This window comes from Bradyrhizobium sp. CB82, assembly GCF_029714405.1.
GTDB lineage: Bacteria > Pseudomonadota > Alphaproteobacteria > Rhizobiales > Xanthobacteraceae > Bradyrhizobium.
The window spans coordinates 8,668,402-8,726,072 of sequence record NZ_CP121650.1 but is presented as its reverse complement, the minus strand read 5'-3'; the positions used below and the strand labels follow the sequence as shown (position 1 = coordinate 8,726,072).

The 57,671-nt window shown below is 63.9% G+C and carries 45 protein-coding genes and 1 pseudogene (2 of these 46 only partly in view); 23 read left to right on the top strand and 23 right to left on the bottom strand.

Annotated features, from left to right (window positions below):
• From QA640_RS41335 to QA640_RS41305, 7 genes are all read left to right on the top strand, one after another.
• A protein-coding gene (locus QA640_RS41335; protein WP_283038343.1) for an SURF1 family protein crosses the window boundary here: on the top strand, nt 1-240 show its end. The gene continues 516 nt to the left of window position 1, outside the view; 240 of the gene's 756 nt are visible here — the last part of the coding sequence; its start codon lies off the left edge, out of view; the stop codon is at nt 238-240.
• Nucleotides 241-356: 116 nt separating this feature from the next.
• Entirely contained in the window at nt 357-722 is a 366-nt protein-coding gene (locus QA640_RS41330; RefSeq protein WP_283038342.1) for a nuclear transport factor 2 family protein, read from the top strand.
• A gap of 274 nt (nt 723-996) precedes the next feature.
• Entirely contained in the window at nt 997-1,641 is a 645-nt protein-coding gene (locus QA640_RS41325; RefSeq protein ID WP_283038341.1) for a response regulator transcription factor, read from the top strand.
• Between the two features lie 450 nt (nt 1,642-2,091).
• Complete coding sequence (gene thrC / locus QA640_RS41320; protein WP_283038340.1) at nt 2,092-3,510, top strand: threonine synthase; 1,419 nt, start codon at nt 2,092-2,094, stop codon at nt 3,508-3,510.
• On the top strand, nt 3,507-4,796 hold the full coding sequence (locus QA640_RS41315; RefSeq protein WP_283038339.1) for a pitrilysin family protein: 1,290 nt from the start codon (nt 3,507-3,509) through the stop codon (nt 4,794-4,796). The genes thrC and QA640_RS41315 overlap by 4 nt, the downstream gene beginning before the upstream one ends.
• A 45-nt stretch (nt 4,797-4,841) precedes the next feature.
• Nucleotides 4,842-5,429 (top strand): GNAT family protein, encoded by a 588-nt coding sequence (locus QA640_RS41310; protein ID WP_283038338.1) that lies wholly within the window; start codon nt 4,842-4,844, stop codon nt 5,427-5,429.
• Between the two features lie 166 nt (nt 5,430-5,595).
• On the top strand, nt 5,596-6,207 hold the full coding sequence (locus QA640_RS41305) for a hypothetical protein (protein WP_283038337.1): 612 nt from the start codon (nt 5,596-5,598) through the stop codon (nt 6,205-6,207).
• A 180-nt stretch (nt 6,208-6,387) separates the two neighbouring features.
• Here QA640_RS41305 and QA640_RS41300 read toward each other — a convergent pair whose 3' ends face one another.
• From QA640_RS41300 to QA640_RS41280, 5 genes are all read right to left on the bottom strand, one after another.
• Nucleotides 6,388-6,873, bottom strand: a complete 486-nt coding sequence (locus QA640_RS41300; RefSeq protein ID WP_283038336.1) for an ATP F0F1 synthase subunit B — start codon at nt 6,871-6,873, stop codon at nt 6,388-6,390.
• A 5-nt stretch (nt 6,874-6,878) separates the two neighbouring features.
• Entirely contained in the window at nt 6,879-7,445 is a 567-nt protein-coding gene (locus tag QA640_RS41295; protein WP_283038335.1) for a F0F1 ATP synthase subunit B, read from the bottom strand.
• Between the two features lie 59 nt (nt 7,446-7,504).
• Nucleotides 7,505-7,735, bottom strand: a complete 231-nt coding sequence (locus QA640_RS41290) for a F0F1 ATP synthase subunit C (RefSeq protein ID WP_007599451.1) — start codon at nt 7,733-7,735, stop codon at nt 7,505-7,507.
• Nucleotides 7,736-7,789: 54 nt separating this feature from the next.
• Nucleotides 7,790-8,539: a F0F1 ATP synthase subunit A gene (locus QA640_RS41285; RefSeq protein ID WP_283038334.1), complete on the bottom strand. Its 750-nt coding sequence runs from the start codon at nt 8,537-8,539 to the stop codon at nt 7,790-7,792.
• 108 nt (nt 8,540-8,647) lie between these two features.
• A complete protein-coding gene (locus QA640_RS41280; protein WP_283038333.1) occupies nt 8,648-9,022 on the bottom strand; it encodes an AtpZ/AtpI family protein in 375 nt (124 codons plus the stop codon).
• Between the two features lie 347 nt (nt 9,023-9,369).
• Here QA640_RS41280 and QA640_RS41275 point away from each other — a divergent pair, with 347 nt between their 5' ends.
• On the top strand, nt 9,370-9,882 hold the full coding sequence (locus tag QA640_RS41275) for a hypothetical protein (protein ID WP_283038332.1): 513 nt from the start codon (nt 9,370-9,372) through the stop codon (nt 9,880-9,882).
• An 85-nt stretch (nt 9,883-9,967) separates the two neighbouring features.
• On the top strand, nt 9,968-10,432 hold the full coding sequence (locus QA640_RS41270) for a secondary thiamine-phosphate synthase enzyme YjbQ (RefSeq protein ID WP_283038331.1): 465 nt from the start codon (nt 9,968-9,970) through the stop codon (nt 10,430-10,432).
• Nucleotides 10,433-10,526: 94 nt separating this feature from the next.
• On the opposite strand, the gene QA640_RS41265 is transcribed toward QA640_RS41270, so the two are convergent.
• A complete protein-coding gene (locus QA640_RS41265) occupies nt 10,527-12,152 on the bottom strand; it encodes an MFS transporter (RefSeq protein ID WP_283038330.1) in 1,626 nt (541 codons plus the stop codon).
• A gap of 340 nt (nt 12,153-12,492) precedes the next feature.
• Here QA640_RS41265 and QA640_RS41260 point away from each other — a divergent pair, with 340 nt between their 5' ends.
• On the top strand, nt 12,493-13,164 hold the full coding sequence (locus QA640_RS41260) for a response regulator transcription factor (RefSeq protein WP_283038329.1): 672 nt from the start codon (nt 12,493-12,495) through the stop codon (nt 13,162-13,164).
• 36 nt (nt 13,165-13,200) lie between these two features.
• Here QA640_RS41260 and QA640_RS41255 read toward each other — a convergent pair whose 3' ends face one another.
• The 7 genes from QA640_RS41255 to QA640_RS41225 form a co-directional block, all read right to left on the bottom strand.
• Nucleotides 13,201-16,710 carry a PAS domain-containing hybrid sensor histidine kinase/response regulator gene (locus QA640_RS41255; RefSeq protein WP_283038328.1) on the bottom strand — a complete coding sequence of 1,170 codons (3,510 nt, stop codon included), beginning with the start codon at nt 16,708-16,710 and terminating at the stop codon, nt 13,201-13,203.
• Nucleotides 16,711-17,154: 444 nt separating this feature from the next.
• The gene (gene hemA / locus QA640_RS41250) at nt 17,155-18,384 is read right to left on the bottom strand and encodes a 5-aminolevulinate synthase (protein ID WP_283038327.1); all 1,230 of its coding nucleotides are present in this window, start codon (nt 18,382-18,384) and stop codon (nt 17,155-17,157) included.
• Between the two features lie 278 nt (nt 18,385-18,662).
• Complete coding sequence (locus QA640_RS41245) at nt 18,663-19,724, bottom strand: MBL fold metallo-hydrolase (RefSeq protein WP_283038326.1); 1,062 nt, start codon at nt 19,722-19,724, stop codon at nt 18,663-18,665.
• A 138-nt stretch (nt 19,725-19,862) separates the two neighbouring features.
• On the bottom strand, nt 19,863-22,004 hold the full coding sequence (locus QA640_RS41240) for a methyl-accepting chemotaxis protein (RefSeq protein WP_283038325.1): 2,142 nt from the start codon (nt 22,002-22,004) through the stop codon (nt 19,863-19,865).
• Between the two features lie 165 nt (nt 22,005-22,169).
• Nucleotides 22,170-22,901 (bottom strand): outer membrane beta-barrel protein, encoded by a 732-nt coding sequence (locus QA640_RS41235; protein ID WP_283038324.1) that lies wholly within the window; start codon nt 22,899-22,901, stop codon nt 22,170-22,172.
• A gap of 224 nt (nt 22,902-23,125) precedes the next feature.
• Nucleotides 23,126-23,446 carry a hypothetical protein gene (locus QA640_RS41230; RefSeq protein WP_283038323.1) on the bottom strand — a complete coding sequence of 107 codons (321 nt, stop codon included), beginning with the start codon at nt 23,444-23,446 and terminating at the stop codon, nt 23,126-23,128.
• Between the two features lie 96 nt (nt 23,447-23,542).
• Entirely contained in the window at nt 23,543-25,078 is a 1,536-nt protein-coding gene (locus QA640_RS41225; protein ID WP_283038322.1) for a winged helix-turn-helix domain-containing tetratricopeptide repeat protein, read from the bottom strand.
• A 133-nt stretch (nt 25,079-25,211) separates the two neighbouring features.
• Here QA640_RS41225 and mddA point away from each other — a divergent pair, with 133 nt between their 5' ends.
• Both mddA and QA640_RS41215 read left to right on the top strand, forming a co-directional pair.
• The gene (gene mddA, locus QA640_RS41220) at nt 25,212-26,000 is read left to right on the top strand and encodes a methanethiol S-methyltransferase (protein ID WP_283038321.1); all 789 of its coding nucleotides are present in this window, start codon (nt 25,212-25,214) and stop codon (nt 25,998-26,000) included.
• Nucleotides 26,001-26,047: 47 nt separating this feature from the next.
• Complete coding sequence (locus QA640_RS41215; RefSeq protein WP_283038320.1) at nt 26,048-26,470, top strand: GFA family protein; 423 nt, start codon at nt 26,048-26,050, stop codon at nt 26,468-26,470.
• A gap of 68 nt (nt 26,471-26,538) precedes the next feature.
• Here the strand turns inward: QA640_RS41215 and QA640_RS41210 are convergent, their stop codons facing one another.
• Complete coding sequence (locus QA640_RS41210) at nt 26,539-28,098, bottom strand: winged helix-turn-helix domain-containing protein (protein ID WP_283038319.1); 1,560 nt, start codon at nt 28,096-28,098, stop codon at nt 26,539-26,541.
• 241 nt (nt 28,099-28,339) lie between these two features.
• Nucleotides 28,340-28,434 (bottom strand): annotated as a pseudogene (locus tag QA640_RS41205) (BA14K family protein); the annotation flags it as partial.
• A gap of 365 nt (nt 28,435-28,799) precedes the next feature.
• Between QA640_RS41205 and QA640_RS41200 the strand changes: the two are divergent.
• A complete protein-coding gene (locus tag QA640_RS41200; RefSeq protein ID WP_283038318.1) occupies nt 28,800-30,056 on the top strand; it encodes an aminopeptidase in 1,257 nt (418 codons plus the stop codon).
• Nucleotides 30,057-30,062: 6 nt separating this feature from the next.
• Here QA640_RS41200 and QA640_RS41195 read toward each other — a convergent pair whose 3' ends face one another.
• Nucleotides 30,063-30,416 (bottom strand): hypothetical protein, encoded by a 354-nt coding sequence (locus QA640_RS41195; protein WP_283038317.1) that lies wholly within the window; start codon nt 30,414-30,416, stop codon nt 30,063-30,065.
• A 186-nt stretch (nt 30,417-30,602) separates the two neighbouring features.
• Here QA640_RS41195 and QA640_RS41190 point away from each other — a divergent pair, with 186 nt between their 5' ends.
• Entirely contained in the window at nt 30,603-31,058 is a 456-nt protein-coding gene (locus QA640_RS41190) for a cupin domain-containing protein (RefSeq protein ID WP_283038316.1), read from the top strand.
• A 72-nt stretch (nt 31,059-31,130) separates the two neighbouring features.
• On the opposite strand, the gene QA640_RS41185 is transcribed toward QA640_RS41190, so the two are convergent.
• The 5 genes from QA640_RS41185 to QA640_RS41165 all read right to left on the bottom strand — a co-directional run bounded on the left by QA640_RS41185 (nt 31,131) and on the right by QA640_RS41165 (nt 35,925).
• Nucleotides 31,131-31,655 (bottom strand): hypothetical protein, encoded by a 525-nt coding sequence (locus tag QA640_RS41185; RefSeq protein ID WP_283038315.1) that lies wholly within the window; start codon nt 31,653-31,655, stop codon nt 31,131-31,133.
• A 76-nt stretch (nt 31,656-31,731) separates the two neighbouring features.
• Nucleotides 31,732-32,676: an EamA family transporter gene (locus tag QA640_RS41180; RefSeq protein ID WP_283038314.1), complete on the bottom strand. Its 945-nt coding sequence runs from the start codon at nt 32,674-32,676 to the stop codon at nt 31,732-31,734.
• Between the two features lie 71 nt (nt 32,677-32,747).
• On the bottom strand, nt 32,748-33,560 hold the full coding sequence (locus QA640_RS41175; RefSeq protein WP_283038313.1) for an MBL fold metallo-hydrolase: 813 nt from the start codon (nt 33,558-33,560) through the stop codon (nt 32,748-32,750).
• A 92-nt stretch (nt 33,561-33,652) separates the two neighbouring features.
• On the bottom strand, nt 33,653-35,176 hold the full coding sequence (locus QA640_RS41170) for a permease (protein ID WP_283038312.1): 1,524 nt from the start codon (nt 35,174-35,176) through the stop codon (nt 33,653-33,655).
• On the bottom strand, nt 35,173-35,925 hold the full coding sequence (locus QA640_RS41165) for an ABC transporter ATP-binding protein (RefSeq protein WP_283043045.1): 753 nt from the start codon (nt 35,923-35,925) through the stop codon (nt 35,173-35,175). The genes QA640_RS41170 and QA640_RS41165 overlap by 4 nt, the downstream gene beginning before the upstream one ends.
• Nucleotides 35,926-36,183: 258 nt before the next feature.
• Here QA640_RS41165 and QA640_RS41160 point away from each other — a divergent pair, with 258 nt between their 5' ends.
• The 6 genes from QA640_RS41160 (at nt 36,184) to QA640_RS41135 (ending at nt 43,002) form a co-directional block, all read left to right on the top strand.
• Entirely contained in the window at nt 36,184-37,059 is an 876-nt protein-coding gene (locus tag QA640_RS41160) for a branched-chain amino acid ABC transporter permease (RefSeq protein ID WP_283038311.1), read from the top strand.
• A 5-nt stretch (nt 37,060-37,064) separates the two neighbouring features.
• Complete coding sequence (locus QA640_RS41155) at nt 37,065-38,216, top strand: branched-chain amino acid ABC transporter permease (protein ID WP_283038310.1); 1,152 nt, start codon at nt 37,065-37,067, stop codon at nt 38,214-38,216.
• Nucleotides 38,213-38,971, top strand: a complete 759-nt coding sequence (locus tag QA640_RS41150; RefSeq protein WP_283038309.1) for an ABC transporter ATP-binding protein — start codon at nt 38,213-38,215, stop codon at nt 38,969-38,971. The genes QA640_RS41155 and QA640_RS41150 overlap by 4 nt, the downstream gene beginning before the upstream one ends.
• Before the next feature lie 4 nt (nt 38,972-38,975).
• Nucleotides 38,976-39,764, top strand: coding sequence for an ABC transporter ATP-binding protein (locus QA640_RS41145; protein WP_283038308.1), 789 nt, complete (start codon nt 38,976-38,978; stop codon nt 39,762-39,764).
• Nucleotides 39,765-39,841: 77 nt separating this feature from the next.
• On the top strand, nt 39,842-41,680 hold the full coding sequence (locus tag QA640_RS41140; protein WP_283038307.1) for an AMP-dependent synthetase/ligase: 1,839 nt from the start codon (nt 39,842-39,844) through the stop codon (nt 41,678-41,680).
• Between the two features lie 122 nt (nt 41,681-41,802).
• Nucleotides 41,803-43,002, top strand: a complete 1,200-nt coding sequence (locus QA640_RS41135) for an ABC transporter substrate-binding protein (RefSeq protein ID WP_283038306.1) — start codon at nt 41,803-41,805, stop codon at nt 43,000-43,002.
• Nucleotides 43,003-43,075: 73 nt separating this feature from the next.
• On the opposite strand, the gene QA640_RS41130 is transcribed toward QA640_RS41135, so the two are convergent.
• Nucleotides 43,076-43,825, bottom strand: coding sequence for a transglutaminase-like cysteine peptidase (locus QA640_RS41130; protein WP_283038305.1), 750 nt, complete (start codon nt 43,823-43,825; stop codon nt 43,076-43,078).
• Between the two features lie 609 nt (nt 43,826-44,434).
• Here QA640_RS41130 and QA640_RS41125 point away from each other — a divergent pair.
• Nucleotides 44,435-52,327 (top strand): FecR domain-containing protein, encoded by a 7,893-nt coding sequence (locus QA640_RS41125; RefSeq protein WP_283038304.1) that lies wholly within the window; start codon nt 44,435-44,437, stop codon nt 52,325-52,327.
• A 125-nt stretch (nt 52,328-52,452) separates the two neighbouring features.
• On the top strand, nt 52,453-54,681 hold the full coding sequence (locus QA640_RS41120) for an adenylate/guanylate cyclase domain-containing protein (protein ID WP_283038303.1): 2,229 nt from the start codon (nt 52,453-52,455) through the stop codon (nt 54,679-54,681).
• 173 nt (nt 54,682-54,854) lie between these two features.
• On the opposite strand, the gene QA640_RS41115 is transcribed toward QA640_RS41120, so the two are convergent.
• Complete coding sequence (locus QA640_RS41115; protein ID WP_283038302.1) at nt 54,855-56,450, bottom strand: ABC transporter substrate-binding protein; 1,596 nt, start codon at nt 56,448-56,450, stop codon at nt 54,855-54,857.
• A 199-nt stretch (nt 56,451-56,649) separates the two neighbouring features.
• On the opposite strand from QA640_RS41115, the gene QA640_RS41110 reads away from it, so the two are divergent.
• On the top strand, nt 56,650-57,671 hold the 5' portion of the coding sequence (locus QA640_RS41110) for an ABC transporter substrate-binding protein (protein WP_283038301.1). Its footprint extends 637 nt past the window's final position; 1,022 of the gene's 1,659 nt are visible here — the first part of the coding sequence; its start codon is at nt 56,650-56,652; its stop codon lies beyond the right edge, outside the window.

The following is a 57,671-nucleotide window of genomic DNA, read 5'->3' as shown; positions in this document are numbered from 1 at the left end:
CGTCGGCTCTGGTTCGTGCGCGATCATCATCTGATGGCGAGTGCGCTCGGCTGGGGCGCGGTCGCACCGTTCTACGTCGATCTGGAACAGCCTGCGCCCGAGAACGGCATCCCGCGTCCCCGTCCGCTCGACGTGCATCTCAAAGATGACCACCTGCAATACGCCATCACCTGGTTTACACTCGCAGGCGCGGTGCTGATCGCATTCGGCGTGTGGCTACGAGGACGGCGGCGGAACTGATCCACCGCGGCTCCTGAGGCGGAATGGAATCTTCCGGGCTTTACCATTCAGTGTCCATTCACGACTGTGGGCATAAGCCGCGAAACGAATTCGCGTGGATAGATCGGGATGAACGCGTGAGTGACTTCGATCAGATGGGCATTGTCGTCGACTGGCTGGACGCCTGTCGCAAGGGCGACCTCAGGTCGCTGATCGATCTCTATACCGATGATGCCAGCCTCGAATGCCAATGCGGGAGCACGCATCTCTACCGCGGCCGCAGCGAGCTCGAAGCCTATTGGGGATCGCGGCTCGGCGCGCTCTCGTCTGCCGGATTCGGTCTCGAGGACATCAGCCCCGCGCCGCAGGGTGTCGAGCTCGAATATTCGATCGCCGGCTCGTTGCGCATCCGCGCCAGCTTCGGCTTCAGCGCCGATGGCAAGATATCCCGGACCACCTGCACGCCGGCGCCACGGAATCCGATGGATTGCTCGGCATGCTGACGCACGATCCGGACCCGGCAGGGCCGCGTTAGCGCAAAGCGTGCCGCGGTTCTCGGACGCAGATCGTGCGCCAACAAAGAGCTGAAGCTATGAAAATTCAACTCAACGCCATCGCGCTTTAGCGTGCGTGGCCTCGCGCCGCCAAATATGCAGACGGGCGCAGCTAGGCGCACGCAGGGTCTTTCAGCTTTAGTTAAATTCTAACGCAGGTCGTATTTTCACTCTTTCCATTTGTTCCCACTGGCTTATCTGTTTGGGAAAGCGAGCGAGATCAATGCAAGACATCGTCAAGTCGGCTACGCGGATATTGATCGTCGACGACCACCCGGTCGTCGTCTTCGGTTGCAGGTCGCTGTTCGCGTCAGATCACTCGATCCGGATCGAGGAGGCCAGTGACGCAAAGTCCGGTCACCGCGCCTTCGTCAGCAAACGTCCCGACATCACCCTCATCGACATCAGCCTGCCCGACGTTTCCGGCTTCGAATTGATGCGCCGTATCCGCAAGGACGATCCGGACGCCAAGATCATCATGCTCAGCACCAACGACGATCCGACCTTCGTGGTCCGGGCGGTCGAGATGGGTGCGCAGGGTTATGTCTCCAAGGGCGACGACACCAGGATCCTGGTCAAGGCGGTACGCAAGGTCGCGGCCGGCGACAATTTCATCTCGCCGCAGCTGGCGGAGGCCGTGACCTTTTCCGGCGCGACGATCAAGGCGAACCCGGCCTCGCAGATGACCCCGCGGGAACTGGAAATCCTGCGGCTGCTCGGCCGCGGCGACAAGATCGTCGAGGTCGCCGAAGCGCTCGGCATCTCCTACAAGACCGTCGCGAACACCACGTCGCTGTTGAAGCAAAAGCTTGGCGCGAAAAACCACTCCGACCTGATCCGGATTGCGGTGGCGATCGGGATGAACTGAGCTCGGTGGCCTCCAGCCGCGGGAAAAAGATAGCAGGCGCATCACGCCAAGCTTCAAAGCAGGGCGCGACCGGTCGTCATCGCCTTGGAGCGGTCGGGAAAAATTGGAACGTTCTCCGGCGCAAACCGTTTTTGCCTTGACGATGGGATGACACCCGACCAAAAGCTGAGGGCGAATGACTAGGCGAGGCCTCGGCTCGCGAACCGGATTCTGAACGCGGATAAAAGCGGATAAAACAGGTCTGCACACGTAACGACAGACCTTCCAGGAGAGGGCTGCGGCATCGCCGCAGCCCTTTTTCTTGCGCTGTCTTAGAGCGGAGCCGGCACGGGAAGCGGTTTCCCGATGCGGCAAAACGCTTTATGGTGCCACCCCAGCTTGCTGCGGTAAAACAAAGTAACTTCATTAAAATCAAAGGTTTAGGCGACCTGCCGACCTTTGGAGGGCGGTTTGACTCGATATATCTCCACACGGGGCGAGGCCCCCGAGCTTGGCTTCTGCGACGTGATGCTGACCGGGCTTGCCCGCGATGGCGGGCTCTATGTGCCCCTCGACTGGCCACAGCTTTCGCCAGAGACCATCGCCGGATTCTTCGGCCGCCCCTATTGGGAGGTCGCGGTCGACGTGATCCGTCCGTTTACCGCCGGCGAGATTTCGGATGCCGATCTCGGCCGCATGGCGAACGAGGCTTACGCCACCTTCCGCCACCCGGCCGTGGTGCCGCTGCGCCAGATGTCGCCGCATCAATTCGTGCTGGAGCTGTTTCACGGTCCGACGCTCGCCTTCAAGGACGTCGCGATGCAGCTCATCTCGCGGCTGATGGATCACGTGCTGGCCAAGCGCGGCCAGCGCACCACCATCGCGGTCGCGACCTCCGGCGACACCGGCGGCGCCGCCGTCGAAGCTTTCGCGGGCCTGGAGAATGTCGACCTCATCGTGCTGTTTCCGCACAACCGCGTCTCCAACGTGCAGCAGCGCATGATGACGACGACGAGCGCCGCCAACGTGCATGCGCTCGCCATCGAAGGCACGTTCGATGACTGCCAGGCGCTGGTGAAGGGGATGTTCAACCATCACCGCTTCCGCGACACGGTCGCGCTGTCCGGCGTCAACTCGATCAACTGGGCGCGCATCGTCGCGCAGGTGGTCTACTATTTCACCTCGGCGGTCGCGGTCGGCGCGCCGGCGCGGCAGGTCGATTTCACCGTGCCGACCGGCAATTTCGGCGACATCTTTGCGGGCTACGTTGCCAAGCGCATGGGGCTTCCGGTGCGCACCTTGCGCATCGCCGCCAATGTCAACGACATCCTGGCGCGCACGCTCAAGACCGGTATCTACGAGGTGCGCGCGGTGCACGCCACCGCGTCGCCCTCGATGGACATCCAGATCTCCTCGAATTTCGAACGGCTGATGTTCGAGGCCAGCCGGCGCGACACGGCTGGCGTGCGCCGGCTGATGGAGTCGCTGAAGCAGTCGGGACGCTTCGTACTGCCCGACGCCACGCTTGCTGCGATCCGCGAGGAATTCGACGCCGGCCGCGCGGACGAGACCGAAACCTCGGCTGCGATCCGTGCCGCCTGGCGCGAGGCCGGCGAGCTCATCGATCCCCATACCGCGGTGGCGCTGGCCGTGGCCGACCGCGACACCACGGATACGACGGTGCCCAACATCGTACTGTCCACCGCGCATCCCGCCAAATTCCCCGACGCTGTCGAGTCCGCCTGCAGCATGCGGCCGCAATTGCCGGCCTGGCTCGACGGCTTGATGACCAAATCCGAACACATGAAGGTGATGAAGAACGATCAGGCCGAGGTGGAGCGGTTCGTGTTGTCGGTCAGCCGTGCCGCAAAGCAGGGAGTTGCCGGATGAGCGTCGAGATCTCCAAGCTTGCCTCCGGCCTCACCGTCGTCACCGACAACATGCCCCATGTCGAGACAGCCGCGCTCGGCGTCTGGGCCGGCGTCGGCGGCCGCGACGAGAAGCCGAACGAGCACGGCATCTCGCACCTGCTCGAGCACATGGCGTTCAAGGGTACGACCCGGCGCTCCTCGCGCGAGATCGTCGAGGAGATCGAGGCAGTCGGCGGCGATCTCAACGCCGGCACCTCGACCGAGACGACGTCCTACTACGCGCGGGTGATGAAGGCCGACGTGCCGCTGGCGCTGGACGTGCTCGCCGACATCCTCGCCAATCCCGCCTTCGAGCCGGACGAACTCGAGCGCGAGAAGAACGTCATCGTGCAGGAGATCGGAGCTGCGCAGGACACGCCCGACGACGTCGTGTTCGAGCATCTCAACGAGCTCTGCTATCCCGACCAGGCGATGGGCCGCTCGCTGCTCGGCACCGCCAAGACGCTACGCGGCTTCAACCGCGACATGCTGCGCGGGTATCTCTCCATGCATTATCGCGGCCCCGACATGGTGGTGGCCGCCGCAGGCGCGGTCGATCACCGCCAGGTCGTGGACGAGGTCGAGAAGCGATTTGCAAGTTTCGAAGCGACGCCGGGACCGAAGCCGGCGCCTGCGATGTTCGGCAAGGGCGGCGCGAAGGTGGTGCATCGCGAGCTCGAGCAGGCGCATCTGACGCTGGCGCTGGAAGGCGTGCCGCAGACCGACCAGTCGCTGTTCTCGCTCCAGGTCTTCACCAACATCCTCGGCGGCGGGATGTCGTCGCGGCTGTTCCAGGAAGTACGGGAGAAGCGCGGGCTGTGCTACTCGATCTACAGCTTCCACGCACCCTATACTGATACCGGCTTCTTCGGGCTCTACACCGGCACGGATCCGGCGGACGCACCGGAGATGATGGAGGTCATCGTCGATATCATAAATGATTCGGTGGAAACCCTGACTGAGGCAGAGATCGCGCGTGCGAAAGCACAGATGAAGGCGGGCCTGTTGATGGCGCTGGAGAGCTGCAGCTCGCGCGCTGAGCAGCTCGCGCGGCATGTACTGGCCTATGGGCGGCCGCAGACGGTGCAGGAGCTGGTGGCCCGAATCGACGCCGTTAGCGTCGAATCGACGCGAAATGCGGCACGGTCGCTATTATCGCGCAGCCGCCCCGCGGTCGTTGCATTGGGCAGCGGCAGGGGTCTGGACACGGCGGTGTCTTTTGCGGAAGGATTGACCCGGGCGCGAGCCAAGGCGAGGCTCCACTAGGAGCTGTGCCGGGAGGGCTCATGTTGCGCCCCTGGGAAGCATCACATGGCCCTTTTTCGCTTGCCATCCAGTGGACCTGCAGCCCTCGCCCCGCGCGGCAACGGGCTGCTGTTGCGTGCGCCGCAGATGTCGGACTTCCTGCAATGGGCGCATCTGCGCGAGGGCAGCCGCGACTACCTGACGCCCTGGGAGCCGATCTGGCCATCCGATGATCTCACCCGCTCGGGCTTCCGCCGGCGCCTGCGCCGGTATGCCGAGGACATCGCCGCGGACCGGTCCTATCCGTTCCTGATCTTCCGGGAACTCGACGGCGCCATGGTCGGCGGGATTACGCTCGCCAATGTCCGCCGCGGCATCGTCCAGGCCGGCACGATCGGCTACTGGGTCGGGCAGCCCTACGCCCATCGCGGCTATATGACGGCGGCGCTGCGGGTGCTGCTGCCGACCCTGTTCGGCGAGCTCAACCTGCACCGGGTGGAGGCGGCCTGCATCCCTACCAATGCGCCGTCGATCCGGGTGCTGGAGAAGTGCGGCTTCTCCCGCGAGGGGCTGGCGCGCCGCTATCTCTGCATCAACGGGGTCTGGCAGGACCATCTGCTGTTCGGCTTGCTGCACGAGGATTTCCGCGGCTAACCAAGCCGGAAGTTGCCTTGTTGTGTTGCCTTATCGTGTGCCTTGGGTTCGCCGATTTTGGCGATATAACGCGGCAGGCCGGCGTCTGCCGGGACATTGTCATGGAGTATGGTCCTTGAAGGTGAGAGAGCTTCGGTCCTCGCAGACCGCACTGCGGCGAGGTCCGGTGATCGCGCTGGCGTTGTCGATTGTGCTCGCGGCGGCTTCGCCGGCGGCGGCGCAGTCGCTGACTGATCGCTTCAAGAGCCTGTTCGGCGGCTCCTCGGACGAGCCGCCGGCCCAGACCACGACGCCGGCCCCCGGGCAGCCGCCCGAGGCCCAGGCCGAGGTCGATTGCCCGCCGGTCACGGTGCGCGCGGGCGCGTCCACCTACGCCGTGGCCGCCCCCGGCAAGCAGGCGGTCGGCAATGACGTGCGCTACCAGGCCTCGATCACCAAGATGGCGCGCGAATGCGTCCGCAACGGCAGCGAGATCACCGCGCGGATCGGCATTCAGGGCCGTGTCGTCGCCGGCCCCGCCGGCGCGCCGTCGTCGGTCGAGATTCCGTTGCGTATCGCGGTGGTGCAGGGCGGCATCGGCGAAAAGGTGATCGGGTCGAAGGCCTATCGCACCACGGTGGCGATGTCCGAGGACGGCAGCGTGCCCTTCACCTTCGTCGCCGAGGACATGGTCTATCCGATGCCGTCGGCCGCGGTCGCCGATTCCTACATCTTCTACGTCGGCTTCGATCCGCAGGCGTTGTCGGGCGGCAAGGCGGCGCCGAAGAAGAAAAAGTAGGCTTCAAAGAACGCCGGCAGGCCCCGGCTCGACCGGGCATCCAGTACGCCGCGGCCTCTCCGCATCACGTCACCCCCTCTGGAGCGTGACGCAGATTGTGTGGAGACGGTTCTCAATCGGACAACAAAAAAGCCGGCGCTCATCGCGCCGGCCTTTTTTGATTTGTGAGGAAGCCTCGACTCAGTTCAGCTTCTGCCGAACCTCGGTGATGCCCTTGGCGAGCAGGTCGTCGGCGACCTGGCCCTTGACCGACTGCGACAGGATGGTCGAGGCGGCCTGGACGGCGGCCTCTGCGGCTGCGGCGCGGACGTCGGCGAGTGCCTGGGCCTCGGCGAGCGCTATCTTGCCCTCCGCGGTCTTGGTTCTGCGGGCGACGAAATCCTCCATCTTCGCCTTGGCTTCGGCCGCGATGCGCTCGGCTTCGGCCTTTGCGTTGGCGATGATGTCCTGCGCCTCACGTTCGGCGCTGGCGCTGCGGGCCTTGTAGTCGGCGAGCACCTTGGCCGCCTCCTGCTTGAGGCGCAGGGCGTCGTCGAGCTCGGCCTTGATGCGCTCGGCGCGATGGTCGAGCGTGGTCAGCACGGTCTTGTGGATGCCGAGATAGGCAAACACGACCATCAGGATCACGAACGCGACGGCGACCCAAAATTCAGGTTCGAAGAACATCTCGACTAACCTTTCAGGGACGAATCGACCGCGGCGTTGACCGATGCGGCGTCGGGAACGACGCCGGTCAGCTGATGCACGATCGTGCCGGCCGCATCGGCCGCGATGCCGCGGACGTTGCTCATGGCGGTGGCGCGGGTCGAGGCGATGGCCTTCTCCGCCTCCGCGAGCTTTTTCGCCAATTGCTCTTCCAGAGACTTGCGTTCGGCTTCCGCCTGCGCATTCGACTTTTCGCGGGTCTCGTTGCTGATCGCCTGGGCGCGCGAACGCGCCGAAGCGAGCTCGCCCTCATAGGCCTTCAGCGCCGCGTCGGACTGGTCCTTCAGCTTCTGCGCTTCGGCCAGATCAGCGTCGATCTTGTTCTGACGCGCCTCGATCGCGCCGCCGATGCGCGGCAGGGCGAGACGGGACACGATCAGATAGAGCGCGACGAAGAAGATCGCGAGCGACACCAGCTGCGACGCGAAGGTACTGCTCTCGAACGGCGGAAAGCCGCCGCCGTGATGACCACCCTCGGCCTCGGTGTGGGCATTGGCCTGTGGGCCTTTCGCCCCGCCATGACTCTCAGCCATGGAGTTCTCCTGTTGCTGTCACGCGCGCCGCCCGCAAGTCGAGCGGCGCGAAAACGTCCTCAGAGCGGAACGAACAGCAGAAGCAGCGCGATCAGCAGCGAGAAGATGCCGAGCGCTTCGGTCACGGCGAAGCCGAAGATCAGGTTGCCGAACTGACCCTGCGCAGCCGACGGATTGCGCACGGCTGCGGCGAGGTAGTTGCCGAAGATCACGCCCACGCCGACGCCCGCACCGCCCATGCCGATGCACGCGATGCCCGCGCCGATAAGTTTTGCTGCTGCCGGATCCATTTTTGACTCCTTGGAAGAAAGATTTGGGTTGTGGGTGGAAATTCCCCGGACCGTTCAGTGTCCCGGATGAATGGCGTCGTTGAGGTAGATGCAGGTCAGGATCGCGAACACATAGGCCTGGAGGAACGCGACCAGCAGCTCCAGCGCGGTGAGCGCGACGGTGAGCGCGAGCGGCAGCACGCCGCCGATCCAGCCGATGGCGCCGAGCGAGACTCCGAGCATGGCGACGAATCCCGCGAACACCTTCAGCGCGATGTGGCCGGCCAGCATGTTGGCGAACAGACGCACGCTGTGCGAGACCGGCCGCAGGAAGAAGGACAGGATCTCGATGAACATCACCAGCGGCAGGATGTAGCCGGGAACACCGTGCGGGACGAATATCTTGAAGAATTTCAGACCGTTCTTGTAGACGCCGTAGATCAGGACCGTGAAGAACACCAGAAGCGCGAGCGCCGCGGTCACGATCAGGTGGCTCGAGATCGTGAACGTGTAGGGAATGATGCCGACCAGGTTCGAGACACAGATGAACATGAACAGCGAGAAGATGAGCGGGAAGAACTTCATGCCTTCCGCGCCGGCGGTCGAGCGGATGGTCGAGGCGACGAACTCGTAGGAGATTTCGGCGATCGACTGCAGGCGCCCGGGGACGAGCTGCGTGCCGCTGGCAAGCATCAGGATCGAGATCAGCGCCACCGCCACCAGCATGTAGAGCGATGAATTTGTGAAGGCGATCGTGTGGTTGCCGATATGGCCGATCGTGAAGAGAGGCTCGATGTTGAACTGGTGGATCGGATCGATTTTCATCAGCGCGGCATCTCTTGGTCTGCCGGGCTCGCCGGCTGGTCTCGGTCAGCCGGCCGGGCCGGCCCGTACCGGCGAGGCCGGCACGAAAAATTCCTCTGGCCAGAGGGGCTACGAACCGCTGCGCCTGTTTTGACCCGCGCCCGCCGATCTCACCACATTCACCACGCCGGCCACGAAGCCCAGCAGCGTGAACACGATAAATCCGAAAGGCGACGTCGACAGCAAGCGGTCGAACCCCCAGCCAATCCCCGCTCCGACAATGACGCCGGCGATCAACTCGGAGGATAGCCGGAAACCAAGCGCCATCGCCGAGGCTCTGGCCGCTCCGTCTCCACCGTCACCTGCGGGTTGCTCGGTCTTGATCTTGCGGTCGCGAAATTCGGACAACCGCTGATTAAGACTTCCGAGCCGTTCGGAAAGCGCAGCCTCCTCGGGCGACTTATCGCCATTTCCATTCTCGCCGTGCCCCGTGCCTGTGGTCATGCAACGAAGACCCGAAACGCCGCGGTTAAATGGAAATTACGCCCGCCACCCTCGAAAGCCGCGCGGACCATACTGACCGCACATAATCAAGTCAAGCCAAGTCACGATTGCGTCGTTTCCGCGTATCTATTTGATATTACTTGCGATAACACTGCGTTCTCCAGCGCTGCGCACAGCGTGACGCCGCACCGCAGCAGCCCGCGCCGCAATCGGCGGGTCTGGCCCGGATTTGGCCGCTCGACGGATATCGAACGAGGTGCGGAAATCAGTCATCGCGCCGGCGCGTTTTTCGCGCGCGGGGTGTAGGATTGTGGGCAGGTCACATCATCTTCCGACGGAGCAGCGCCATGAGGTCAGCGACGTCATCCACAGCATCATGGTTTTCGGCGGCGGTCATCGCCGTGGCAGTCGCGGCGGGCGGCAGCCTCGTTGCCGCGCAATCGGCGCCCGAGAGCGAGAACGGCCGCTACACCATGACACCGACGCCGGACGGCGTGTTGCGGCTCGATACGCGCACCGGGGTCGTGTCCACCTGCTCGAACAACGGGGCGGGCTGGGCCTGCTACGCCGTACCCGACGAGCGCTCCGCGCTCGATGCCGAGATCGGCCGCCTGCAGGCCGAGCTCGAGAAGCTGAAAGCCGCCGGGCCGACCGTTTCCGGAAAGATCGAGGACGCGCTGCCGAAATCCGACTCGCTGAAGAAGGCCGAGCCGAAAGCCGCGGAGAACGACCGCAAGATCGAGGTCCCGCTGCCGAGCGACCAGGACGTCGATCGCGTGGTGTCGTTCCTGGAGCGCGCCTGGCGGCGGCTGATCGAGATGGCCAACCGCGTGGAGAAGGACTTGTCGGGGAAGATTTGACGCGGTGTTTTCGCAACGGATGGCGCACAGCGGCGTTCTTCGACAACGACGTTCCATGGCAGCGTTCGATAAAGCGACAGATTTGATGACATCGACGACGCGCTCCGCGCCATCCACCGTGCAAGCCACGACGATCGCATCATCGTTGCTGACGGTGCACACCTCAGGCCGCGGCTTCGTCGACCTCACGGCGGAGGCGGCAAAATTCGTGCGCGACGTTCAGGCGCGTGAGGGCGCATTGACGCTGTTCATCCGTCATACCTCGGCGTCGTTGACGATCCAGGAAAATGCCGATCCTTCCGTGCTCGTCGACCTCACCACGGCGCTGTCGCGGCTCGCGCCGGAAAATGCCGGCTGGGTGCATGACACCGAGGGCCCCGACGATATGCCGGCGCATATCAAGACCATGCTGACCGAGACATCGCTCCAGGTGCCGGTCCTGAACGGCGCCCTCGCGCTCGGCACCTGGCAGGCGATCTATCTGGTCGAGCATCGTGCGCAGCCGCACCGTCGCGAAATCGTGCTGCAATTCATCGGCCAGGCGAACTGACCAACCTGCGTTGATAAAACAAAACCGGCCGCGGATTTCGCGGCCGGTTTGCTTTTGGGCTTGCGCCGGCGGCAGGCCGCCGGCAGCTCCGCGATCAGGTCGTCTTGATGTCGACGTCCTTGGTCTCGGGCAGGAACAGGAAGCCGACCACGGCGGTGATCACCGCGAACACGATCGGATACCAGAGGCCGGCATAGATATCGCCGGTCGAGGCCACGATCGCAAACGCGGTCGCGGGCAGCAGTCCGCCGAACCAGCCGTTGCCGATGTGGTAGGGCAGAGACATCGAGGTGTAGCGGATCTTGGTCGGGAACAGTTCGACCAGCATCGCCGCGATCGGCCCGTACACCATGGTGACGAAGATCACCAGGATGAACAGCAAGCCGATGATCGCAGCCACCTGCGGACGGAAGATGTCGAACGGATGCGCCATCTTCACGATGCCGGGATCGCCCGCCTTGGGATAGCCGGCTGCCTGCACCGCCGCGAGTACCGCCGGGTTGCTGTCCTTGGCGTTGGCATAAGGCACGTCCTTGCCGTTGACGACGACCTTGACGGCGGAGCCGGCCGCGCCCGGGGTCGTGACATATTTGACCGACGACTGGGACAGGAAGGCGCGCGCGGTGTCGCAAGGCGCGGTGAACACGCGTGTGCCGACCGGGTTGAACAGATCGCCGCAGCCCGCGGGATCGGCCACAACCTCGACCTTCGTTGCCTCGATCGCCTTCTCCAACGCAGGGTTGGCGTTGGCGGTGATCATGCGGAAGATCGGGAAGAAGGTCAGCGCCGCGATCAGGCAGCCGCCGAGGATGATCGGCTTGCGGCCGATCTTGTCGGACAGCGCGCCGAACACGATAAAGAAGCCGGTGCCGAGCAGCAGCGACCAGGCGATCAGGAGGTTGGCGGTCGGGCCGTCCACCTTCAGGATCGATTGCAGGAAAAATAGCGCATAGAACTGGCCGGTGTACCAGACCACGCCCTGGCCCATGGTGCCGCCGAGCAGTGCGAGCAGCACGATCTTGCCGTTCTGCCAGTTGGCGAAGGCCTCCGTCAGCGGCGCCTTCGAGCTCTTTCCTTCTTCCTTCATCTTCTGGAAGATCGGCGATTCATTGAGGCGCAGCCGGATCCAGACCGAGACGCCGAGCAAGAGCACCGAGACCAGGAACGGGATGCGCCAGCCCCACTTGGCGAAATCGGCTTCACCGGTCGCGTTGCGGGTGAACAGGATGACCAGCAGCGACAGGAACAGGCCGAGCGTCGCGGTGGTCTGGATGAAGGAGGTGTAATAGCCGCGCTTGCCGTGCGGCGCGTGCTCGGCGACATAGGTCGCCGCGCCGCCATATTCGCCGCCGAGGGCGAGGCCCTGGGCAAGGCGCAGCGCGATCAGGATCACCGGAGCGGCGAAGCCGATGGTCGCGGCGTTCGGTAGCAGGCCGACGATGAAGGTCGACAGACCCATGATCAGGATAGTGACGAGGAAGGTGTATTTGCGGCCGACGATGTCGCCGACGCGGCCGAACACGATGGCGCCGAACGGGCGCACGAGAAAGCCTGCCGCGAAGGCCAGCAGCGCGAAAATGTCACGGGTCGCCGGCGGATAATCCGAGAAGAACTGCACGCCGATGATGCCGGCGAGCGAACCGTAGAGGTAAAAATCGTACCACTCGAAGACGGTGCCGAGCGAAGAGGCGAGAATGACGAACCGTTCGTCCTTCGTCATGCCTCCTGCGCCAGCACGGGACACAGTCATTGTCGTCATGTTGAAATCGCTCCCCGAAAATCGTTTCCTCGCTCCCTGAGGCTGTCCGGACGCGGCCGGACAGCCTCAGAGCTTGCCCCCAAAGTAACATCGCCGTGAAACCGGTCCCAATACGACTTTCGGCCTTTCGCACTGACGCGTAGCTTGACCGGTGCCCGCAAGGCCGCGTGAACCGGAAGATCGGGATTAACCCCTTTGCAGCAAAGGGATAATGTATGCTTGCATGCCACGGTCGCTCGGGGAAGAATTAGATCCGTCGCTACGACTTGTTGGCCCCGACCACAACGACAGCAAGAGATCGATGAACGCTCCCGCAACCCGCCTCGTCATCGCCGATGATCATCCCCTCTTCCGCGATGCGCTGCGCCAGGCCGTGGCCGGCGTTCTGACCTCGGCGAGGGTCGACGAGGCCGGATCTTTCGAAGATCTGACCAAGCTCCTGGAACAGGACTCCGACGTCGACCTGGTCTTGCTCGACCTGTCGATGCCGGGCATCTCGGGCTTTTCCGGCCTGATCTATTTGCGTGCGCAATATCCGGCGATCCCGGTGGTCATCGTCTCGGCCTCCGACGACAGCGCCACGATCCGCCGCTCGCTCGACTTCGGCGCCTCCGGTTTCATTCCCAAGCGGTTCGGCGTCGAGACCCTGCGTGATGCCATCCTCAAGGTGATGGACGGTGATGTCTGGGTGCCGCCGGACATCGACCTCAACTCCGCCGCCGATCCCGACATGATGCGCCTGCGCGACCGCCTGGTGACGCTGACGCCGCAGCAGGTGCGGGTGCTGATGATGCTGTCGGAAGGTCTCCTGAACAAGCAGATCGCCTATGAGCTCGGCGTCTCCGAGGCGACCATCAAGGCCCACGTCTCCGCGATCCTGCAAAAGCTAGGCGTCGAAAGCCGTACCCAGGCCGTGATCGCCGCCGCCAAGATCGCCGGTGGCCAGTGGAAGCAAGGCTCGCCGACGGAGTAGGGTCTTTCGCGCCTGGACCGTCATCCTGGGGCTCCGCTATTCCGCCGCAACCATCTGCTGCGTGCGCCACTGGCCAAGCAATGCGCGAAGCGAGGCCGGCTTCACCGGCTTGTTCAGCACGGCGATTTTTTCCTCGCGCGCGGCGAGCTGCACGGCCGGGCTGCGGTCGGCGGTGATCAGGATCGCCGGAATATTGTCGCCGAAGCGGCGGCGGATGTCGCGGATGGCGGCAATGCCGTTGCCGCGGTCGAGATGGTAGTCGACGAGCAGGCCCGTCACGTTGCGGCCGGCCGCTTCGATCGCGCTGATGGCGCCTTCAGGATCGGCGACCGCGATGACCTCGGCGTTCCAGGCCTTGAGCAGCGTGCGCATGCCGTCGAGGATCGCCGCATCGTTCTCGATGCACACGATCAGTGCGCCGGTAATCGGGGCGCGCGCGAGCGGCGTGGCGCTGGTCACGGCCGCGGTATGGGTCACCGCCTTCGCGGTCGGCACCGTCACCGAGAACATCGAGCCGCCGCTCGCATTGGCATCGATGGCGATGCCGTGCTTGAGCACGCGTGCCAGGCGCTCAACGATCGACAGGCCCAGGCCCAGGCCGCGCGCGATCCGAGCGCCCTGTTCGAGGCGGTGGAATTCCTTGAAGATCTCGCGGCGCTTCACGGTGGGGATGCCGACGCCGGTGTCGTAGACGCAGACTTTCAGCGATGGCCCCTGGCGGCGGCAGCCGATCAGGACGCGCCCGTGCGGCGTATATTTGATCGCATTGGAGATCAGGTTCTGGAGCAGGCGCCGCAGCAATAGCCGGTCCGATTTGACCGCCAGCGAGCAGGGCATGAAGGTCAGTCGCAAGCCCTTGGCGCGGGCGATCGGCGCGAACTCGATCTCCAGCGATCGCATCAGGTCGCCGATCTTGAAGCTCGAGATCGAGGTCGTCATGGCGCCCGCATCCAGCCGCGAGATGTCGAGCAGCGCGCCCAGGATTTCCTCGATCGCCTGGAGTGATTCGTCGATGTTCTCGACCAGCCGCGTCTCCTCGCCGCCATGCTGGCGCTCGACCAGGCTCGTCGCGTAGAGCCGCGCGGCATTCAGCGGCTGGAGGATGTCGTGGCTCGCCGCCGCGAGGAAGCGCGTCTTGGAAATGTTGGCGTCTTCGGCGGTGCTCTTGGCCTGCGCCAGCTCCGAGTTCAGCCGTGTCAGCTCCTCGGTGCGGTCGCGCACCCGCTTTTCCAGCGTCGCATTGGCGCGCTCCAGCGCCTCTGCCGCCTCGAACGACGGGGTGACGTCGGTGAAGGTGATGACGAAGCCGCCGCCGGGCATGCGATTGGTCAGCACCTCGATGACCATATGGCGGTCGGGCAGGCGCTCCAGGTACGGCGCGCTATCGGTCGTATAGGCGACGAGCCGCTGCGCCAGCATCGCCTCGTGGTCATCGATTTCCGCCGGGTTGCCGGCACCCATGAATTCCAGGATCTCCCGCAGCGGCGTGCCGAACTGGATGAAGTGCGGCGGCACGCTCAGCAATTCACCGAACTGGCGGTTCGAGCAGATCAACTGGAGGTCCTCGTCGAACACGGCGATGCCCTGGCGCACATGGTTGAGTGCGGTCTGGAGGATCTCGCGGTTGAAATGCAGCGCCGCATGGGAATCGTCGAGCAGCTTGAGCGCAGCCTTTGCCGACACGGTCCGCTTGCGCAGCAGCAGCGACATCACGAGCCGCGAGGAGGCGGCCCCGATCGAGGAGGCGATCATGTGCTCGGCATGCTGCAGCAGCTCGAAATCGGCCGGCGCCCCGGCTTCGAGCCGCACATTGCGCCGTGCCGCAAAGGCCTCGAAGGAATGCCGCGCGCGGTCGGGCCCGAGATATTGCGCGACCGTGCTCTGGATGTCCTGCACGGTGACGGTGGTGCGCCAGCGGCGGAAATTCGGCGCGATCGGCGCGAGCGTGTTGGGGACGAAAAGGTCGCCCTGCACGAGCTCGATCGAGCTCGGCTGGCGCGCCAGCGAGAGCAGGACGTAGATGAGGATGTTGAGCGACAGCGACCAGGCGACGCCATGCAGCAGCGGCGGCAGGTCGGCGCCGAACAGCGCCTGCGGCCGCAGCGCCTCGATGCCGAACGGACCGTGCTGGAGCAGCAGGATGCCTGCCGTGGAGGAATCGAGGAAGCTCGGCAGGAATAGCGTGTAGAGCCACACCGCGAAGCCGACCAGCATGCCGCCGATGGCGCCGCGCGCGGTGGCGCGCCGCCACAACAGGCCGCCGAAGAAGCTCGGCGCAAGCTGCGCGATGGCGGCAAAGGACAGAAGGCCAATCGCCGCGAGCTGCGTGTTGCCGAGCGCGCGATAATAGAAATAGGCCATTACCATGATGGCGAAGATCGCGAGCCGCCGCGAGCGCAGCAGGAAGTCGATGAAATCCGTGGCGCCGCTGCGGCCCTCGGGCCGCCGCTTCAGCACCAGCGGCACCACGAGGTCATTGGAGACCATGATCGAGAGCGCGACGCATTCCACGATCACCATCGCTGTCGCCGCCGACAATCCGCCGACGAAGATGGCGACGCTGAGCAGATCGCTGCCGCCCTCCATCGGGAGCGCCAGCACGTACATGTCGGGGTCGATCACGCCGAACGGAAAGGTCACGAGACCGGCGAGCGCGATCGGGATCACGAACACGTTGATGGCGACGAGGTAGAGCGGGAACAGCCAGCGCGCGCGGCCGACCTCGGCATCGGACGAGTTCTCCACCACGCTGACGTGGAATTGGCGCGGCAGCAGCATGACCGCGCAGAACGACAGCAGCGTCATGGTCAGGAAGTTGCCGATCGAGGGCGAATAGTTGATGGCGCGCACCGCCTCCGGCGTCTTCATCGCGCGCTCGATCAATTCGTGCGGCGAGAACATCCAGAAGGTGACGAAGGCGCCGGCGGCGAGGAACGCCACCAGCTTGACGATGGATTCGGTCGCGACCGCGAGCATCAAACCGTGCTGGTGCTCGGTGGCGTCGGTCTGGCGTGTGCCGAACAGCACCGCGAAGGCCGCCATCGCCAACGTCACCATCAGCGCCATGTCGCCGAGGATCGGGATGTGGGAAAAGGCCTGGTCCTCGCTCAAGATGGTTTCGAGCGAGGAGGCGACGGCCTTCAGTTGCAGGGCGATATAGGGCACCGAGCCGATGATCGCGATCAGCGCAACCGTTGCCGCCACCGCCTGGCTCTTGCCGTAGCGCGCGCCGATGAAGTCGGCGATCGAGGTGATGTTCTGGGCCTTGGCGAGCTGGATCACGCGGCGGAGGATGCCGGTGCCGATCCCGATCATCAAGACCGGGCCGACATAGATCGCCAGGAAGTCGGTCGAGGTGCGGGTGGCGAAGCCGACCGAGCCGAAGAAGGTCCAGGACGTGCAGTAGATCGCGAGCGAGAGCGGGTAGATCAGGCCGGAGGCACGGCCGGCTCGCGCCTGGGAGCGGCGGTCGCCATGGCTCGCCACCAGGAACAAGAAGCCGATATAGCCGAAGGCGGCTGCGATCACACCCCAGTCGTGCAGCATTGCTGGGGGACCTCTCCCTTGCGTCGCGGCCCAAGCCGCGTCCGATCTCATTTTCCGAAGAAAATCTATCGCTTAAGCCTGCCGCAAGCGACAGCCATTTTTCCGGTTGCCGCAGGAACCATCATCGTCGTTAAGCCGGGCGGTGTGCTGCTACCCGATCGCGCGGCGGTCTCGGGCCTGCTGAGCGAGTCCCCGGCATCCCCCTCCCTGGCCCTCCCCCGCAAGGGGGGAGGGAACGGCGGGAGTGCAATATGCGGTTGGAAAACTCTGAGGCAGCTTCCGGCCACGCGAGCGAAGCCAACGTTAGACTAGGGCTGACGTGAATTTGGGCGTCCGCTCGGGCCGCAGACACCGCTGCGCTCCCTCCCCCCTTGCGGGGGAGGGTTGGGGAGGGGGTAGGCCCCGGGAACGGAGCGGGTTGGATTTAAGGAGAAGGCGAACAGCCTACTCCGCCGCCAGCGACTTCTGGCGCAGCGGCAGACCGAGGCGGTCCCAGACCTGGAGGAGGGCTTCGGCGAGCTGATCGATCAGGCCGTCGTCGTGATAGGGCGAGGGCGTGATGCGCAGGCGCTCGGTGCCCTTGGCGACGGTGGGATAGTTGATCGGCTGGATGTAGATGCCGTGCTCCTCGAGCAGGAGGTCGGAGGCCTGCTTGCACTTCTCGGGATCGCCGACGAACAGCGGCACGATGTGGGTGTCGCTCGACATCACCGGCAGGCCGGCGGCATCGAGGATCGCCTTGACGCGGGCGGCGCGGTCCTGGTGGCGCTCGCGCTCCCAGTTCGAGGTCTTCAAATGCTTGATTGCGGCGGTCGCGGCCGAGCAGATCGCCGGCGGCAGCGCAGTGGTGAAGATGAAGCCCGGCGCATAGGAGCGCACGGCGTCGATGATCTGGCCGTTGGCCGCGATATAGCCGCCGAGGCAGCCGAAGGCTTTCGCCAGCGTGCCTTCCAGAATGTCGATGCGATGCATCACACCGTCACGCTCGGCGATGCCGCCGCCGCGCGGGCCGTACATGCCGACCGCATGGACCTCATCCACATAGGTCATCGCGCCGTATTTCTCGGCGAGATCGCAGATTTTTGCCAGCGGGGCGACGTCGCCGTCCATCGAATAGAGGCTCTCGCAGGCGATCAGCTTCGGCCGGCCCGGGCCACCGGCCTTCAGGAGCGCTTCGAGATCGGCGAGATCGTTGTGGCGGAATACGATCCGTTCGCAGCCGGACTGGCGGATGCCCTCGATCATCGAATTGTGGTTGAGCTCGTCCGACAGGATCAGGCAGTTCGGGATGAGTTTTGCGATCGTCGCTATGCCGGTCTGATTCGAGACATAGCCCGAGGTGAAGAGGAGAGCAGCCTCCTTGCCATGGAGGTCGGCGAGCTCGGCCTCGAGCTGCACCAGCGGATGATGGGTGCCGGCGATGTTGCGGGTGCCGCCCGCACCGGTACCGACCCGGGTCGCCGTCTCGACCATGGCGCCGACCACCTTCGGATGCTGGCCCATGCCGAGATAGTCGTTGGAGCACCAGATCACGACGTCGCGCTTGCCCTTGGGCGAGTGCCACACCGCATGCGGAAACCGGCCGGCGATGCGCTCGAGATCCGCGAACACGCGATAGCGCCGTTCGGCGTGGAGGCGGTCGAGGGCGGAAGAGAAGTACTGGCTGTAATCCATCGGCAGACCTGCAGCGGAACTTGAGGACCCAAGCGGCTCATCTTCTTAGAGCTATTCCAGCTCTAATGTCTATGCGCCCGCCCATTTTGGCAATGCGCCGGGCAGGACCCTTCATAGCGGCCGGCGATCAGCAATTATTGATGTGGATCAACCAGCTAGCGCCTTGGTGTCCCGCCCGGGAACGGACGCCATGAGATGCGCGGCAGCGCCGGGGCAGCACGGACATTTTGTCCAAGGTGCAAGCCGGACGGAGTAAAGGCTGCATTCGTGTTTGAAGTTCAAGTCGTCCTGAACTGAAGCACGCCGTCCTTCTCTTGCGCGGTCAGCCGTCCCTCGACCAGCATGTAGTTGACGTGGGCGATCAGCTCGCCCGCGGCAAAGCCCATCTGGTGAGGATCGAGCACGTGCTTGTGGAACACCACCGGCACGAGCTGGGACGAGGTCTGCGGCACCTCGCGGCAGGCGTCAGCGATCAGCCGGCAGCGCTCCTCGTGATGATCGGCAAGCTGCTTGATGCGGGTTTTCAAGCCGTAAAACGGCACGCCGTGGCCGGGCAGCACCAGCGCGTCATAGGGCAGCGTGGTGGTGAGGCTCGCCAGCGAGGCCAGATATTCGCCGAGCGAGTTCTGGTCGGGCTCGACCGCCCAGACGCTGACGTTCGGCGAGATCTTGCTCAGCACCTGGTCGGCGGAGAGGAACAGCTTGTCGTCGGCGCAATACAGCATCATCTGGTCGAGCGCATGACCGCCGCCGGTGATCACCTTGAAGCGGCGTGTGCCGATCACGACCTCGTCGCCATGCGAGACGCGCCGATAGGAGGCGGGGAGCACCGACACGCGCTTCAGATACTCCTGGCCGCGGCCGAGCAGCTTGTCGGTCAGCGTCTCGTCCATGCCGTGGCGGCGGAAGAACAGCCGCTGCGCGTTGCGCCGCTCCTCGGTGCCGCGATTCTGGTGGTAGACCGATTGCAGATATTCGACCTGCGACATCTCGAGCGGGCAGTTGAACCGCTCGACGATCCAGCCCGCGAGCCCGACATGGTCGGGATGGGAGTGAGTGACAATAAGCCGCGTGATGCGGACGCCCTTCAGCGGTCCCTCGAACAGCTTCGTCCAGGCCTCGATCGTCTCCTCATTGCCGAAGCCGGAATCGATCATCGCATACCCGTCGCCGTCGGCGAGCAGGTAGATGTTCACATGGTTGAGGCGGAACGGCAGCTTGAGCCGCACCCACAACACGCCGGGCCGCACCTCCACGACCTCTTCGGGGCCGGGATGCTGTTCCCAGGGGTAGCGCAGGGCCTCGGCGGAGGACTGCACGCTGTCGCTCTTCGAATGCATGGACACTATCGGTACCCGCACACGGGGCGGGACGCCAGCCGAAAAACCACGTGGGGTGGCGTTCGCATGGCCGTCATTCCGTAGCCCGGATAGCCATTCCGGGAAGGCGCGCTCCCGGAATGGCGGCGGCGCCGGCGACTACGCCGCGCGGATATTGCTGAGGAACGCGTCGATCTCCCCGCGCAGCAGGTTGGCCTCGCGGCGCAGCGCATCGGAGGCGCTCAGCACGTCGGTCGCCGCAGCGCGGGCTTCGGCCGAGGCCGTGGAGACGCCGACGATGTTGCTGGAGACCTCGCTGGTGCCACCCGCGGCGTGCTGGATGTTGCGGGCGATTTCGCGCGTCGCGGCACCCTGTTCCTCGACGGCGGCGGCGATCGCCGTGGTCACGTCGTTGATCTCGCCGATGATCTGGCCGATGCCCCTGATCGCGCCGACCGCAGAGGTCGTGACCTGCTGCATGCTGGCGATCTGGGTGCGGATCTCGTCCGTGGCCTTCGCGGTCTGGCTTGCGAGGCTCTTCACTTCGGAGGCGACCACGGCGAAGCCGCGGCCGGCTTCGCCGGCGCGCGCCGCTTCGATCGTGGCGTTGAGCGCGAGCAGGTTGGTCTGCGAGGCAATGGTCTGGATGAGATCGACGACCACGCTGATGCGGCTCGCGCTGTCGGCGAGGCCCTGCACGGTCGCGTCGGTCGCTCCGGCCTCGTGGACCGCCTTCTTGGCGATCTCGGCCGAGGTGACCACCTGGCGGCTGATCTCGGCGATCGACGAGGACAATTGCTCGGTGCCGGCCGACACCGTCTGCACGTTGACCGAGGTCTCCTCGGCGGCCGACGCCACGGCGTTGACAAGCGCATTCGACTGGTCGGCCGTCGACGACATGCTTTGCGCGGTCGCCTGCATCGAATTGGCCGATTGGGCGAGGCTGTCGAGGGCCGTGCGCACGGTGCCTTCGAACGATCCGATATGCGCTTCCATGCGCGCGGCGCGTTCGGCCTTGGCGGCGCGGTCCTTGTCCTGCTCGCTGGAGAGTGCGCGGGCCTCGATCATGCTCTGGCGGAACACCTGAAGCGTATCGGTCATGGCGCCGATCTCGTCATTGTGTTTGGTGCGGACGATCTCTGCGTCGAGATCGCCGGCCGAGAGCAGCTGCATCGCACGTTGCAGTCCGCCGATGCGCCGCAGGATGTTGCGTCCGACATAGAGCCAGACGAACAGCACCGAGCCGACCAAAGTCAGCGCGCCCAGCGCCAGCATGACCATGGTGGCGAACGAAATCTGCCTGCGCGCCTGGAAGGTCGACGCGTTGGTCTCCTTCTGCACGCCTTCGACAAGTTGCTGCACGCTGATGCCGAGGCCGACATTGAGCTTGCGGGTTTCGTCGAGCACGGTCTGGCCATAGTCGTTGGCGTCGAGCTCCTTCTCGCGCAGGTTGAACACGCCGGTCTTTCCGGTGCCGAGCGCAAGCAGCTTTTCGGCCGTCTCGCGCAGCAGCTTGCTGCCCTGATTGTCCGGCAAGAGGTCGAGGTTGGAGCGCAGGCGTCCCTGCGCCGTCTTGAATTCCTTCTGGATGTCGTCGAGCTTGTCGGCGGTGTTGGCCGAGAGCGCCGCGCTCATGTCGGCGGCCGCGAGATTGCCGCTGGCGACGACATTGCCGAGCTGGCCGACAGTCTGCGCGGCTTCGGTGGCGTCTTCGGCCGACAGGTTCGCCGAGCCGAGGATCGCGTTCACCTGGGTCTGGGCGTTGAGCATCGCGGGGCTTGCCGCGCCGACGAAATCGCTCTGCGCCTTGCGCAGCGCATCGTATTGCTTGTCGTGAAGGGCCGCGACGTCGAGCCGCTCGCGCGCGGCCGAGGTCAGGCTTTGAGCTGCCTCATTGAGGTTCTTGATGATGTCGTTAAGTCCCGCGACCACGGCCTTGTCAGCGCCGAGCTCGATGATCTCGCCGAGCTTCTGCTGGACCTGCTGCTGCAATTCCTTCAGCTTCTTGGTGCGCTCGTTCAGCGCGTCCTCGCTCGGCGCGGCGAGCAGCGCCGGTCCCTGTGCCGCGAGGCTTGCGCTCAGGGCCGACAGTTGCAGGCTTGCGGCGAGACGCGGAATGTCCCGCCCGCTCAGGTCGACCATGCGTTCGCCGAGATTTTGCAGCACGTAGCCGGCTCCCGCCGAGATCACCAGGCACATGCCCGCGATCACCGCAAAGGCGGCGAACAGGCTGCCGCGCACGCCCCACTTCGGTAACGAGACACGAGGCTTTGATCTGCCCAGGCCCACACGGATCGCCATCAAGATTCCCCCACGCCGATTACTTTATGTTTTGCGGGCGGCAGTATCGGAGTAGCGAGTTAAAAAATCGCAAGTGCCGCAATTGCTTGCGCTCTTTCCACGGGACGAAAAAAGAAGGGCCGGCAAGACTGCCGGCCCTTCCGCAAGATCAGTTGTGGTTAGCGATCAGTAACGCGCGGCAACCGGGGCGCCCCAGTTGAAGCGGTAGTTGACGCCTGCCTTCACGGTGTGATCGTCGGTGGTGAAGCTGCCGGCCGGCACGAGCGCGGCCGGAGCGGTGAAGGTGGCGCTGCCGAAATTGTAGTACTGGTACTCGGCCTTGGCCGACCAATTCGGGGCGAACATGTACTCGAGACCGCCACCGACGGTGTAACCGTTGCGATGATCGCCCGAGATCGCGAACGCGACCGGCGCGCCGCCCAGCTTCACAGTCTCGTTGTTGTCCGAATAGGCATAGCCGCCCTTCACGTAGATCAGGCCCGGGCCCCAGGTGTAACCGACGCGGCCGGTGATCGAGCCGAGCCCGCGCTGGTCGTTGGTGTAGGCGTAGCCGCTCGGGAACACCGCGCCGACGCTTCCCGAGAGCCAGGAGTACTGGCCTTCGACGCCGACCACGAAGTTCGGGTGGAACTGCCAGTCCGCGCCGACCTGGACACCGCCGAGGAAGCGGCCGTTGCTGTTGTTGCCGGTGGAGAGCCCGTTGAAATTGTTGTCGCTCGAGAACGCGCCGCCGAGATGCGCACCGAAATAGAAGCCGGTCCAGTTGTAGATCGGCGCGACATAAGCCGGTTGAGGCGCCTTGTTGTAATAGGGGCGGGCGCCGAGATCGGCACCAACGGCGGGCGCGGCCGCGCTCACGGAGAGCAGCGCAACGGTCGCGAACAGAGTCTTCTTCATCGTCTTCTTACTCCAACACTTCATTCCCGGCAGGCGCGCTTGTCGCACTGTCGTTGCTTTCGCAGATAGCGGGCTTTTGACTAAAATGCTGTCACATGCGTGGCACAGTCGCCGCCAAGCCAACGTCTTGGCCGGCAAATGTTTTTCGTGCCTAACGGCGGGTTAAGAAAGGCTGAAGGAAGGCTTAACGCGGCGCGCTTGCGAGGCCGACCGGCCGTCTTTTGTTAAGCCAGACGCCGGCGCACTTCCTCGCGCATCTGCTGGCGAAACTTTTCGCGCTGCGCGGGCCGCTCCTTCTCCGCGATGGTGTGACGATCGAAGATGTCGAACTTCTCCAGGATCGGATAGCGCTCGCTCGCCATCGCGAGCACGCCGAGCACCTTGGCTGCCTGCGCGCTCGGGCCGCGTACCTCCCAGCGCCGGATCGTCACGGTCCCGCTCGCGGCCGGCAAGCCGCACAGCTTGGCCATGTCTGCGACCGTGAGCTCCCGGCCGAGAGCCTCCGACAGGTCGGCGCGCAATTGCTTCAGTTCGGGGCCCGTCATATCACTCCAGTCCACGCGGTCGATCGTGTGAATGCACTAACGCTGATTCGGGTCCAGCCGAAGGCGGGGGTACGACGGGCGGGTTGTGCCCGCGCTCTACCCCAACCCCGCCCTTCGAAATCCCTCCAGATAATGCTCGCGATCCGATCCGCTCCGCCAGGGCAGTTGCGTCGCGATCCAGGCAAGCGAGATGTTGGGCTGGGTGCGGCGCAGCTCCTGCAAGGCGGTTGCGGCGAGTTCCTGATCGCCGGCCATTCCGGCCGAGACCGCGAGCACGCGATAGGCGCCGGTGAGATCGCCGCGGTGGCGGATCGCCTCCCGGGCAAGTGCGATCGCCTCGTCATAGCGGCGTTCGGTGAAGCGGGCATAGCCGGCGATGCCGTAGTAGATCGCGAGCGACGGATCGCGCGGGCTGAGGCGGATGGCCTTTTGCGCCGCCTCGAACGAGTCGCGCGAGCGACCGGCATAGGACAGGGCCAGCGCGTAATAGCCCTGCGCCAGCGAGAAATTCGGGTTGAGCCTGAGCGCCTGCTCGAACTCCGACACCGCGTCGTCGAGCCGACGCGTCGAGAAATAGACGCTGCCGAGCGCCGTATGCGCCCAGGGATCCTCATGGTCGCATTTGACCGCGGCGAGCGCGGCAGCTTCCGCGATTGGTGCTGCGGTCGCAAGGTCCGCCCAGCCGAGATGCACGCCGAACATGTGGCTTGCTGCCAGCACCGACTGGGCCTGACCGTAGCCGGGATCGATCGCGATCGCCTGCGCGAGCAGCGCCTGCGCCATCAGATGATCCTGCCGCGTCACGCGCCAGTAGTGCGACAGTCCTCGCATCAAGAGGTCCCAGGCGTCCAGGCTCGCCGGCTGCTTGCGCCGGGCGTGAAAATTTTCCGCTGCGTAGATCTGCGGCTCGATCGCCGCGACGATCGCGTTGGTGATTTCGTCCTGCACGGCGAAGACGTCGCCGAGGTCGCGATCGTAATGCTCGGCCCAGATGTGGCTGCCGGTGACGGCATCGTTGAGCTGCGCAGTGATCCGCACGCGACCGCCGGCCTTGCGCACGCTGCCTTCGACGACATAGCCGACGCCGAGCTCGTCGGCGATCTGCCTGATGTGCACCGCGCGTCCCTTGTAGGTGAAGGACGAGTTGCGGGCGATCACCAGGAACCAGCGCACCTTCGACAGCGCTGTGAGGATGTCCTCGGCGATCCCGTCGCAGAAATAGTCCTGCTCGGGGTCGTCGCTCATGTTCTCGAACGCCAGCACCGCGATCGTCGGCCGCTCGGGCGCGCTCCGTGGCGCCTTGGCCGCGGGCGGTGCCAGTGTCTGCTCCAGCACCTCGCCGACGAAGCGAAAACCCTTGCGCGGGATGGTCTTGATCAACCGCTGCGCCGCGCCGTCATCGCCGAGCGCCTTTCGCGCCGCGTTGATGCGACTATTCAGCGCAGAGTCCGAAACGATGCGGTTATCCCAGACCTGGCTGATCAGGTCGTCCTTGGTGACGACGCGGCCGCGCTGCGTGACGAGGTGCACAAGCAGATCGAAGACCTGCGGCTGCAATGGAACCGGAGCACCGTCACGCGTCAACTCGCGCAGGTCGCAGTCCAGCACGTGATTTTCAAAGTGAAATCGCACGTTTCGTCGTCTCAAGCAAAAATCAGCGTCATCTCAGGCGAAAATAAATCGTTCGGAAAAGCTTAGGCAGGTCCGAACCAGCATGGTGCAGCGACCCAATGAGTGCCGATCGTTCGGCACAACGGAGCTGTCTATGACCCAACTGGATCACCAAGTTCATTCCATCAGCCCGGATGTCGCGGGCTCAAAAGTCTTCAAGTTCATCGCCTTTTTGTACGGAATTGCGGCCTACCTGGTATTTCTCGTGACCATCCTCTACGCCATCGGCTTCATCATAGGCCTGGTGGTGCCGAAAAGCATCGACACTGGAACCGATTCCTCTGCGGTCGAGGCCGTCATCATCAATCTGCTCCTGATGGCGCTGTTTGCCGTTCAACACAGCGTGATGGCACGGCAGCGCTTCAAGGCGTGGTGGGTGCAGTTTGTGCCAAAGAATGTGGAGCGCAGCACTTATGTGTTGCTGGCGAGCCTGTCGCTGCTGCTCCTGTTCTGGCAGTGGCGACCGCTGCCGGCGATCATATGGGACGTCCAGGATCCGGACGTCGCCGTGACCATCGTCACGCTATCCTTCGCCGGCTGGGTGCTGGTCTTCACCTCGACCTTCCTGATCAATCACTTCGAGCTGTTCGGTCTGCAGCAGGTCACCCAGCAACTCGTCGACAAGCAGCCGTCGCCGCCGCGTTTCAGGACGCCCATGTTCTACAAATTCGTCCGGCATCCGCTCTATCTCGGCTTCATCATCGCGATCTGGGCCGCGCCGACCATGACGGTGGGCCATCTGCTGTTTGCATCCGTGATCACGCTCTACATCCTGCTCGGCATCACGCTCGAGGAGCGCGACCTCGTGGCGCTGTTCGGCGACGAGTACCGGCAATACAAACAGCGCGTATCGATGCTTATTCCCTGGCGCCGGTCGGTTTGATCTTCGCCTCAACTTGATTCTCAGCGTCGTCCAAGGAGAACACTCAAATGAAACACGTCGGAACCTGCTTCTGCGGTGCGGTCGCAATCGAAGTGACGGGCGCGCCGGAGGCGATGGGCTACTGCCATTGCCGCTCCTGCCGCTCGTGGTCGGGCGGGCCGGTCAACGCGTTCAGCCTGTGGAAGCCGGAGGCCGTTCGCGTCACCGACGGCGCCGATCACGTTGCCACCTACGCCAAGACGCCGCTCAGTCAGCGCAAATATTGCCGCAAATGCGGCGGTCACCTGATGACCAGTCATCCGCCGCTCGGCCTGATCGACGTCTTCACGGCCGTCATCCCGACGCTGGCGTTCACGCCCGCCGTCCACGTCAACTACGCCGACACCGTGTTGCCGATGCGCGACGGCCTGCCGAAGCTGAAGGATTTTCCGGCCGAGTTCGGCGGCAGCGGCGAGATGATGAAGGAGTAGAAACGAAGGACGAGCCGAGTGGCACGGGGCCCGTCGATGCCGGACGACACGACTTTCTACGAGGGCCGCTACCTCAATCCCGCACGCCGCAAGCCTTCGCTATAATGCTCCCGGTCCTCGGCGCGCTGCATCGGCAGCTCGCTGGTGATCCAGGCGAGGGAGACGTTGGGCTGGGCGCGTCGCAGGCCCTCGAGCGCGGAGGCTGCCAGCTCGCGATTGCCGAGCATGCCGGCGGCGGCTGTCAGCGCGCGATGGGCCCCGACGAAATCGCTGCGCTGCCTGAGCGATTCGCGCGCGAACTGGATCGCGTCCTCGTAGCGATGGCCGATGAACTGCGCGTAGGCGGCGACCCCGCAATAGATCGCCGAGAAGGGATCGCGCGGACTGAGCCGCAGTGCGCGGCGTGCGGCCGCGTCGCCGTCCTCCCAGCGGCCCGCATAGCACAGCGTCACGCCGTAAAAGGCATGCGTCATGGCAAAATTGGGATTGAGCCGCAGCGCGAGCTCAAACGCGGCGATGGCGTCGTCGAAGCGCCGCCGGAACAGATGGGTGTAGCCGAGCCCGTGATGGGCCCAGGCGTCGTCGCGATCGGCCTCGACTGCGGCGAATGCGGCGTGCTCCGCGACCGGCAGAGTGGCCGCCATGTCGGCCCAGCCCATGTGGGCGCCGAACATATGGCTGGTCGCGAGCAGGCCGAGCGCCTTGCCGTAGGCCGGATCGATGGCGATCGCCTTCTCGAGCCGCTCTTGGGCTGCGGCATTGTCGCCACGCGTGATACGCCAGTAATGCGATAGCGCGCGCATCACCAGATCCCAGGCATCCAGGCTTCCCGGCGGCTTCTGCTGGGCGCGAAAGCTCTCGGCGGCATAGAGCTGCGGCTCGATCGCGGCGACGATGGCGTCGGTGATCTCGTCCTGCACGGCGAAGACGTCGGCGATGCTGCGGTCGTAGCGCTCGGCCCACAGATGGCTGCCGGTGGTTGCGTCGTTGAGCTGCGCGGAGATGCGCACCCGGTCGCCGCTGCGCCTGACGCTGCCCTCGACGACGTAGCGCACGCCGAGCTCGCGGGCGATCGCGCCGATATGCACCGCGCGGCCCTTGTAGACGAAGGAGGAGTTGCGCGCGATGACGAAGAACCAGCGCAGCTTCGACAGCGCGGTGATGATGTCCTCGCTGATCCCGTCGGAAAAATAATCCTGCTCGCGGTCGCCGCTCATATTGGTGAAGGGCAGCACGGCGATTGCAGGGCGATCGGGCAGCGGCAGGCCCGGGGTTTCCCTGGCCTGGCTCACGGGCTCGGCCGAGCCATCACGGCCGTTGCGCATCTCGACGTCGCCGACGAAGCGAAAGCCTTTGCGCGCGACGGTGCGGATCAACGCCTGGCTCGCGCCGGAATCGCCGATCGCCTTGCGCGCGGCATTGATCCGGCTGGTCAGGGTCGATTCCGAGACCGAGCGCCCAAGCCAGATCTTGTCGATCAACTCGTCCTTTGTCACCACGCGGTCGCGATTCCGCATCAGGTGAACGACGAGGTCGAAGACCTGCGGCTCGACCGCGACGGGAACCTGATCGCGGCTCAGCTCCCGCCTGTCGGTGTCAAGTAGATGATCGCTAAACAGAAACTGCACTGCGACGACTCTGGCCTCACGACGAAATCAAGCATCTGAAACGGCAATATCAATTGGATCTGGATTCTATGAGTCCATCGAGGCGCACTCTTGGTTCATCGCAATCGCGATCGTTGCTCTGAACTGGAGAGATGCCAGCCATGTCGCCGATGGGTGGCGGGGCGACGGAACCGGGCGGTATTCGGGGCTTGCGCGGGTGGGCACAGGCGCAATTGCCACCCCAGCGGTTACGGCGAGGTGGTCACGGACACGGATGACGCGGCCGTCATTGCCGAGCAAGGTGCCGCTGCTCGGATCGTCGGACTGGTAGCGTTGCATGCAATAGGCGACGGCATCGTCGGCAGGCGGTGCTGGTAGGTGGGCGGCAGAAATTGCAACATCAAGGTCGCCTCGTCATGCAAAGCCGATCGACGACCTCGCGGGTCGCGATAGAGCAACCCGCCGGTGGCGATGGATTAAACTTTTGACAGGATGACGGCTCGCAGCGACCGCGCTGAAGCAGCCGCGCCATCGGCTCGCAGCGCCGGCTCACCGAAATATGACCTTGGCGTTGCTCAATCGGGCCGCCGCCCCGGCAAGGTGTTGAAAACCAAAATGCGTGAAACTGCGTATCTCGGCTCACGGTGCGCAATTGGCTCGCGCACTTGCGCCGTGCGATGCTAGACTTAGATGGAACAGAGCCCGTCAGCAGGGGACCCGGCATGACTGATCAACGCAACACCTCCACTCCCATCGATCCCGCAAAACTCGACCGGCTGGCCGAGGTGGCGGTGAGGGTGGGCCTGGGCTTGCGGCCGGGCCAGGATCTGCTGCTGACCGCACCGGCGATCGCGCTGCCCTTGGTACGGCGGATCGCCGTGCATGCCTACAAGGCCGGCGCGGGCATCGTCACGCCGATCCTGTCCGATGAAGAGATGACGCTGGCGCGCTACCGCCACGGTCACGACAACAGTTTTGATTGCGCGGCCGGCTGGCTCTACGAGGGCATGGCGAAGGCGTTCTCGGAGAATACGGCGCGACTGGCCATCGTCGGCGACAATCCGATGCTGCTGTCGGGCGAGGATCCCGCCAAGGTGGCGCGCGCCAGCAAGGCCAATTCCATGGCCTACCAGCCGGCGCTGGAGAAAATCGTCAATTTCGATACCAACTGGAACATCATCGCCTATCCGAGCCCGTCCTGGGCGAAGCAGGTATTTCCTGACGATCCCGAGGAGATCGCGATCGGCAAGCTTGCGGAGGCGATCTTCGCGGCGTCCCGCGTCGACCGCGAGGATGCGATGGCCAACTGGGCGCAGCACAATGCGGCGCTGCGCGAGCGCACCGACTGGCTGAACGGCAAGCGTTTTCGCGCGCTGCAATACTCCGGGCCCGGCACGGACCTTACGATCGGCCTTGCCGATGGTCATGAATGGGAAGGCGGCGCCTCGCTCTCCAAGAACGGCATCAGCTGCAACGCCAACATCCCGACCGAGGAAGTCTTCACCACGCCGCATTGCCGGCGCGTCTACGGCCACGTCGTCAGCTCGAAGCCGCTGTCTTATCAGGGCACGCTGATCGACAACATCGCCGTGCGCTTCGAGGACGGCAAGATCGTCGACGCAAAGGCCTCGCGCGGCGAGGAGGTGCTGAACAAGGTGCTCGACACCGACGAGGGCGCGCGGCGGCTCGGCGAGGTGGCGCTGGTGCCGCATTCCTCGCCGATCTCGCAGAGCGGGCTGTTGTTCTTCAACACGCTGTTCGACGAGAATGCGGCCTCGCACATCGCGCTCGGCCAGTGCTATTCGAAGTGCTTCGTCAACGGCGCCAAGCTGACGCCGCAGCAGATCGCGGCGCAGGGCGGCAACCAGAGCCTGATCCACATTGACTGGATGATCGGTTCGGCGTCGACCGACATCGACGGCATTTTGGCCGACGGCAGCAAGGAGCCGGTGTTCCGCAAGGGCGAGTGGGCGAAATAACCGGCCTCACGCCGCCGCGTTGCGCAGCATCGGATTCCTGTCGATCGTGAAGCGGTTGAAGAGCGTGGTGAACGGACTGCCGTCCGTCGCGCGCACGATGGCGTCGGACGCGGCGACCGCTTCATAGAGTGAACCGACCGGATCATCAGCGTCGGGCAGGTCGAGCGCATCCCGGATCATGTCGCGAGCGTCGTCGATGTCGTCTCCGTCGTCGAGCGTCGCCTCAAGCGCGGTCGCGGCGCGTCGCATCTCCACGATGTCGCCGCCGGCGGAGAATTGGAGGATGTCGAGCCAATAGGGGCAGGCGACGACGAGCTGGATGAACTCCTCAAACGTCGTGGCGATGATCCCGGCGCGCAAGGCGGGTTCATTCGCGCGGAATCCACTTGCAAATCGACGCGCTAGGCACGCCGTACATGCAACTTGCGGCGATTGTTCGGGCCCCGCGTAAGGAAGAATTAAAAAACGGCTACTAGCGTCACATGCACTGTTTGAAACGGCCCGGGCCTGGGCCAGCCAGTCATCTATTATTCCCAGAGGAAGCCGATGTCGCGCGCGTTGATTCAAACCGGAAGCTGTGCCGTCGAACTGGAGCTGCGGCCGATCGAGCCGTCCTGGATCATCGAAGGCAATCCGGTGTCGCGCTCGCACATCCTGTCGACCAGCGCCGACGGCACCGCATCGACCATCATCTGGTCGTGCACCGAAGGGCGCTTCAACTGGTACTACGATTTCGACGAGACCATCATGATCCTGGAAGGGTCGATCGTGCTCGAGAGTGAAGGCATGCCGCCGAAGCGCTACGGCGTCGGCGACGTGATCTTCTTCCGCGACGGTGCGCATGCCAAATGGCATGTCGAGGGCCATGTCAAGAAGATCGCCTTTTGCCGCAAGACCAATCCGGCGCTGATCGGTTTCATGGCCCGTGTCGTCAACAAGCTGAAGCGGATGTTCCTCTCGCCCGGCGAGCGTCGTCCCGCGACGCTCATGGGCGCTGGCTAACCGGGTTTTACCAAGCGCATCCCAGCGACTGAAGGAGAGGGGGGGCGATGAAATCCGGCCCCTCTTCTCGCGTTACGACTGCGCGCGCCGCCGCGCCTTGACCTCCACCACCAGCCGCCACTCCGGTGCCGTGGCCGTTTTGGCCTCGCCGAGCCAGTGGAATGCATTTTCGGTGATTTCGGTAAAGCTCCAGCGTGACAGGTCGCCGCTGTCGGTGGCACCTTCCTGCACGATGTCAGCGCCGCGCGGCCGGCCGATCTGTTGACGGAAAACGCTGCGACCGGGGTCGAACCAGGAAATCCGCCAGGCGTCGATGGTCGGATCGTAGATCCGCAGCGTGGTGCCGTACCAGTTGCCGGCGATCGGGAAAGGCGGTGCGCCTGCGGCGCGCGGGATCACCCAGACGTCCTGGACGGCGCGGCCCTCCAGCACCCAGCCGAAATGGATCTCGCCGGCCGCGCGATGGGTGGTGCCGTCAGGCGCGTGCGCGATGATCTCGGCATCCCAATCGCCAATGAACTGGCCGTAGAGTTGCAGCGCGGCGGCGTGATCGGGGCTGGGTCCGCTCGCATGCAACAATCTGGCAAAGTCGCTCATGTCGATCTCCACTGTCGCGGGAAGATCAGCACGATCGGACCGCAGACCGCTTGGAGAAAATTGCCGTCGGCAATCGTCAGGTCTTGCGCAGCGACAGATGCCTGATGCCTCGGTCGGCCTCATCTTTGGTCCGGCGGCTGCCTGAGCGTTCTGCTCGCCAGATGACGATGACGGAGACAATGACGAGGCTCGCGCCAACCAGCATCATGCGCGAAAACGGCTCGCCGAGCACGACGGTGCCGAGCAGCACGGCGACCACCGGATTGACGAAAGTATAGGTCGACACCAGCGACGTCGGAACGTTCTCCAGCAGCCAGTTGTAGGCGGCGAACCCGATCACGCTACCGGAGACGATCAGCCAAAGCGCTGCCGCAACCGAAGTCATCGAGACGTCGCTCGGCGTGAAGCCCTCGATCTCGCCCGTCAGCAAGCTGATCGCGAACAACACGACGCCGCCGATCGATAGCTGCATGCCCGAAAGCAGGATGGCGGATGCCTGGCTCGACATGCCTCGGGACAGGACGGTGCCGATCGACCATGACAGGGCCGCAGCCAGCAGCCAGACGACGGGAAGAATACTGATGCCGGCCTGTTCGACATTTTGCCATGCCACGAGTCCAACGCCGAAGAAACCGGGCACCAGCGCAAGCAATGCAATCGGCCGGGGACGCTGATCGCCGCGGAACAAGACATCGATCAGCAGGATCCAGAACGGGATCGTGGCAAGCACGATGGCGGCGACGCCTGAAGGAACCGATTGCTGCGCGAAGGCGAGCACGCCGTGGCAGCCGACAAAGAACAGCAGCCCGCACCAGCACGCCTGCAACCATGTCTGCAAGGACGTGCCCGCGACCTGGCGGCCGCTCAGGGCAAGCAATAAGATGCCGCCGCAGAACGAGCGAAGCGCCATCAGCAGAAATGGCGGAATCGACTTCAGGCCCAGCGCGATGGCGAAATACGTGGAACCCCACAGCAGGTAGATGGCCGCAAATGAGCCGATGACCAGGAACCTTCTGCTCATGATTGCTCCGCTCGAAGATGATCCAAGGCAACCAAGTCGGAGGAGGTTCATGCGTTCCGGCTTTGCGCTGCTCACACGCCGTCGAGGATGATCACCGTCGGCGTGCCCGGCAGCGAATCGCGCGAGATCCGGAACGAGCGTTGCAGGCGCCGGTCGATCTCGAAGTCGCGACCGATCCGGCGCATGAAGTCGTCGAGCGGCGTGGCGAATCGGTGCATCGGCAGCACGACGGAAGCTCGCAGGCGCTTCGTGATCTCCGAGATGCCGTCGAGCGACATGGTGTAAGTGCCGTCGATCGGCACCATGACGATGTCGAGCCGGCCGATTTGAGCAAAATGGCTGTCGTCGAGCTTGTGGTGGAGATGGCCGAGATGGCCGATACAGAGGCCCGCGACTTCGAAAATGAAGATCGAATTGCCGTCGCGGATCATGTCGGTGCCGGTATCGTCGCCGAAGTAACGGCGAATGTCGGTGGTGACGTTGCGGATGAAGGTGTCGCCGATGCGCTCCGAGATCACCGCCGGCTTGCCGTCCTCGCCCCAGCCATGCAGCACATGGGGGATGCGCTTGTCGGGATATAACGAGTAGTGCGTGCTGTGCGCCCGGTTCATCGTGACGACATCGGGCAGCCGGCCGACCTGATAGGCGCCGCTATAGTCGGTGGCGATGCGCAAGCCGCCGGGCGTGTCGATGAAATAGGTGGAATGGCCGGCGTACGTAATCTCGACCTCTGCCGCATTCGCCGCCCGCTGAAAGGCGACCGGCAGTGCGCGCGGCGTTGCGTTGGCCATTGCTAGGCACTCGCTGCGCTGTGGCTGTTGCGCGACGGCAGGCGTGAGGAATGTGCCGAACAGCGCGAGGACCGCGGAAAGGAATCGCCACATGGATCCGTCCCCGATGACGTCGGGGAAGTCTAACGCGCAATCCGGTCTGCAGCCAATGGGACGCAATCAACAGCGCGTCAGTGTCGCAAGCCTCACTCTCGCTGCGGACTGAACTTCCAGGTAGCGGCGACGAGGCCCGCGGTGATCAGGCCGCTGATGGCGCCGGCGACTGGCATCGCGAGCAGCAGCGTGGCTGTGGCCGCCCAGCCGATCGAGGAGAAGGCCTCGGCAAAGGTCGCAATGCGCGACGAGGTCTGGCGGCGGCGGAATTGGCTGCGCCGCGCCTGCACGCGGAACCAGAGCTGGATCGCTGTAGCGGACGCCGCGCTGACGATGATCGCGCCCGCTGTGGTCGCTGTCTGGAGCGGCGAGGCAAAGGCAAGTGCTGCGACGAGCGGAGCGAAGATCATGGCGATCGCGATCAGCACGACCTCGATCTTGGCGCGCATGACGCGCGAGGCCGGCAGCGGGGCGGTCGCGACCAGATCGGGGGCGTCCTCGCCCGAAATCGTCAGCCATGCGAGACCGCCGGCAAGCTGCCCCGCCGCCATCACGATCACGGGCGTGATCAGCACGAGCGCCGTAGACCTGTCGGCAAAGCTCCGCCACAGCAGAAGCGCCGGCGGCACCAGATAAAGCAGTTGCATCAAGGTTTGGGAGATCAGCCAGGGGTCGCGCCACAGCAGCATGAACTCCTTGCGCCGCAGCGCCTGTGGCCGGCTGCCTGTGCGGAATTTCCGTTCGCGCGTGGTCCGGCGGCCGGTCGCGCCGTGGGCGGCGGCGTCGATGGCGGTATCGGCGAAGCGGCCCGAGAACAGCGCCATCACGCCGCCCAGCATGACGAGGCCGAGCGCGAGCAGCAGCGTCAGCGCCTCGCTGTCGCCCATCACCGCCCGCGCGGGCCACCAGAGGAGGCTGTCGACATCGGGCGCATGGGCGGCCGCGGCATCAGAGGTCAGCACCGCGAAGCGCGACAGTGTGCCGTAGGAGATGATCGCGGCGATCTGGAGCGCGATCACGAAGCCGGCGCCGATGATTGCGGCCAGGATCTGCGCGATGAAGCGGGTCCGCGCCGGGCCGATCACCCGAAACAGCAGGATCGTGATCGCGATCGCAATGGCCGCGGCCGACAGCCCCATGGCGACCACCACGCCGAAGGCCGCGAGCCATCGCGGCCCGCCGCCGATCACCAGTACATCGATGAAGGGCGTCGAGAACAGCAGCGCCATCGCTGTGATCGCGAGCGCAATCGCGGCGATGCGCACGGAGAACAGGTTGGAGAGCGTTGCCGGCGACGACATGATGAGGTCGAGGTCGGCGCGGGCGTAAAACACCCGCGTCACCGATTCGATCGCCTGCGACAGCATCAGCGACCAGGCGAGCGCGATCGTCGCCGTGATTACGATCAGCGACGATTTGTCGAGCGGCAACCGAAGTCCGGCGAAGCGGCCGATCACGGCCCAGGCCGGCAGGTGCAGGAGTGCGGCAAAGGCGATCAGGCCGATCACGGCGGCGCGCTTCCGCTTGCGCTGGCCTGTCATCATCGCGAGGCATTCGCGCCAGGCGAGGCGGAGCTCGTGGCGAGCAAACCATGAGAGCGCGGTCGCCGAGCTCATGCCGCGGCAGCCTCCAGCGTGACCAGCGCGATGAAGAGATCCTCGAGGCTGGTGTCGGTGTGGCCGTTCTGCTGACGCAGCTCGGCGAGCGTGCCCTCGGCAACGAGGCTACCTGACGCGATCACGCCGATGCGGTCCGCCATGCGCTCGGCGACCTCAAGAATATGCGTGGTCATGATCACGGTGCAGCCGGCGCGAACGCGCTCGGTCAAAAGGCCCTTCACATGGCGGGCGGAGACGGCATCGAGCCCTGTCAGCGGCTCGTCGAGAATGATGAGGCGGGGGGCGTGGACCAGCGCGCCGGCCAGCGCAACCTTCTGGCGCATGCCCTTGGAAAATCCCTCACAGCGCTCGTGCCGGTGCGGCGCAAGGCCGAGCGAGATCAATAGCTCCTGCGCGACCGGCTCGGATAGGGCGGGGGCAATGCCCCAGAGACCGGCGACGAATTCGAGATATTCGAGCGGCGTCAGCTTGTCATAAATCATGGGCTCGTCCGACACCCAGGCCATCACCTGCTTGGCGGCCACGGGATCGGCGAGGGCATCGATGCCGAAGATCGACACGGCGCCGGCATCGGGCCGCAGCAGCCCTGCGACCATGCGCAATGTGGTGGTCTTGCCGGCGCCGTTGGGGCCGACCAGCGCGTAGAATTCGCCGGCGTGAATGGTGAGATCGAGGGAATCGACGGCCAAACGGTCAAAACTCTTCGTTAACCCTCGTACGCTCAGCGCCGAGCTGTCCGGTTTCATGACGGCCACACCATACGGTTCCGCATCGCTTGCGACCTTGATCTGAAGATGTTTCGGCACGGTGAATCATCCTGCCACAAATTCCTTGATCCGGCACGGATGCATCCGCCTCTCGTTTTATTGACAGCGCTCGGCGGTTCAGGCTGAATTGCGCCGGGCAAATGCTTTCCGCGACTCATATGATTGCGGACGACTGGACACAAGATGCGACGAGACGGCCGCCAAGAGCCGCCGATCGCATTGGGAGGATGCTCGGCGATGCTGGACTTCGTTCAGCAGCTGGTCAGTGGCGTTGCACTCGGCTGCGTCTACGGTCTGATCGCGCTTGGCTTCGTGCTCGTTTACAAGGCGACCGAGGTCGTCAACTTCGCCCAGGGCGATCTGATGATGCTCGGCGGCTTCTTCGCCTTCACCTTCATCGGCATGATGGGCCTGAACTACTGGGTTGGCTTCGCCGGTGCGGTCGCCGTCATGGCGCTGTTCGGCATGCTCGCTGAACGCATCGTAGTGCGGCCGATCCTCGGCTATCCGCAATTCTCCATCATCATGGCGACCATTGGGCTCGGCTATTTCCTGCGCTCGATCGCCGGCATGATCTGGGGCACAGACGACTTCAAGATCGAGACGCCGTTCAGCCAGGGCGTGCTGCGCATCGGCGCGCTGGTGCTCGCCTATGACAAGCTGTCGGTGATTGCCGCAACGGTCATCCTCTGCGTGCTGCTCTATCTGTTCTTCAACAAGACCTCGCTCGGCACCGCGATGCGCGCCAGCTCCGAGAACATGCTCGCGGCCTACTACATGGGCATTCCCGTGAAGCGCGTCGTGTCGATCGTGTGGGCCATCAGCGCAGCGGTCGCGACCTGCGCCGGCGTGCTGCTGGCGCCGATCACCTTCATTCATTCCAATGTCGGGCTCGTGCTCGGGCTGAAAGCTTTTCCCGCCGCCGTGCTCGGCGGCTTCGGCTCGATACCCGGCGCGGTCGTCGGCGGCGTGCTGATCGGCGTGATCGAGAGCATGGCTGGCTTCTATCTGCCCGAGGGCTGGAAGGACGTTGCGCCCTACATCGTTCTGCTGGCGGTGCTGCTGCTCAAGCCCGAAGGCCTGTTCGGCCTTCACGTGCGCAAGAAGGTCTGAACGCCATGCGCTTCCTGTTCAAGACCGACTATGAAGACGACATCCGGCTGTTCCCGCATTCGGGCTATGTAGTCTCCTACGGGCTCCTGATCGCGGTGCTCTTGATCGCGCCCTACGTGCTCTCCAGCTATCTGATGAGCCAGCTCGTCTTCGTCTGCATCTATGCGACCGTCGGCGTGGCGCTGCTGATCCTCACCGGTTTTACGGGGCAGGCCTCGCTCGGGCATGCCGCGTTCCTCGCGATCGGCGCCTACACGGCGGCCTATTTGCAGAAATACAACGTTCCGTTTCCGGTCTACTTCCTCGCCGCAGGCCTTCTGACCGGATTGATCGGCGCGCTGGTCGGCTTCCCCGCGCTGCGTCTCCAGGGCATCTATCTCGTCATCGCCACGATTTCCTTCGCCTTCATCGTCGAGGAAATCCTGGCGCGCTGGGAAAGCGTCACCAACGGCAATGAGGGCATGCGCATCAAGACGCTGTCGCTGCTCGGCGTCGCCGTGCCGCGCGACAGTCCTGCGTTCTATTTCCTTTGCCTGGCCGTCCTGATCCTGACCATCGTCGGCACGCTCAATCTGCTGCGATCGCCGACCGGGCGCGCCTTCGTTGCGATCCGCGACTCAGAGACGGCGGCGCGCAGCATGGGCGTCAATGTCGCGCTCTACAAGGTGAAGTCCTTTGCGATCTCGGCGGCGATCACCGGCTTTGCCGGCGTGCTGTTCGCGCACAAGCTGTCCTTCATCTCGCCGGAGATGTTCACGCTCCAGCTCTCGATCGAATTCATCATCGTGATCCTGATCGGCGGCACGTTCAGCCTCCACGGCGCGGTGCTGGGCGCGATCTTCATCGTGATGATCGATCCGTTCCTGACGTACCTGAAGGACGACATGCCGGGCCTCATTGCCGGCGTCGCCGCGACCTTCGGGGCGGGCACCGACAGCGCGGCGAACGTCCAGTCGAAGGTCGCGGCCTTCGCCTCGCTCAACGGCCTGAAGGGCGCGATCTACGGCATCATCATCGTGCTGTTCGTGCTGTTCGAGCCGCTCGGCCTCTACGGCCGCTGGCTGAAGATCAAACTCTTCTTCCAGCTCTTCCCGCTCTACAAGCGCGCGACCTTCAAGCGCCAGAAGATCTACGTGAAGTCGGAGCGGAACAGATGAGCTATTTCCGCGCCGAGAACCTGTCGCTGCATTTCGGCGGCCTCAAGGCGGTCGACGCAGTCTCGTTCGCGGTCGAGAAGGGCGAGATCCTCTCGATCATCGGGCCGAACGGCGCGGGGAAAAGCTCGATCTTCAACCTGATCTCGCGGATCTACCGCCCGACCTCGGGCCGCATCTTCTTCGAGGACCAGGACATCACGCAAGAGCCGCCTTACGACATCGCAAGACTCGGCATCGCCCGCACCTTCCAGAACATCGAGCTGTTCGAGAATGCGACCGTGCTCGCGAATCTGCTGGTTGGTCGCCACCGGCATTCGACCACGCAACTCTGGCAGGAATTGTTGTTTCTGCCGAGCGTGCGCGCGAACGAGAAGCTGCACCGGCGCCGCGTCGAGCAGGTGATCGAGTTCCTCGATCTGGAGGCCTATCGCGACAAGCTGATCTCGGGGCTGCCTTACGGCGTGCGCAAGGTGATCGAGCTTGCCCGCGCGCTCTGCTCCGAGCCGAAGCTCATTCTGCTCGACGAGCCGTCGTCGGGGCTGAACGTCGAGGAGACCGACGACATGTCGTTCTGGATCCGCGACATGAAGAGCGAGCTCGGCATCACCGTGCTGATGGTCGAGCACGACATGTCGCTGGTCAACCGTGTCTCCGACCGCGTAATCGCGCTGAACTACGGCCGGGTGCTGGCGATGGGCTCGCCCGCCGAGGTGCAGCAGCATCCCGACGTCGTCGCCGCCTATCTCGGAGCCTGACGCGATGGACGCCGCCGGTTTGCCCGATATCATCCTGAAGCTCAGCAATATCGAGAGCTATTACGGGCCGATCATGGCGATCCGCGGCATCTCGCTCGAAGTGCCGCGCGGCCGCATCGTCACCTTGCTGGGCGCCAATGGCGCGGGCAAGACCACGGTGCTGAAGACCATTTCCGGCATCCTCGATCCCCAGAAGGGCACGATCGAGTTCATGGGCAAGCCGATCCAGCGCATGGAGGCCGACAAGATCGTCCGGCTCGGCCTCAGCCACGTGCCGGAAGGGCGCGAGGTGTTTCCGTTCCTCTCCGTGCGCGAGAACCTGATGATGGGCGCCTATCCGCGGAAGGATCGCGACGCGGTCGCGGAGGATCTCCAGCGGGTCTACGGCTATTTCCCGCGGCTGAGGGAGCGCATCAACCAGCCGGCCGGCCAGCTCTCCGGCGGCGAGCAGCAGATGCTGGCGATCGGGCGGGCGCTGATGAACCGGCCGATGCTGCTGCTGCTGGACGAGCCATCGCTGGGGCTGTCGCCGATCCTGGTGAAGGAGATTTTTACGATCATCCGCCGCATCAACGAGGAGCAGGGCATGTCGATCCTGCTCGTTGAGCAGAATGCCAAGGTGGCGCTGGAAACGGCGCATTACGGCTACGTGCTGGAGATCGGCCGGGTCGTGATGAACGACACCTGCGACCGCTTGATGCATTCAAAGGACATCCAGGAATTTTACCTTGGCGCCAAGGAGGCCGGCGCACGGGGCGAGCGGCGCTGGAAAAAGAAGAAAACGTGGCGTTAAATGGGGATTGCCCGTCCGTAAGACATAGACCGCCGGCAAGGCAGGCAACTGATGGGAGGCGACAAGGAGGGAACGGCATGGCCCGACCGGCGGTGCTGACGGTCGCAGACACGATCGCAAGGAGTTTTGTACGCGCGGTGGAGACGCGCGGGGAGAGGGTTGCGATCCGCGAGAAGCAGTTCGGCATCTGGCAGCCGACGAGCTGGCGCGCGTGGCTGGAAATTTCCAGGGAGATCGCCTACGCCCTGCGCGCCTCGGGTTTCAGGCCCGGCGACGTCGCCTCCATCATCGCCAACGCCGTGCCGGAATGGGTCTATGCCGACATGGGCATCCTGTGCGCGGGCGGCGTCTCCTCGGGAATCTATCCGACCGATTCGTCGGCGCAGGTCGAATATCTCGTCAACGACTCCGCTACCCGGATCATCTTTGCCGAGGACGAGGAACAGCTCGACAAGATCCTTGCCTGCCGCGCACGCTGCCCGACGCTGCAAAGGATCATCGTGTTCGACATGGAGGGCCTGAGCGGCTTTGCCGACGACATGGTGATGTCGCTGGACGAGTTTCGCGCGCTCGGGCGCAATCACAGGGCCGGACGCGAACAGCTCTGGCAGGAGATGATCGACAGCCGCAGCGCGAGCGATCTCGCGATTCTCGTCTACACCTCCGGCACGACCGGTCTGCCCAAGGGGGCGATGCATTCCAACCGCAGCGTGACGCATCAGATGCGCCACGCCAACGATTTCATCCCGGCTCGGGAAGAGGAGGACCGGCTGATCTTCCTCCCGCTCTGCCATGTCGCCGAGCGCGTCGGCGGCTGCTACATCTCGGTTGCGCTCGGCTCGGTGATGAATTTCGCGGAGAGCCCGGAAACCGTGCCGGACAATCTGCGCGAGGTACAGCCGACCATCTTCTTCGCAGTGCCGCGGATCTGGGAAAAATTCTATTCCGCGATCACGATCGCGCTGAATGATGCGACGCCGCTCCAGCAATGGATCTACCGCCGTGCCATCGACATCGGCCTGCGCGTGGCCAATTGCCGGCTCGAGGGAGGTGTGCCATCCCTCTCGCTCAGGATCGCCAACCGCCTCGCCTATCGACTGGTATTCCGCAACATCCGCCGCATGATCGGCCTCGATCGTTGTCGCATCGCGTTCACCGGTGCCGCGCCAATTTCGCCCGACCTGATTCGCTGGTATCTAGCACTCGGCATCGACATGCGCGAGATCTACGGCCAGACCGAGAATTGCGGGGTCGCCACCATGATGCCGTCCGAGCGCATCAAGCTCGGCTCGGTCGGCAAAGCGGTACCTTGGGGTGAGGTCAGTCTCTCGCCGGACGGCGAGATCCTGATCAAGGGCGACTTCCTGTTCATGGGCTATTTGAACCAGCCGGAGAAGACCGCCGAGACCATCGATACGCGCGGCTGGCTGCACACCGGCGACGTCGGCACCATGGACAACGAAGGCTTCGTCAGGATCACCGACCGGATGAAGGACATCATCATCACCTCCGGCGGCAAGAACATCACGCCGTCGGAGATCGAGAACCAGCTCAAATTCTCGCCCTACATCTCCGACGCCGTCGTGATCGGCGACAAGCGGCCGTATCTCACCTGCCTCGTCATGATCGATCAGGAGAACGTCGAGAAGTTCGCGCAGGACCACGACATTCCCTTCACCAACTATGCGAGCCTGTGCCGGGCGAGGGAAATCCAGGACCTGATCTGGCGCGAGATCGAAGAGGTCAACGGCAATTTCGCCCGCGTCGAGACCATCAAGAAATTCCACCTGATCGAGCGCCAGCTCACACCGGAGGACGAGGAGCTGACGCCGACCATGAAGCTGAAGCGCAGCTTCGTGAGCAAGCGTTACGCCGGCGAGATCGACGCGATGTATCGCGAGCGCGCGCTAGCATGAGGCGCATGCTCCAGGAAAAGTGGACACCTGTTTCCCGACAAGGGGCATGCGCAGAGAACAAGCGAGGGAGCGATGGCCACGCCCGTCGCGCAAACAGGGCCTTGAAGAGAGAGGAGATGTCGATGTCGAAATCGTTTTTGGCGTTCGGCCTGGCGGCAGGTGCGATGGTGCTCACCTGTCTGCCGGCCGCGGCGCAGATCAAGGTCACCAATGAAGGCATCTCGGCAAACGAGATCGTTATCGGCACCCACCAGGATCTGTCGGGCCCTGTCAAGGGATGGGGGGTGCCCGTTTCCAACGGCATGAAGATGGCGGTGGAGGAGATCAATAGGGCGGGCGGTATCAACGGCCGCAAGGTTCGACTGGTGGTCGAAGACAGTGGATACGATCCGAAGAAGGCCGTGTTGGCGTCGCAGAAGCTGGTCGAGCGCGACAAGATATTTGCCATGGTCGGCCCGATGGGCTCGCCGACAGTGCTTGCCGCGCAGGACACCCTGTTCGACGCCGGCGTGCTGCAGCTGTTCCCCCTGAGCTCGGCCGAATTCACCTTCAAGTTCGACCCCAACAAGCCTCAGGAGCGGCTGAAATTCAGCAACCTCCTGCCCTATGTGGAGAGCACGCGCGCTGCGCTCAAGTACATGAAGGAACTCAAGAACTTCGAGAAACCCTGCATCATGTACCAGGACGATGAGTACGGCAAAAACGTGCTGGATGGCTTCAACCAACAGCTCCAGGCCATGAAGGTGCAGCCGGCCTCGGTGACGAGCTACAAGCGTGGCGCCTCCGATTTCAGCGCGCAGGTCGCCAAGATGAAATCCGACGGCTGCGATCTCGTCGTGCTCGGCACCGTGATCCGCGAGACCATCGGCGCGATGTCGGAAGCGAGGAAGCTCGGCTGGGACGTTACCTTCCTAGGCGCCACGCCGACCAACGTGCTGGAAGTGCCGACGCTGGGCAAGGATGCCGTCGAAGGGCTCTATGCGGCGAGCGGCTTCGAGATCCCGTACGAGGATACGGCGAAGGGCAAGGTCCACGACTGGCTCGTCAACTACAAGAAGATGTTCAATTCGGACGCCAATACGCAGGCGATCATCGGCTATAACGCGGTGATGACGTTCGCTTTCTATGCGCAGAAGGCGGGCAAGGATCTCACCGGACAGAAGATGCTGGACTCGCTGGAGTCTGGCGAGAAGTTTCTCGACATCTTCAACTCGCCGCCGACGAAGTTCACCAAGACCGATCACCTCGCCAACACCATCACCCAGGTGCAGCAGGTCAAGGGCGGCCGCTGGGTGCTCGTGAAGGACAATCTGATGTTCTGATCTTTGCCTCTCCCCGTCTGCGGGTGAGGCGGAGCTTCCGCGAGTCCCCCTCGCCGAATTCCGGTTCGATCTGTCAGCGCGCCGCGATCACCGCCGCGCGGCTGCTGTCAGGCGCCGCGACGAAAGCCGGCTCGTCGACATATTTCAGCACCGCGGACTGATAGAACACGAACAGCGGCTGATAGATCCGCGCCGCGTCATCTTCGACCATGGCCATGCGGCGGTTGTCGAGCATCAGCCAGTGGCCGTCGAGCCTGGCGGCCACGACCGCATGCTCCGCGCCGACTTGCGTGTCGCGCACGAAAACGATGCGCAGATCCTCCGGCGGAATGCCCACGAGGCGGAGCGCGGCGAGCTTTGCGATCGCATAATCCTCGCAATCGCCTGCGCCGCGCTGGAAGGTGGCGAGCGGCGAGTTCCAGATGTCGTCGGCACCGTCACTGGCCGCCTTGATCGCGAGATTGATGGCGCGGTTGGCTTCGCCGAGGCGGGCGCGGCCTTCGCGGCTACGCGCCTGGTCGACGATGGCGAGCAGCTTCAATGCGGCGGGTGAGACACAGTTGTCGCGGTCGCCGTCGCACAGCGCGAGCTGCACCATCTCGTCGTCGAGCCTGTCTTTCAGGTGGAACCACTTGTCGCGGACGCGACCTGCGGAGATCGCGAAGGCGAACACGCCGAACGGCTCGGCGGATTTCCGCACGTTGACGGCAGACCCGGGCGACAGCAGCGTGCCGGCGCGAAGATCGGCGGCCGATCCGAACAGGATCAGTCCGCACAACAGCAGGACTGCGCGCCAGACGCGCGAGTGAGCAACGGTCTCCATCTGACTTCCCCTGTCCAGCATCGGCAGGGACACCCCTGACCCGACGTGCCGGCTCGGAGATAGTGAGAAAGGGCCGTTTTGTTCTGCTTAACGCGCTCGGCAGGGGTCCCAAAACCGCCAAACAGGCTGAAACCGGTCTCGCTGGGTTGCGTAAGATTTTATGCGTCGGGCCCCGGGGAAGGCCCTCTGCCGCGAAATGGAACCAATTGCGGGTCCACCTTGAGTCAGCGGCCGAATCTGCCGCATATGACTAATGGCGGGCTTATAGCACCGCTTCTGTTAGGCAGATCACAGTTAAAACTCCGTATTTGCCGCAGTATGTTGCAGAGCAATGCGATGGGTAGATGATGTAAGTATCCGTTGCGAGACTTATACCTCAATATACTTCGGATGATGGGACATGCCGCTGATTCGGCGAGGCTATACCTACAAATATTCCAGCAAATACCTTTGCTACCCTGCGGTCGCCCTGTCTCGTGCGGGCCATGGCGGGGATGCCGCGTGGATTCGCGCAAGCAATCAACGGTTCCGCTAAGGACTTGGTAATGATATGCAAGCTTAGGCAGCAGATACTTCTTTAAATATTAACCCTTTTTCGGTGCTCCCCCGTTGAAATACGCTGGCAATTTTGACGCCGCGCTCTCCTTGCATGGCCAGGGTTTCCACGCGCCTGCCAGTGGCCATGTCGACGCGTTTTCCGTCTCGGGACATGGGCAGGTGCCACAAGGCGCGTACTTTGTTCCCGATCCCAATCTCCTGTTCCATGGCGAGTTCAAGCGCACAGGTGTCGATCTCCTGCTGTCCAACGACGGACACGAGTTCGTCATTCACGATTACTTCAAGGGCGAGAAGCGCGCCGCGATCGCCTCGCCCGACGGCGCCCATCTCACCGGTGACATCGTCAACGCGCTCGCCGGCAACATCCAGTATGCGCAGGCGGCGTCCGGCGCCGCCACCGCGCAGGTCATCGGCCATATCACCAAGCTGACCGGCAGCGCGACCGCGGTCCGCAACGGCGTCTCGATCATCCTGAACAACGGCGACAACGTCGAGAAGGGCGACGTGCTCTCGACCGGGTCGGACTCGACCCTCGGCGTCACCTTCATTGATGGCACCGTCTTCGGCCTCTCGTCCAACGCGCGGATGGTGCTGAATGAGATGGTCTACGATCCCAACGGGTCGAGCAACTCCTCGCTGCTGAGCCTGGTCGCGGGCACCATCACTTTCGTCGCCGGCGAGACCGCCAAGCACGGCGACATGAAGATCGACACGCCGGTCGCCACCATGGGCATCCGCGGCACCGCTGTGCTGACGGAAATCAGCTTCTCGATTCCGTCGGGCGGCGGTGACCCGCAGCCGCAGGCGAATTTCCAGGTGCTGGTCGAGCCGGACGGCACCACCGGCTCCTACATCCTGTTCGACAAGGTCACGCTGCTGCCGATCGCCACCGTCAACCAGGCGGGGCAGATGATCCAGATCAGCGGCGGCAACGTCTCGGTCACCAACGCGCTGCTGTCGCCGGACGTGCAGAAACTGATCACGGACGTGTTCTCGCTGAAGTTCACGGACAACAATACCAACACCAAGCTGACGAACAACTCGACCGATTCGATCACGCAGGACGCCAATCTCGTGCTGATCAAGACGGCGAGCGGCGCGACGGCGCAGGCGACCTACGTCAATACGGTCAGTAACGGCAACAACGGGCAGCCGACGAACACCCCCGACAAGCCGACGTCCTTGAGCCGCGTTCCCGGCCCGCCGGAGGCGCGCAGCCTCGACTCGAGCGGCAGCGTGAAGACGGCGTTCGCTCTCACCGAGCTCGGCAACAAGACGGGTGATACCGCCGATCTCGACGTGATCAGCGGCAAGATCACGTTCTTCGACTTCAATGTCGGTGACCGCCCGACGGTGAAGGTGGCCTTCGCGTCCTTCACCTACCACGACGCCCTGAATAACGACGTCACTGCGGGATTGTCAGACCTGCAAAAGGCCGACATCGTCGCGACCGAGGCCAGGATCACCGTCGTTCCCGCATCCGCCAACACCAACATCGGCTCGGCGGCCTGGAGCTACAGCGTTCCGGACAACGCCTTCGACTTCCTTGCCGCCGGTGAAACGCTGACGCTGACCTACCGGGTCCGCGTCGACAACAATTTCGCGCAAGACAATCAAACCGCCTTCATCGACATCACCATCACGGTTACCGGCACCAACGACCTGCCGGTGATCACCTCGAGCGTCCCGACCATCACCTTCGAAGGCGGCACGAGCGTGCCCGGCGGTCCGCTCACCTCAGAGGTGCCGACCGCTGGAACGCTGACCTTCACCGACGTCGATCTCACCGACACCCACAAGGTGTCGGTCAAACTGACGGGAGCAACGCTGCCGGACGGCGGCACCGTGCCGCCGGGACCGCTTGCCGCCTTCGAAAAGGCGATGTCGGTCGCGATCGACACCGACAGTACCGGGTCGGGCGACGGCGTCATTGACTGGTCGCTCGCCGATTTGCCCGTCTATCTCGCCGACTTCATTCCGAAGGGCGAGGTCCTGACGCTGACCTACACGGTGACGATCACGGATTCGCAAGGCGCGACCACGACACAGACCATCACCGTCACCATCAAGGGGACCGACAGTCCGGCGGTGGTGTGGGTCGCGACGAACGCGGCCGGCTCCCCGCCCGGCGGCTTCTGGAAGGACGCCGCGAACTGGGAAACCGGCACCGTGCCGACGATCGACGACGACGTCATCGTCATCACCGATCAGCTGCACGGGCTGACGCCATCCTATCCGGTCACGATTGACGAGGCGGCGTTCGCCAAATCGCTGACCATGAACGATTTCGGCGGCCCGCCGCCGGAGGTCATCAACAAGAGCATACTGACGATCGCCGGAGCGCTCAATCTCAGCGCCGACTCGATCCTGGCCAATTCCGTGGGCGCCACGATTTCCGTCGGCGGCAAGGCGGAGATCCTGGACACCAGCGTGCTGACCAATTCCGGCACCCTGACGCTCGCGGGCGGCGGCGACTTCGCCGTCGGCGCCTCGATCACCAATGCCGGCACGATCGAGCTCACCGGCGGCACGCTCAAGACGCTGGCCGAGGTTCACGATGCCGGCGGCACTCTCAAGGTCGATGCCGGTGCGACGCTGGACATTGTCGGCGCGACCATCGACAGCGGCAAGCTGATCATCGGCGGCACATTGGTGCTGGAGGCGACGAGTTTCCTGATCAATGGCGAGCTGGACAATTCCGGCGTCGTCACCGTCATGGGGACCGTCGCTTTTGACAAGGAGACCGTCGACAACGACTCGATCATCGAAATCAAGGCCGGTGCGAAGCTGACGCTGGACCAGTGGACCACGATCGCCAATTCGTCCGGCACCATCACCGTCGATGACCATGGCGTGTTAGTCCTCAATCAGGCCGAGATTACCGGCGGCAAGCTCAACGTATCAGGCACGCTCTCCTCGAACGGTACCAGCACGATCACCAACAGCTTCATCACCAACGACAATTTGATCGAGGCGATCGGCGGCTTGCTTGCTCTCGTCGCGACGACTCCGGCCACGATCACCAACGCAGGCACTTTGCAGGCCAATGGCGGCGAGCTCGACGTCAATGGCGAGGCGGTCACCAACACCGGAACGCTGGCGGCGATCAACGACGGCATGCTGAAGCTGGTGTCGACGACGGTCACCAACACCGGCGCCACGGTTTCGGTGGACGCCGGCTCGAGGCTCGATTTCGTCGGCGCGACCATCGACGGCGGCACGCTGATGCTGTCCGGCACGCTGGTCTCGACCGGCATCAGCGCCATCGACGATGCCGACATCACCAATGTCGGCACGATCGACGTCACCGGCGGAACGCTGACGATCGATCCGCTCGTGCAGCACACCATCACCAATCAACACCTCATCACGGCGAATGGTGGCGAGCTCGACGTCACCGGCGATCTGATCGTCAACACCGGTATGCTCGAGGCGATCAACGGCGGCGTCCTGAAGCTCGACACCGTCAAGGTCACCAATACGGGTGGAACGGTGACGGTCGACGGCACATCGAAGCTGTATCTGTCGGGCGTCGAGATCGACGGCGGCAACCTCGGCAATGCCGGCCATCTCTACAGCGTTACGGGCAGCAACACCGTCACCGCAGGGGTCACCAATACCGGCACCATCGAGGTGCAGGACGGCACGCTCGATCTTGCCGGCGGCCTCAGCGGCGCCGGCTCGCTGATCATCGACAATGGCGCGACGCTCGAGCTTGCCGGCGCCACCGCGCAGACCATCAGCTTTGCCGGCGGCACCGATACGCTTCAGCTCGACAATGTCGCGGGCCAGAGCTTCACCGGCACCATCGCCGGCCAGTCCACGTCCGGCGGCACCTTCACCGCCACTGGCGCAGGCAACATCACCACGGCGAGCGGCGATGCGCTCGACTTCACGGCGTCCGGTGGCACGATCGATGCTCCCGCAGACATCGTGCTCGCGCCGACAGGTAGCCTGACGGGCGCGGCCAACGGCATCTTCGTCACCCAGAACGGCGGCGGCGACATCTCGCTGGGGGCGACAAGGGACATCACGGGCCTGAACGGCAACGGCATCTGGCTACGCGACAGCGCGAGCGGGTCCGGCAACATCACCGTGACCAATCTCACCGGCAAGGCGACCGGGACCGGCGCGGGCTCAGAGGGCGTGCTGGTCGAGAACCTCAATGCCGCCAATGACGGCGAAATCACGATCAAGCAGCTCGGCGGTGCCGCGGGTGGCGCCTACGGCATCGACGCCACGACCCACGGCGATGGCGACGTCAGCATCGAGGCGGGCGGCAATATCACCGGAGGCGCCATCTACGGCATTCGTGCGCGCAGCTATGGCACAGGCAGCGAGACCGTCACCACCGACGCTGGCAGCATCGTCACGTCCGGCAGCTCCGGCATCGTCGCGGTCAACCGGGCGACATCGATCGATGCGTCCGAGGGCAGCACGATCACCGTCAATGCCTACGGTACGATCAGCTCCGGCAGCAGCCTCAATCAGAGCGGCAGCGCGCCGGCCGGCATTCAGGTCGGCTACAACGGAAACCCGACCGGTTCGTTAGCCAATACCGACGTCAACGGCACGGTCATCGTCAACAACTACGCCAATATCACCGCAGCGGCTGGTTTCGGCATCGAAGCTCACAACTGGGGTAATGGCGACGTCACGGTGAATGACGGTGCCGGTACGACGGTGATCGCCGGTGACGTCGGCATCCGGGCCCAGACCTTGAGTGGCGGCGCAGGCGATATTACCGTCGCGCTCGGTGCCGACGCATCGGTGACAGGCACGTCGAGCTACGGCATCCTCGCCTACAGCGTCGACCAGGGCGACATTGCCGTCACGATGTCCAACGGCGACAGCATCGCCTCGGGCAGCTCGGGCATCGTGGCCGTCAACTATGCGACAGCGATCGCAGGTGGCGTTGACAGCACGATCTTCGTGACGGCGCATGGCACGATCCATTCCGGGTCCAGCCTCAATAACGACGAAACCACGCCGGGCGGGATCATCGCCGGCTACAAGCCTGAGGGTACCAAAGAGTTTTCGAGCGCGGTGAACGGCGACGTCACCGTCGAGAGCGACGCCACGATCACGGCGGATGCGGGTTTCGGTATCGAGGCCTTTACTTGGGGTGTCGGCGACATCACGGTCACAACGGGCGAGACGTCATCGATCACGGCTGCCGGCACCGCGATCGGTGCGTTCGATCATGGCGGCGGCGATGTGAGCGTCACCAATGAGGGCTCGGCCACTGGCGCGGTCGGCCTGTCCGCGCTCGCCACCGGTGCTGGCGACATCACCATCGTCAATGACGGCGACCTCACCGGCACAGGTGCGGTTGGCATCGTCGTCAAGCAGGACAGCACGGGCGCGACCGGCTCGACCCTCATCACCAACAAGGGCACGGTCGTGGGCGCGGACGGCCACGCCGCGATCTTCGTCCAGCAGAACGCCACCGGCGCGGCGCTGATCGACAATTCCGGCACCATCGGGCCCGATAATTCGAGTGCGGTGACGTCCACGACCTATGCCATCGTGGAGACCGGCGGTCACGTCACGATCAACAACACCGGCGATATCAACGGCAACATCTCGGTCGCCAGCACGACCTTCAACAATGAGGCCGGCGGTACATGGACGGTGTCCGGATCGAGCTTCTTCGGCACCTTGTCTACGTTCGGCAATGCCGGCGAGATCGATCTGCACGACGGTGCGTCGATCTCCGGTGCGGACGGTTCGGCCTTCGTCATCACCAATTCCGGCCAGATCGAGAGCTGGGGCTCCACTTCCATCACGGGCGCCATCGTCAACACCGGCAGCATCGAGATCGACAGCGGCACTTTGACGGTGTTCGGCTCGCTGTCCGGCTCCGGCTCCGTCACCATCGACGCCAATGCGACGCTCGACGTCAAGGCCACGGTCTGGCAGACCCTCACCTTCTCGGGTGCCGGCGCCGAGCTCCAGATCGATACCGCGAGTTTCGGCGGTTCGGTCGCGGGCTTCGCGGCGACCGACAAGCTGGACCTGTCGACGATCACCTTCGACGGCGGCACCACCGCGAGCTACGACGCGGAGACCGGTAACCTCGTCGTCAGCGATGCCTACGGCCACAGCATCACGGTGAAGCTGGTCGGCGACTACAGCAATGCGCATTTCGCCGGCAGTGACGACGGGACCGGCCACACGCTGATCACGCTGAACGCCGCTGACGACTCGAACGTCAATGTGTGGACGGGGAACGTCGACCAGACCTGGACGGTCGATGGCAACTGGACGCTGGACCGCATTCCGACCGCGACCGAAACCGCCTATGTCGATTCAGTTCAGGTGGTCAATCTGAACCTCGGCGATAGCGGCTACACCATCGGTGGGCTGTCACTTACCTATGTCACCGAGGTCGATATTACCGGCACCGGCTACAATCCGGATGAGGAAAGCGTCGATAGCTTCTTTGCGGTGAACGGGAAGCTGTACAATGCCGGAGCCATCTATGTGGACAAGGCAATCTTCTTGGCGTCCCAGGACGTCACGAACAAGGGGATCATCGAGGCCGACGATCCCCATGCCGTTCTGGTGCTCGGCGGTCCCTCGGGCGGTATGATCGACAATTTGGGCGGTCAGATCAATGCCGCGAATGGCGCGACGATCGATCTCTTCAACGAGATCGTCAATGGCGGGCAGATCAACGCTTCCGACGAGGGATCGATCGTCGTTCTCAACAACGCGACCTTGAATGGCACCGAGCTCAATGGCGACGGCCAAGCCATGGTAGAGGTGATCGGGGACTCCACGCTCGACGGCACGGACAGTCAGGTGCAGGTTCATCAACTCGGCATCGGCGTCCACGGCACGCTGGTGTTCGACGGGAATGTGACGGACGACGGCTCGATCGACAACCAAGGCACGATCATCGTCGAAACCGGTGCCACGACGATCACGGGCGATCTCACCGGGTTGGGCGCGGTCCAGATCATGGCCGCGAGCCTCGAGCTCGGCGGCATCTCCGATTCCGCGATCCAGTTCGTCGGCAGCGGCGTCGGCACGTTGCATCTCGACAGCACGTCGCACTTCACGTGCACGGTGACCGGGTTCAGCTATGGCGACACCATCCATCTTGCCGACATCGATACCGAAAACGTCTCGTTCACCAATTACGATGGCGCGCTACAGGTCCATTATGGAAGCGGCGACGGCGACTACTTCACCATCACCGGCGGTTACGACGAAGCTGGCTTCACGAAGGTCGATGACGGCCATGGCGGCACGGACCTGGTCTGGAGCCACCAGTCTCCGGTGATCGACACCACGCATTTCACCCACGTGCACGACGAGGCGACGAATATCGACACGGTCACGGGCCTCTCGGTCTCGGGATCGCCGACCGAAACCTACACGGTGACCGCGGAGACCGAAGGCGCGCAGGAAGGCACCGGCGTGACGCCGTCGTCCCTCGACGGCGTCTCTCTCGACCAGGTCAACACGGCTCTCCACAGCGTGACCTACGATCCGGGCGCCACCCCGCCCGATACCGACATGATTATCTTCAAGGTGACCGACAGCCTTGGCGCCAGCGACACCGTCAACTTCATCTTCGACGAAGGCGGCTCTGCTCCGGTCACGCTGACCGGCACCAGCAGCAAGGACGTCATCTTCGCCACCCAGTCCAGCGACACGCTGATCAGCGGCCGCGGGCAGGACCAGTTCGTGTTCGGCCCGGCGTCAACGACGGACGCCGTCCAGCACACCGCCTACGGCTTCGATACGACCCAGGACAAGATCGACCTGCGACAGTTCGACACCATCAATTCGGTCGCCGACCTCACCATCACGCAGCAAAATGCCGATACGCTGATCACCCTGGACGACCACGAGACGATCCTGCTCAAGAACGTGGTGGCCGGCAACCTGCATGCCGGCGATTTCATCGTCACGAACCACGGCACGACGTAGCGCGGGCCTCGCTGCCCCGGCTACAGGCCAGCAAAAAATCCCCAGATCGTCGCTTGCGGCCATGGCCATTTGCGTCCCGAAGATCCAAGATCGAACCTGATCGGGTTACGGGAAGTCCAACAGGTATGAAGCGGCTCAAGATATGGCGGCGGTGGTTCGCGCGCAGGTTCGGCTATGCGCGGCTGGTCTGCCTTGCGCTGCTCGTCGGCTTCGCCGCCCTGCGCATCGCCGATCCGGGACCGGTCGAGGAGCTTCGCGTCCGCACCTTCGACCACTACCAGCTGTGGGACTCCCGCAAGAAGACCGCAAGGCCTGTCGTGATCGTCGATATCGACGATCGCACTTTGAAGGCGGTCGGCCAGTGGCCGTGGCCGCGGACCAAGCTCGCCGACCTCGTCACCAACCTGACCCGGCTCGGTGCCGCCTCCATCGCCTTCGACGTGATGTTCCCGGAGCCCGATCGGCTCAATCCCGACATCGCGGTCGAGACCTTCCGCAACCTGGACGAGGCGACGCGCGAGAAGCTGAAGGCGCTGCCGAGCAACGACCAGATGTTCGCCGAGGCGATGAAGCGTTCCCGCGTCGTGCTCGGCGAGACCGGCCTTCCGGTCAGCAACTCGGAACTCGACAACAAGCTTCCGCAGACCGGCCTAGCGACCTTGGGTGAAGATCCGCATCGTTTCCTGTTCGAATTTCCCGGCTTGCTGCGAAACACCGTCGTGCTCGAGGCGGCCTCCGCCGGCCGCGGTCTGCTCACCATCAAGCCCGAACGCGACGGCATCGTCCGGCGGGCGCCGATGATCACGCAAGCCCAGGGTTTGATCCTGCCGTCGCTGACCCTCGAAATGCTGCGCGTGGTGTCCGGCTCCGACACCATGCTGGTCAAGACCGATCGCGAAGGTATCCGCAGCGTCGGCGTGAAGGGTTTTTCGATTCCAACCGACAAGAACGGTCAGCTCTGGGTGCATTTCGCCCCGCAGGACCCCTCGATCTATGTGCCGGCGGTTGACGTGCTGGAAGGGCGGGTTGCGCCGGACAGGATCGCGCAACGGCTGGTGCTGATTGGCACCTCGGCAGCAGGGCTGAACGATATCAAGACGACGCCGGTTGATCCCGCCATGCCCGGCGTCGAGATTCACGCCCAGGTGCTGGAAAGCGCGCTGACCGGCTCGATCATCGCGCAGCCGAACTACGGCATCGCGATCGAGTTCTTCGCCGCCATGATCATGGGCATTCTGGTGATCGCTTTCGCGCCGAAGTTCGGGCCCGTCACGCTGGTCGGTGTCGGCGCGCTGTTTGCTTCGGTGCTGATCGGCTTCTCCTGGTACTATTATGTGCGCTATCGCCTCTTGATCGATCCCACCTATCCGCTGCTCTCGACCACCGCGATCTATTTGACGCTGATCTTCGCAAGCTTCGTCCGCGAGCAGCAACAGCGCAAGCAGATTCGCGGCCAGTTCGCGCAATACATGTCGCCCGTGCTGGTCGAGCAGCTCGCACTGGCGCCCGAGCGGCTGGTGCTCGGCGGCGAAGAGCGCGAGATGACGATCATGTTCTCCGACGTGCGCGGCTTCACCACCATCTCGGAGACCTACAAGCACGACCCGCAAGGGTTGACCGCGCTGATGAACCGCTTCCTGACGCCGCTCACCAACGCCATCCTGGCGCGCAAGGGCTACATCGACAAATACATGGGCGATGCCATCATGGCGTTCTGGAACGCTCCGCTCGATGACAAGCAGCACGAGATCAACGCCTGCGAGGCGGCGATCGACATGCTGGAAAAGATCGACGAGGTCAACAAGGAACGCGAGCAGGAGGCGGCCGAGGGCGGTCACGTCTATATTCCGCTCAATGTCGGCATCGGCCTCAACACCGGCATGGGCGTGGTCGGCAACATGGGCTCCGACCTGAAGTTCAACTATTCGGTGCTCGGCGACAGCGTCAATCTGGCCTCGCGGCTGGAAGGACAAACCAAGGACTACGGCTTCCCCATCATCGTCGGCTCCAAGACCGCGCTCGCCGTCAAGGACAAGTTCGCGATCCTCGAACTCGACTTCATCATGGTGAAGGGCAAGACCGAGCCGGAGGTGATCTATGCGGTCGCCGGCCGCGAGGACGTGATGCATTCGGGGGCCTTCCAGCGCCTGCGCAACATCACCATCGAGATGCTCGCCTGCTACCGCAGCCGCGACTGGCAGGGCGCGCTGGACGCGATCGAGCGCGGCCGCAGAAGCGAAGACGCCGACACGCTGGAGAAGCTGTTCCGCCTCTACGAGGCGCGGATCAGGAATTACCAGGCCAACCCGCCGCCGGACGACTGGAACGGTGCCCACGCGCTGCTGACGAAGTAGAAGGCTGTGCGCGAATAGGCCGAGTTTCGTAGGGTGGGCAAAGGCGCAATTGCGCCGTGCCCACCACCGTTCAGCATCGTCGATCCAAGAGGTGGGCACGCCTCGCTTTGCTCACCCTACAACTTCGCGCGCCCCGGGATGACAGCGGTATTTGAGGCGCTTGCGTACCTCCCTCACTCCACGCCGATCGTCGTCAGATCCTGGAACCAGTGTTGCGCCTGGACGAACTGCTTGATCTTCGGCGATAGCGCATGCGGGTTGGTGTCGTGGACGACCCAGACCAGCGCGGCATCGTCGACGATCTCTGCATGCGCCTGCGCGAGCAGTTCATCCTGCTTGGCAGTGTCAAAAGTCTGTTTGGCCTCGTCGATCAGCGCGTCGACCTTCGGACTTCTGTAGCCGCCCCAGTTGACTCCGACCGGCGCGACCTGTCCCGAGTGGAAAAAGCGTACGATGGCGTAGAGCGGGTCGGACGTGACATAGGCGATGTTGTTGGCGCTGATGCCGGCATTCATCTCGTCGGCTGCGCCCTTGCGCCAATGGGTGTAGAGCGTCTCGAGCTCGACGACCTTGAAGTCGATGTCGATCCCGATCTCCTTGAAACTCTGCTGCAGGAATTCGTTCATCGGCAGTGACAGCATCTGGCCGGTGCCGCCCTGCGCGATGATGAAGGTGGTCTTGAGCGGCTTGCCCTTACTATAGCCGGCCTCCTCGACCAGCTTCTTCGCGGCAGCGAGGTCGTACTGCAATTCAAACGTCGGCTTGCCGAACCACGGGCTCGACGGATCGACCTGGCCCTTCGCAGGTTTTGCAAGCCCGTTCATCAACCCGACCACCGCATCACGGTCGATTGCGAGATTGAGCGCCTTGCGCAGGCGGATGTCGGTCCAGGGCGAGCCCGGCAGCACGCTCAGGTGATAATTCCACACATGCGGCGTGACGTTGTCGACGATCTTCATGCCGGCGGCCTTGAGCTGCGGCACGGCGTCCGGTGCGGGCGTCTCGATCAGGTCGACTTGCCCGGCGAGCAGCGCGTTGGTGCGCGTCAGCGCTTCCGGCATCGGCACCAGCACGAGCTTGTCGACCTTCGGAATCCGCTTCTTGTTCCAGTAGTCCGGGTTCTTGGCTAGCTCCGCGAGCTCGCGCGGCACGAGCTTTATCAGCTTGAATGGGCCGGTGCCGGAGGGCTGGCTTGCGAACTTGTCCCAGTCCTTGCCGAGCTTCTCATATTGCGCCGGGCTCGACACCAGGAACCAGAGCATCTGGTAGGGGAAGAAGGAATCAACCGTCTTGGTGGTGATCTCGACCGTATCGTCGTCGATCTTGGCGTAGCTTGCAACGGAAGGCAGGCGCGTCTTGACCTGCGCGCTCTGCCGCTTGTCGAATTGCGGCGCCTTGTCGTTCAGCACCTTGTCGAGATTCCAGATCACCGCATCGGCGTTGAAGTCGCTGCCGTCGTGAAACTTCACGCCCTTGCGCAAGGTGAAGCGCCATTTGGTCTTGTCTGACTCGTCGACCTTCCATTCGGTGGCGAGCCCCGGCACCAGCTTGCCCGGCCGTTCCGCGACGTCCATCTCCCACGCAACGAGCGGATCGTAGATCGTGTAGGCCGTAAACTGATAGGCGCCGGCGCCACGATCGGGCTGGCCCGTGGTCAGCGGAATGTCCGCCATCGAGATGCCGTAACGCACCACGGTTTCGGCGCGCGCCGGGATTGCGGAGAACGCCAGCGCAAGCACGGCGAGACAGGTCGAGATTCGATTGCGCATGACCAGAGCTCCCAAGGAAAATGTGGAGCCAAACTTGCAATCTTGATGCCAGAATAGGCAGCCCGGCGCCTTCGTCGGCGCAACATCACAAGGACTTGTCGTCGCAGGGGCAATTTGAAGAACAAACTCCTCGTTGGCATAGCCATTGCATACGTTTGCATCAAAATTAATCATCGAAAGCCGAAAGAGGATTGAGGCGATGCTTATCGAAAGAAACACGCGCGCGGTGTTGATTGCGGCGCTGTCGCTCACGGTCGTGGCCGCCTGGCCGGGGGCGGCCGGCGCCGAGACCGTGCTGCGCATCGGCATGACCGCTGCCGATATTCCGCGCACGCTGGGCCAGCCCGATCAGGGCTTCGAGGGCAATCGTTTCGCCGGCCTCACGATGTATGACGCGCTGACGATGTGGGACCTGTCATCGGCCGACAAGGCGAGCGTGTTGATTCCGGGGCTTGCGACCGAATGGAAGGTCGATGATGCCGACAAGAAGAAGTGGACGTTCAAGCTGCGGCCCGGGGTCACCTTCCATGACGGGTCGCCGTTCAATGCCGACGCTGTGGTCTGGAACGTCGAGAAGGTCTTGAAGCAGGACGCGCCGCAATTCGATCCAAGCCAGGTCGGCCTCACCGTGTCGCGCATGCCGACATTGGCCTCCGCGCGCAAGATTGATGACATGACAGTGGAGTTGACCGCCAAGGAGCCGGACAGCTTCCTGCCGATCAATCTCAGCAATTTGTTCATGGTGAGTCCGACCAAGTGGCAAAAACTCTATGACGCGGCCGAAGGCGCCGACGCCAAGGCCAAATCGCAGGCCGCCTGGGCCACGTTCGCCAAGGATGCCTCCGGCACGGGTCCCTGGAAGATGGCGAGCTTCACGCCGCGTGAGCGGCTCGAGCTCGTCAAGAACGACAATTATTGGGACAAGGCCCGCATTCCCCATGTCGACAAGATGCTGCTCTTGCCGATGCCGGAGGCGAATGCGCGGACGGCGGCATTGCTCGCGGGGCAGGTCGACTGGATTGAAGCGCCGGCGCCAGATGCTTTGCCCGAAATCAAGCAGCGCGGCTTCAAGCTCTACGCCAATGAGGAGCCGCATGTGTGGCCGTGGCAGTTCTCGCGCGTCGAAGGCTCGCCCTGGAACGACATCCGCGTACGCAAGGCGGCGAACCTCTGCGTCGATCGTGAAGGGTTGAGGGATGGCCTGCTCGCCGGCCTCATGGT

Coding starts and splice junctions, on each gene's coding strand:
- QA640_RS41255 (WP_283038328.1), bottom strand. CDS start 16,710: ATGCTGCACGACTGGGGTGTGATCGCAGCCGCCTTCGGCTATATCGGC.
- QA640_RS41290 (WP_007599451.1), bottom strand. CDS start 7,735: ATGGATCCGGCAGCAGCAAAACTTATCGGCGCGGGCATCGCGTGCATC.
- QA640_RS41235 (WP_283038324.1), bottom strand. CDS start 22,901: ATGAAGAAGACTCTGTTCGCGACCGTTGCGCTGCTCTCCGTGAGCGCG.
- QA640_RS41310 (WP_283038338.1), top strand. CDS start 4,842: ATGGCCCTTTTTCGCTTGCCATCCAGTGGACCTGCAGCCCTCGCCCCG.
- QA640_RS41240 (WP_283038325.1), bottom strand. CDS start 22,004: ATGGCGATCCGTGTGGGCCTGGGCAGATCAAAGCCTCGTGTCTCGTTA.
- QA640_RS41300 (WP_283038336.1), bottom strand. CDS start 6,873: ATGTTCTTCGAACCTGAATTTTGGGTCGCCGTCGCGTTCGTGATCCTG.
- QA640_RS41325 (WP_283038341.1), top strand. CDS start 997: ATGCAAGACATCGTCAAGTCGGCTACGCGGATATTGATCGTCGACGAC.
- QA640_RS41130 (WP_283038305.1), bottom strand. CDS start 43,825: ATGGAGACCGTTGCTCACTCGCGCGTCTGGCGCGCAGTCCTGCTGTTG.
- QA640_RS41175 (WP_283038313.1), bottom strand. CDS start 33,560: ATGTGGCGATTCCTTTCCGCGGTCCTCGCGCTGTTCGGCACATTCCTC.
- QA640_RS41170 (WP_283038312.1), bottom strand. CDS start 35,176: ATGAGCTCGGCGACCGCGCTCTCATGGTTTGCTCGCCACGAGCTCCGC.
- mddA (WP_283038321.1), top strand. CDS start 25,212: ATGACCCAACTGGATCACCAAGTTCATTCCATCAGCCCGGATGTCGCG.
- QA640_RS41185 (WP_283038315.1), bottom strand. CDS start 31,655: ATGAGCGACTTTGCCAGATTGTTGCATGCGAGCGGACCCAGCCCCGAT.
- hemA (WP_283038327.1), bottom strand. CDS start 18,384: ATGGATTACAGCCAGTACTTCTCTTCCGCCCTCGACCGCCTCCACGCC.
- QA640_RS41150 (WP_283038309.1), top strand. CDS start 38,213: ATGAGCTATTTCCGCGCCGAGAACCTGTCGCTGCATTTCGGCGGCCTC.
- QA640_RS41155 (WP_283038310.1), top strand. CDS start 37,065: ATGCGCTTCCTGTTCAAGACCGACTATGAAGACGACATCCGGCTGTTC.
- QA640_RS41165 (WP_283043045.1), bottom strand. CDS start 35,925: ATGAAACCGGACAGCTCGGCGCTGAGCGTACGAGGGTTAACGAAGAGT.
- QA640_RS41230 (WP_283038323.1), bottom strand. CDS start 23,446: ATGACGGGCCCCGAACTGAAGCAATTGCGCGCCGACCTGTCGGAGGCT.
- QA640_RS41135 (WP_283038306.1), top strand. CDS start 41,803: ATGTCGAAATCGTTTTTGGCGTTCGGCCTGGCGGCAGGTGCGATGGTG.
- QA640_RS41260 (WP_283038329.1), top strand. CDS start 12,493: ATGAACGCTCCCGCAACCCGCCTCGTCATCGCCGATGATCATCCCCTC.
- QA640_RS41180 (WP_283038314.1), bottom strand. CDS start 32,676: ATGAGCAGAAGGTTCCTGGTCATCGGCTCATTTGCGGCCATCTACCTG.
- QA640_RS41295 (WP_283038335.1), bottom strand. CDS start 7,445: ATGGCTGAGAGTCATGGCGGGGCGAAAGGCCCACAGGCCAATGCCCAC.
- QA640_RS41145 (WP_283038308.1), top strand. CDS start 38,976: ATGGACGCCGCCGGTTTGCCCGATATCATCCTGAAGCTCAGCAATATC.
- QA640_RS41120 (WP_283038303.1), top strand. CDS start 52,453: ATGAAGCGGCTCAAGATATGGCGGCGGTGGTTCGCGCGCAGGTTCGGC.
- QA640_RS41140 (WP_283038307.1), top strand. CDS start 39,842: ATGGCCCGACCGGCGGTGCTGACGGTCGCAGACACGATCGCAAGGAGT.
- QA640_RS41245 (WP_283038326.1), bottom strand. CDS start 19,724: ATGCATTCGAAGAGCGACAGCGTGCAGTCCTCCGCCGAGGCCCTGCGC.
- QA640_RS41160 (WP_283038311.1), top strand. CDS start 36,184: ATGCTGGACTTCGTTCAGCAGCTGGTCAGTGGCGTTGCACTCGGCTGC.
- QA640_RS41285 (WP_283038334.1), bottom strand. CDS start 8,539: ATGAAAATCGATCCGATCCACCAGTTCAACATCGAGCCTCTCTTCACG.
- QA640_RS41275 (WP_283038332.1), top strand. CDS start 9,370: ATGAGGTCAGCGACGTCATCCACAGCATCATGGTTTTCGGCGGCGGTC.
- QA640_RS41315 (WP_283038339.1), top strand. CDS start 3,507: ATGAGCGTCGAGATCTCCAAGCTTGCCTCCGGCCTCACCGTCGTCACC.
- QA640_RS41280 (WP_283038333.1), bottom strand. CDS start 9,022: ATGACCACAGGCACGGGGCACGGCGAGAATGGAAATGGCGATAAGTCG.
- QA640_RS41190 (WP_283038316.1), top strand. CDS start 30,603: ATGTCGCGCGCGTTGATTCAAACCGGAAGCTGTGCCGTCGAACTGGAG.
- QA640_RS41270 (WP_283038331.1), top strand. CDS start 9,968: ATGACATCGACGACGCGCTCCGCGCCATCCACCGTGCAAGCCACGACG.
- QA640_RS41115 (WP_283038302.1), bottom strand. CDS start 56,450: ATGCGCAATCGAATCTCGACCTGTCTCGCCGTGCTTGCGCTGGCGTTC.
- QA640_RS41265 (WP_283038330.1), bottom strand. CDS start 12,152: ATGACGAAGGACGAACGGTTCGTCATTCTCGCCTCTTCGCTCGGCACC.
- QA640_RS41215 (WP_283038320.1), top strand. CDS start 26,048: ATGAAACACGTCGGAACCTGCTTCTGCGGTGCGGTCGCAATCGAAGTG.
- QA640_RS41200 (WP_283038318.1), top strand. CDS start 28,800: ATGACTGATCAACGCAACACCTCCACTCCCATCGATCCCGCAAAACTC.